The 57,671-nt window shown below is 47.5% G+C and carries 51 protein-coding genes, 1 other RNA gene and 3 pseudogenes (1 of these 55 only partly in view); 39 read left to right on the top strand and 16 right to left on the bottom strand.

The features are described from left to right. Positions 1–129: 129 nt before the first annotated feature. The 4 genes from dnaK (at position 130) to SCIP_RS06915 (ending at position 4,503) form a co-directional block, all read left to right on the top strand. Complete coding sequence (gene dnaK / locus SCIP_RS06930; protein WP_006293406.1) at positions 130–2,016, top strand: molecular chaperone DnaK; 1,887 nt, start codon at positions 130–132, stop codon at positions 2,014–2,016. Next, positions 2,016–2,726, top strand: coding sequence for a nucleotide exchange factor GrpE (grpE, locus tag SCIP_RS06925; RefSeq protein ID WP_006293407.1), 711 nt, complete (start codon positions 2,016–2,018; stop codon positions 2,724–2,726). The genes dnaK and grpE overlap by 1 nt, the downstream gene beginning before the upstream one ends. Positions 2,727–2,806: 80 nt before the next feature. Continuing rightward, entirely contained in the window at positions 2,807–3,895 is a 1,089-nt protein-coding gene (locus SCIP_RS06920) for a DnaJ C-terminal domain-containing protein (protein WP_006293408.1), read from the top strand. Beyond that, positions 3,892–4,503, top strand: a complete 612-nt coding sequence (locus SCIP_RS06915) for a heat shock protein transcriptional repressor HspR (RefSeq protein WP_006293409.1) — start codon at positions 3,892–3,894, stop codon at positions 4,501–4,503. The genes SCIP_RS06920 and SCIP_RS06915 overlap by 4 nt, the downstream gene beginning before the upstream one ends. 79 nt (positions 4,504–4,582) lie before the next feature. Here SCIP_RS06915 and SCIP_RS07590 read toward each other — a convergent pair whose 3' ends face one another. Further along, positions 4,583–5,512, bottom strand: a complete 930-nt coding sequence (locus tag SCIP_RS07590; RefSeq protein ID WP_006293410.1) for a hypothetical protein — start codon at positions 5,510–5,512, stop codon at positions 4,583–4,585. A 56-nt stretch (positions 5,513–5,568) separates the two neighbouring features. On the opposite strand from SCIP_RS07590, the pseudogene SCIP_RS06905 reads away from it, so the two are divergent. Next, positions 5,569–6,523, top strand: a pseudogene (locus tag SCIP_RS06905) (IS30 family transposase). 10 nt (positions 6,524–6,533) lie between these two features. Here the strand turns inward: SCIP_RS06905 and upp are convergent. After that, positions 6,534–6,908, bottom strand: a pseudogene (upp, locus tag SCIP_RS06900) (uracil phosphoribosyltransferase); the annotation flags it as partial. A gap of 29 nt (positions 6,909–6,937) precedes the next feature. Here upp and SCIP_RS06895 point away from each other — a divergent pair. After that, positions 6,938–7,396: a nucleoside deaminase gene (locus SCIP_RS06895; protein WP_006293416.1), complete on the top strand. Its 459-nt coding sequence runs from the start codon at positions 6,938–6,940 to the stop codon at positions 7,394–7,396. Between the two features lie 40 nt (positions 7,397–7,436). Here SCIP_RS06895 and SCIP_RS06890 read toward each other — a convergent pair whose 3' ends face one another. After that, positions 7,437–7,625, bottom strand: coding sequence for a hypothetical protein (locus tag SCIP_RS06890; RefSeq protein ID WP_040591241.1), 189 nt, complete (start codon positions 7,623–7,625; stop codon positions 7,437–7,439). Between the two features lie 152 nt (positions 7,626–7,777). On the opposite strand from SCIP_RS06890, the gene SCIP_RS06885 reads away from it, so the two are divergent. The 5 genes from SCIP_RS06885 (at position 7,778) to SCIP_RS06865 (ending at position 12,097) form a co-directional block, all read left to right on the top strand. After that, positions 7,778–8,998: a sensor histidine kinase gene (locus tag SCIP_RS06885; protein WP_040591246.1), complete on the top strand. Its 1,221-nt coding sequence runs from the start codon at positions 7,778–7,780 to the stop codon at positions 8,996–8,998. Further along, positions 8,999–9,643, top strand: coding sequence for a response regulator (locus SCIP_RS06880; protein ID WP_006293418.1), 645 nt, complete (start codon positions 8,999–9,001; stop codon positions 9,641–9,643). A gap of 147 nt (positions 9,644–9,790) precedes the next feature. Beyond that, complete coding sequence (locus SCIP_RS06875) at positions 9,791–10,444, top strand: hypothetical protein (RefSeq protein ID WP_155810238.1); 654 nt, start codon at positions 9,791–9,793, stop codon at positions 10,442–10,444. Positions 10,445–10,523: 79 nt separating this feature from the next. Next, on the top strand, positions 10,524–11,309 hold the full coding sequence (locus SCIP_RS06870; RefSeq protein WP_006293420.1) for an ABC transporter ATP-binding protein: 786 nt from the start codon (positions 10,524–10,526) through the stop codon (positions 11,307–11,309). Further along, entirely contained in the window at positions 11,306–12,097 is a 792-nt protein-coding gene (locus tag SCIP_RS06865) for an ABC-2 family transporter permease (RefSeq protein WP_006293421.1), read from the top strand. Before SCIP_RS06870 ends, SCIP_RS06865 begins: the two co-directional genes overlap by 4 nt. Positions 12,098–12,131: 34 nt before the next feature. Here SCIP_RS06865 and SCIP_RS06860 read toward each other — a convergent pair. Next, positions 12,132–13,086, bottom strand: a pseudogene (locus SCIP_RS06860) (IS30 family transposase). A gap of 233 nt (positions 13,087–13,319) precedes the next feature. Further along, the gene (locus tag SCIP_RS06855) at positions 13,320–13,997 is read right to left on the bottom strand and encodes a response regulator transcription factor (protein WP_258190540.1); all 678 of its coding nucleotides are present in this window, start codon (positions 13,995–13,997) and stop codon (positions 13,320–13,322) included. 145 nt (positions 13,998–14,142) lie between these two features. Between SCIP_RS06855 and SCIP_RS06850 the strand changes: the two genes are divergently transcribed. From SCIP_RS06850 to SCIP_RS06830, 5 genes are all read left to right on the top strand, one after another. After that, positions 14,143–15,072: an ABC transporter ATP-binding protein gene (locus SCIP_RS06850; RefSeq protein ID WP_006293424.1), complete on the top strand. Its 930-nt coding sequence runs from the start codon at positions 14,143–14,145 to the stop codon at positions 15,070–15,072. Further along, complete coding sequence (locus SCIP_RS06845; protein WP_006293425.1) at positions 15,044–16,015, top strand: ATP-binding cassette domain-containing protein; 972 nt, start codon at positions 15,044–15,046, stop codon at positions 16,013–16,015. The genes SCIP_RS06850 and SCIP_RS06845 overlap by 29 nt, the downstream gene beginning before the upstream one ends. Continuing rightward, entirely contained in the window at positions 16,012–17,913 is a 1,902-nt protein-coding gene (locus tag SCIP_RS07585) for an ABC transporter ATP-binding protein (RefSeq protein ID WP_053068000.1), read from the top strand. The genes SCIP_RS06845 and SCIP_RS07585 overlap by 4 nt, the downstream gene beginning before the upstream one ends. A gap of 168 nt (positions 17,914–18,081) precedes the next feature. Further along, positions 18,082–20,778 (top strand): magnesium-translocating P-type ATPase, encoded by a 2,697-nt coding sequence (gene mgtA, locus SCIP_RS06835; RefSeq protein WP_006293427.1) that lies wholly within the window; start codon positions 18,082–18,084, stop codon positions 20,776–20,778. A 294-nt stretch (positions 20,779–21,072) separates the two neighbouring features. Further along, positions 21,073–21,846: a (S)-acetoin forming diacetyl reductase gene (locus tag SCIP_RS06830; RefSeq protein WP_006293428.1), complete on the top strand. Its 774-nt coding sequence runs from the start codon at positions 21,073–21,075 to the stop codon at positions 21,844–21,846. 153 nt (positions 21,847–21,999) lie between these two features. On the opposite strand, the gene SCIP_RS06825 is transcribed toward SCIP_RS06830, so the two are convergent. Both SCIP_RS06825 and SCIP_RS08380 read right to left on the bottom strand, forming a co-directional pair. Next, positions 22,000–22,254, bottom strand: coding sequence for a hypothetical protein (locus SCIP_RS06825; protein ID WP_040591248.1), 255 nt, complete (start codon positions 22,252–22,254; stop codon positions 22,000–22,002). A gap of 93 nt (positions 22,255–22,347) precedes the next feature. Further along, a complete protein-coding gene (locus tag SCIP_RS08380) occupies positions 22,348–23,055 on the bottom strand; it encodes a DUF1310 family protein (protein WP_231288089.1) in 708 nt (235 codons plus the stop codon). Between the two features lie 112 nt (positions 23,056–23,167). Between SCIP_RS08380 and SCIP_RS08115 the strand changes: the two genes are divergently transcribed. Further along, positions 23,168–23,338 carry a hypothetical protein gene (locus tag SCIP_RS08115; RefSeq protein WP_006293430.1) on the top strand — a complete coding sequence of 57 codons (171 nt, stop codon included), beginning with the start codon at positions 23,168–23,170 and terminating at the stop codon, positions 23,336–23,338. 113 nt (positions 23,339–23,451) lie between these two features. Here the strand turns inward: SCIP_RS08115 and SCIP_RS06815 are convergent, their stop codons facing one another. Genes SCIP_RS06815 through SCIP_RS06805 form a run of 3 tightly spaced genes read right to left on the bottom strand, consistent with a single transcriptional unit; the run spans position 23,452 to position 27,579 of the window. Next, positions 23,452–24,171: a hypothetical protein gene (locus SCIP_RS06815; protein WP_048349285.1), complete on the bottom strand. Its 720-nt coding sequence runs from the start codon at positions 24,169–24,171 to the stop codon at positions 23,452–23,454. Then, positions 24,161–25,276 carry an NUDIX hydrolase gene (locus SCIP_RS06810; protein ID WP_040591251.1) on the bottom strand — a complete coding sequence of 372 codons (1,116 nt, stop codon included), beginning with the start codon at positions 25,274–25,276 and terminating at the stop codon, positions 24,161–24,163. Before SCIP_RS06810 ends, SCIP_RS06815 begins: the two co-directional genes overlap by 11 nt. Before the next feature lie 53 nt (positions 25,277–25,329). Continuing rightward, entirely contained in the window at positions 25,330–27,579 is a 2,250-nt protein-coding gene (locus SCIP_RS06805; RefSeq protein WP_006293433.1) for an RNA degradosome polyphosphate kinase, read from the bottom strand. A 232-nt stretch (positions 27,580–27,811) separates the two neighbouring features. Between SCIP_RS06805 and SCIP_RS06800 the strand changes: the two genes are divergently transcribed. From SCIP_RS06800 to SCIP_RS06735, 14 genes are all read left to right on the top strand, one after another. Continuing rightward, a complete protein-coding gene (locus tag SCIP_RS06800) occupies positions 27,812–29,185 on the top strand; it encodes a dipeptidase (RefSeq protein ID WP_006293434.1) in 1,374 nt (457 codons plus the stop codon). A gap of 539 nt (positions 29,186–29,724) precedes the next feature. Beyond that, the gene (locus SCIP_RS06795; protein ID WP_050752388.1) at positions 29,725–30,981 is read left to right on the top strand and encodes a hypothetical protein; all 1,257 of its coding nucleotides are present in this window, start codon (positions 29,725–29,727) and stop codon (positions 30,979–30,981) included. Continuing rightward, positions 30,981–32,081 carry a CpaF family protein gene (locus SCIP_RS06790; protein ID WP_006293440.1) on the top strand — a complete coding sequence of 367 codons (1,101 nt, stop codon included), beginning with the start codon at positions 30,981–30,983 and terminating at the stop codon, positions 32,079–32,081. The genes SCIP_RS06795 and SCIP_RS06790 overlap by 1 nt, the downstream gene beginning before the upstream one ends. Positions 32,082–32,272: 191 nt before the next feature. Beyond that, positions 32,273–32,785 (top strand): hypothetical protein, encoded by a 513-nt coding sequence (locus SCIP_RS06785; RefSeq protein WP_050752389.1) that lies wholly within the window; start codon positions 32,273–32,275, stop codon positions 32,783–32,785. 5 nt (positions 32,786–32,790) lie between these two features. Beyond that, the gene (locus SCIP_RS06780; RefSeq protein WP_006293444.1) at positions 32,791–33,363 is read left to right on the top strand and encodes a hypothetical protein; all 573 of its coding nucleotides are present in this window, start codon (positions 32,791–32,793) and stop codon (positions 33,361–33,363) included. 291 nt (positions 33,364–33,654) lie between these two features. Further along, positions 33,655–33,933, top strand: a complete 279-nt coding sequence (locus tag SCIP_RS06775; protein WP_006293445.1) for a DUF4244 domain-containing protein — start codon at positions 33,655–33,657, stop codon at positions 33,931–33,933. Beyond that, the gene (locus SCIP_RS06770; RefSeq protein ID WP_006293446.1) at positions 33,914–34,303 is read left to right on the top strand and encodes a TadE/TadG family type IV pilus assembly protein; all 390 of its coding nucleotides are present in this window, start codon (positions 33,914–33,916) and stop codon (positions 34,301–34,303) included. The genes SCIP_RS06775 and SCIP_RS06770 overlap by 20 nt, the downstream gene beginning before the upstream one ends. Further along, entirely contained in the window at positions 34,300–34,701 is a 402-nt protein-coding gene (locus SCIP_RS06765; RefSeq protein WP_006293447.1) for an Rv3654c family TadE-like protein, read from the top strand. Before SCIP_RS06770 ends, SCIP_RS06765 begins: the two co-directional genes overlap by 4 nt. Before the next feature lie 9 nt (positions 34,702–34,710). After that, on the top strand, positions 34,711–37,026 hold the full coding sequence (gene dnaX / locus SCIP_RS06760; protein WP_006293448.1) for a DNA polymerase III subunit gamma/tau: 2,316 nt from the start codon (positions 34,711–34,713) through the stop codon (positions 37,024–37,026). Continuing rightward, positions 37,019–37,669: a recombination mediator RecR gene (gene recR / locus SCIP_RS06755; RefSeq protein ID WP_006293449.1), complete on the top strand. Its 651-nt coding sequence runs from the start codon at positions 37,019–37,021 to the stop codon at positions 37,667–37,669. The genes dnaX and recR overlap by 8 nt, the downstream gene beginning before the upstream one ends. A gap of 153 nt (positions 37,670–37,822) precedes the next feature. Beyond that, positions 37,823–38,554 (top strand): aspartate kinase, encoded by a 732-nt coding sequence (locus SCIP_RS06750; protein WP_006293450.1) that lies wholly within the window; start codon positions 37,823–37,825, stop codon positions 38,552–38,554. Between the two features lie 286 nt (positions 38,555–38,840). Next, positions 38,841–39,419 carry an ACT domain-containing protein gene (locus SCIP_RS06745; RefSeq protein WP_040591367.1) on the top strand — a complete coding sequence of 193 codons (579 nt, stop codon included), beginning with the start codon at positions 38,841–38,843 and terminating at the stop codon, positions 39,417–39,419. Between the two features lie 86 nt (positions 39,420–39,505). Then, positions 39,506–40,627, top strand: a complete 1,122-nt coding sequence (locus SCIP_RS06740) for an aspartate-semialdehyde dehydrogenase (RefSeq protein ID WP_006293452.1) — start codon at positions 39,506–39,508, stop codon at positions 40,625–40,627. A 97-nt stretch (positions 40,628–40,724) separates the two neighbouring features. Continuing rightward, entirely contained in the window at positions 40,725–41,360 is a 636-nt protein-coding gene (locus tag SCIP_RS06735) for a DUF5701 family protein (protein WP_006293453.1), read from the top strand. Between the two features lie 87 nt (positions 41,361–41,447). Here SCIP_RS06735 and SCIP_RS06730 read toward each other — a convergent pair whose 3' ends face one another. Both SCIP_RS06730 and SCIP_RS06725 read right to left on the bottom strand, forming a co-directional pair. Beyond that, positions 41,448–41,975: a hypothetical protein gene (locus tag SCIP_RS06730; protein ID WP_050752390.1), complete on the bottom strand. Its 528-nt coding sequence runs from the start codon at positions 41,973–41,975 to the stop codon at positions 41,448–41,450. Next, positions 41,968–43,392, bottom strand: coding sequence for a PspC domain-containing protein (locus tag SCIP_RS06725; protein WP_006293456.1), 1,425 nt, complete (start codon positions 43,390–43,392; stop codon positions 41,968–41,970). Before SCIP_RS06725 ends, SCIP_RS06730 begins: the two co-directional genes overlap by 8 nt. 331 nt (positions 43,393–43,723) lie before the next feature. Between SCIP_RS06725 and SCIP_RS08435 the strand changes: the two genes are divergently transcribed. The 3 genes from SCIP_RS08435 (at position 43,724) to SCIP_RS06710 (ending at position 48,022) form a co-directional block, all read left to right on the top strand. Then, the gene (locus SCIP_RS08435) at positions 43,724–45,154 is read left to right on the top strand and encodes a sensor histidine kinase (RefSeq protein ID WP_006293457.1); all 1,431 of its coding nucleotides are present in this window, start codon (positions 43,724–43,726) and stop codon (positions 45,152–45,154) included. Then, positions 45,147–45,923 (top strand): LuxR C-terminal-related transcriptional regulator, encoded by a 777-nt coding sequence (locus SCIP_RS06715; RefSeq protein ID WP_006293458.1) that lies wholly within the window; start codon positions 45,147–45,149, stop codon positions 45,921–45,923. The genes SCIP_RS08435 and SCIP_RS06715 overlap by 8 nt, the downstream gene beginning before the upstream one ends. 215 nt (positions 45,924–46,138) lie before the next feature. Then, on the top strand, positions 46,139–48,022 hold the full coding sequence (locus SCIP_RS06710) for a S1C family serine protease (RefSeq protein ID WP_006293459.1): 1,884 nt from the start codon (positions 46,139–46,141) through the stop codon (positions 48,020–48,022). 119 nt (positions 48,023–48,141) lie between these two features. Here SCIP_RS06710 and SCIP_RS06705 read toward each other — a convergent pair whose 3' ends face one another. After that, a complete protein-coding gene (locus tag SCIP_RS06705; RefSeq protein WP_006293460.1) occupies positions 48,142–50,193 on the bottom strand; it encodes a transglycosylase domain-containing protein in 2,052 nt (683 codons plus the stop codon). A 163-nt stretch (positions 50,194–50,356) separates the two neighbouring features. Between SCIP_RS06705 and SCIP_RS06700 the strand changes: the two genes are divergently transcribed. The 3 genes from SCIP_RS06700 (at position 50,357) to ffs (ending at position 53,929) form a co-directional block, all read left to right on the top strand. Next, on the top strand, positions 50,357–51,499 hold the full coding sequence (locus SCIP_RS06700) for an inositol-3-phosphate synthase (protein ID WP_006293461.1): 1,143 nt from the start codon (positions 50,357–50,359) through the stop codon (positions 51,497–51,499). A gap of 169 nt (positions 51,500–51,668) precedes the next feature. Beyond that, on the top strand, positions 51,669–53,789 hold the full coding sequence (locus SCIP_RS06695) for an LTA synthase family protein (protein ID WP_081442842.1): 2,121 nt from the start codon (positions 51,669–51,671) through the stop codon (positions 53,787–53,789). Positions 53,790–53,832: 43 nt separating this feature from the next. Beyond that, an RNA gene (gene ffs / locus SCIP_RS07665) (signal recognition particle sRNA small type) lies at positions 53,833–53,929 on the top strand. 193 nt (positions 53,930–54,122) lie between these two features. On the opposite strand, the gene SCIP_RS08430 is transcribed toward ffs, so the two are convergent. From SCIP_RS08430 to SCIP_RS08235, 3 genes are all read right to left on the bottom strand, one after another. Continuing rightward, complete coding sequence (locus SCIP_RS08430; protein ID WP_258190475.1) at positions 54,123–54,254, bottom strand: hypothetical protein; 132 nt, start codon at positions 54,252–54,254, stop codon at positions 54,123–54,125. A 435-nt stretch (positions 54,255–54,689) separates the two neighbouring features. After that, a complete protein-coding gene (locus SCIP_RS08525) occupies positions 54,690–54,857 on the bottom strand; it encodes a cyclophilin-like fold protein (protein WP_196792705.1) in 168 nt (55 codons plus the stop codon). Next, positions 54,839–55,048, bottom strand: a complete 210-nt coding sequence (locus SCIP_RS08235) for a cyclophilin-like fold protein (RefSeq protein WP_197541363.1) — start codon at positions 55,046–55,048, stop codon at positions 54,839–54,841. Before SCIP_RS08235 ends, SCIP_RS08525 begins: the two co-directional genes overlap by 19 nt. A gap of 1,039 nt (positions 55,049–56,087) precedes the next feature. On the opposite strand from SCIP_RS08235, the gene SCIP_RS06685 reads away from it, so the two are divergent. Further along, the gene (locus SCIP_RS06685) at positions 56,088–56,903 is read left to right on the top strand and encodes a DNA adenine methylase (RefSeq protein ID WP_231851925.1); all 816 of its coding nucleotides are present in this window, start codon (positions 56,088–56,090) and stop codon (positions 56,901–56,903) included. Further along, positions 56,896–57,671 carry the 5' portion of a type II restriction enzyme gene (locus tag SCIP_RS06680; RefSeq protein ID WP_006293464.1) on the top strand. It continues 514 nt past the right edge of the window, so 776 of the gene's 1,290 nt are visible here — the first part of the coding sequence; its start codon is at positions 56,896–56,898; its stop codon lies off the right edge, out of view. Before SCIP_RS06685 ends, SCIP_RS06680 begins: the two co-directional genes overlap by 8 nt.

Below are 57,671 nucleotides of genomic sequence, written 5' to 3'. Positions count from 1 at the left end.
GGAGGGAATACAAGTTGACAAAGTAAAGTTGAGTTGTATAGACTCAAGTTTAAAGTTGAGGTGAAACGGCTCAGCTTTAGATGAGCATACGATATATGATATGTAACGATTACATAGGGAGGATACATTATGGGACGTGCAGTAGGTATCGATTTGGGTACTACTAACTCCTGCATCGCAACACTGGAAGGTGGACAGCCAACAGTTATTGTAAACGCTGAAGGTGTTCGGACAACTCCGTCGGTTGTGGCTTTCAGCAAATCAGGCGAGATTTTGGTTGGAGAAGTTGCCAAGCGTCAGGCTGTTACCAACGTCGACCGCACTATTTCTTCAGTCAAGCGTCATATGGGCACGGACTGGAGCGTCGATATTGATGGTAAGAAGTGGACTCCGCAGGAGGTCTCCGCCCAGATTTTGATGAAGCTCAAGAGGGATGCTGAAGCTTACCTTGGTGAGCCCGTTACCGATGCGGTGATTACCTGCCCTGCTTATTTCAACGACGCTCAGCGTCAGGCCACTAAGGATGCTGGTACCATTGCCGGTCTAAACGTTTTGCGCATTATCAATGAGCCTACTGCAGCAGCTCTTGCCTATGGTTTGGAGAAGGGCAAGGAAGATGAGCGCATTCTGGTCTTCGATTTGGGCGGCGGCACCTTCGATGTGTCCTTGCTGGAAATTGGCAAGGATGAGGATGGTTTCTCGACTATTCAGGTTCAGGCCACGAATGGAGATAATCACCTGGGCGGCGATGACTGGGATCAGGCCATTATCGACTGGCTGGTTTCTGAAGTTAAGAATAAGTATGGGGTAGACCTGTCTAAAGACAAGATTGCCCTGCAGCGCCTGAAGGAAGCGGCTGAACAGGCTAAGAAGGAGTTGAGCTCGTCTTCTTCCACCAGCATTTCCATGCAGTACTTGGCTATGACTCCTGATGGAACTCCTGTTCATTTGGATGAAACTCTCACCCGGGCTCATTTTGAGGAAATGACTGCTGACCTGTTAAACCGCTGCCGTGACCCCTTCAATGCTGTTCTGCGGGACTCTGGTATTTCCGTTTCGCAGATTGATCACATTGTCCTGGTTGGTGGCTCTACCCGTATGCCTGCCGTTCAGGATCTGGTCAAGGAATTAACCGGCGGCAAAGAGCCCAACAAGACGGTCAATCCTGATGAAGTTGTGGCTGTAGGTGCTGCTGTTCAGTCAGGTGTTATTAAGGGAGACCGCTCTGATGTCCTCCTCATTGATGTCACTCCTTTGAGTTTGGGAATTGAAACCAAGGGCGGCATTATGACCAAGCTGATTGATCGCAATACAGCTATTCCTACTAAGAGAAGCGAAGTCTTCTCTACTGCCGAAGATAATCAGCCGTCTGTGCTGATTCAGGTTTACCAGGGTGAACGCGAGTTTGCCCGCGATAACAAGCCCTTGGGCACTTTTGAGCTGACTGGTATTGCTCCGGCTCCTCAGGGTGTCCCCAAGATTGAGGTCACTTTTGACATTGATGCCAACGGCATCGTCCATGTGTCCGCTAAAGATCAGGGAACCGGCAAGGAACAGTCGATGACTATTACCGGCGGATCTGGGCTGCCTAAGGAGGAGATTGATCGTATGGTGAAGGAAGCTGAATCTCACGCTTCGGAAGACAAGAAGCGTCGTGAGGAGGCTGAGACCCGCAACCAGGCTGAATCCTTTGCCTATCAGACAGAGAAGCTGGTTAAAGACAACAAGGACAAGATCAGCGACGACCTGGCTAAGGAGGTCACCGACAAGGTCAACGCTCTGAAAGAAGCCCTGAAAGGTGAGGATATTGAAGCCGTGAAGACTGCTCAGACTGAGTTGATGAATTCTGCTCAGAAGATCGGTCAAGCTTTGTATGCTCAGCAGCAGTCAGCTGGTGCTGATGGTGCCGCTGCTGCTTCAGGTGCTGGCGCAGGTTCTTCCGCTGGTGCTTCTTCCAATGACGATGACGTGGTAGACGCCGAAGTTGTGGATGACGATGATAAGGACAAGAAGTAATGTCAGATTTCAGCAAGGAAGATTACCTCGCTGGCGCGGATGAAGCAGATGACTTGGCTGGGCAGGGAAAGGCTGGTCAGCCAAGTCCGGCTGAAGAGCCTGATCAGGAGCCTGCCGAAGGGCAGGAAAGTCAGACCGATCAGCCTGCTGATGCATCCACTGCTGATGCTTCAGCCGAATCTGAGACACCGGACTCATCCCGGGACTCATCCTCAGCACCAGCTGATGGTACAGATGATGCGTTGACTCCTCTGGGCAAGGCCAAGAAGGAAGCTGCTGACTATCTGGAAGCTCTTCAGCGGGAACGGGCTGAGTTCATCAACTATCGTAACCGGGCACAAAAAGAGCAGGAACGTTTCCGTCAGCATGGAATCATTGATGTGCTGACGGCCCTGCTGCCGGCTCTGGATGATATTGACCGGATTCAGACTCATGGCAATCCCGATGAGTCTTTCACTGCCGTAGCCGCCAAGATTGATAAAATCTTTGCCAAGTTTGGGGTGGAAAAGTATGGCCAGGTTGGGGAAGATTTCGATCCTGCCAGGTATGATGCTGTTCTTCGTAAGCCGGATTCCACTGTTGACCATGAAGTTATTGATACCCTGGTTGAAGCCGGGTACAAGATTGGCGATCGGGTGGTTCGGGCAGCCCTCGTTGTGGTCGCTGTTCCCAGTGAGGCAGAAGAGGCAAAAGATAAAACAGCAGATTAGAATAATGCCCTGTGGGCATGATGTGTCTTCGATGAGCGGGGCTGGAAGCAGCCCCGTCTCTGGGATGGAAAGGAGACAAGATGGCAGAGAATGAATGGCTGAATAAAGATTTTTATGCGACTTTAGGTGTATCCAAGAGTGCTACTCCTGAGGAAATAACGAAAGCCTATCGAAAGCTTGCCCGCAAATACCATCCCGATTTGAATAAGACTAAGGAAGCCGAGGAAAAATTCAAGGATATTTCTGAAGCTTACGATGTTCTGAATAACAAGGAACAAAGGCAGAGGTATGATGCCATCCGCCAGTTTGGTATGGGAGGGGCCCGCTTCACAGGAGGATCCGGCTCTGGAGGTGCTTACAGTTCCGCTGATTTCTCCGATCTTTTTAGTTCCATGTTTGGCCCTTCTGCCGCAGGCTCGGGTGGACAGAATATTCATTTCACTACTACCGGCTCTGGCCCTGAAGGAATGAATCTCAACGATATTCTGAATATGATGGGAGGCATGGGCGGCTCCGGCGCATCGGGCAGCACAGGCAGCTTTAACTCCTATAGTCCCCGATCCCATGGCGCAGGCAATGGTAATCCCTTTGCTCCCCAGGAGGAATCTCATGAGCCAGTCAGGGGAGGAGATAAGAATGCTTCCATTACTTTAAGCTTCCGCCAGGCTGTAAAAGGGGCAACAATCTCTTTGGGATCCCTGGGGAAGAAATTTAAAACTCATATTCCTGCTGGAGTCAAAAATGGCCAGAAGATTCGTGTCCCCGGCAAAGGGAAAGTCGGTCGTTTCGGTGGTGCCAATGGTGACCTGTACGTCCATGTGACGGTTCAGCCTGACCCTGTTTTCACTATGGATGGCAGGGATCTAAAAATGACCCTTCCCCTTACCTATGGAGAGGCTGCTCTGGGGGCGACAATAGAAGGGCAGGATCTGTTCGGAAACCCGCTTGAGGTAGAGGTTCCGGCAGGCTCCAGCTCAGGTACCGAGATTCGCCTACCTGGCAGAGGGGTGCATACTCGGAAAGGAACAGGAGACCTGATTGTTGTCACCAGTATTCGTGTTCCGCAGAAGTTGAATGCTAAACAGAAGAAAGCCGTAGAAAATCTGGAATCTCTTACGGCTGACTTTAAGGAGAGCATTGCCCAGAAGCGTACCGGGAGCAAGCGATGAGCAGACTGTCAGCACGGGATAAAGAGGCATATGCGGCCTATGCCTTTGGGCTGATTTCGGGGACCTACGACATTGTTGGGGCTGAGGATGAGGGCTTTGACATCAACAGACCAGTTTTTACCGTGGGACAGACTGCGCAGCTGGTTGGCATTCATCCCCAGACCCTGAGGCAGTACGATCGACTGGAACTGATTAGTCCTCAGCGCACGGCCGGCGGGGCCCGCAGATACAGCCTGAGGGACATCAGCAAGCTGGTCTTGACCCAACATCTAGTGGCTGAATCCATCAATCTGTCGGGGGTAGCCCGGATTTTGCGTTTGATGGAAGAGAATCGCCAGCTGAGGCGGCAGATCCGGTATATGAAGAAGGCTACAGACCTGCGTATGTTCGAGGCTGCTGTCAACGGAAATGTGACCGAAGTTTTTGAGGATGACTCATCTGCTGGCAAGCTCAGGCGTGAAATGGCCCGCCGTCGCCGGGCTATGCGGATGGCGCGCGCTCGGGGCAGGGTGCTTCCTCCTGGTTATTATGGCCGTGTCCAGCTCTACATCACAGCTGGGGAAGATTCGTCTGGGGAAGATTCGACAGGAAAAAATTTCCCCAGATAAAAATCTCATACTCTAGTAATCTAAAAACCGGTGAGGAAACAACTTGACTCTGTGGATACTTTACTCCATGGGTGCTCTTTTACTTTACAGGCACTTCAGCAAAGAGCACCCACTGTCCCTCTTCTGCTGAATAACTAATTTTCCTTCCTTCTTCTTCAACCCAAGCTGTGTGGAATTGTAGACCTTGGTGGTTGCTGGGGGTGGAAGAAGTTTTCAAACTATCATGACTATTATTTGCGCTCGTGCTATGTTCTTTTAGACGATTCGTCTGCGTAATAGTCACAGTTTTTCCTTGATATGAGATAATAATATGATATGGCTCACTAGGATCTGCATATTTAGCAATATTTGTGAAAATCTCTGTGAGCAAGTTACAGGCCTTAGTTGGTACGGAATCTGTTCGAGGTTTGTCATCTGAGATAGCCATAATCTCATTTCCATTTTTATTACTATCACTGTTTATGCAGGATGACCCAGCTGTGTTTGCTGGTGACTCTACGCTGTTTGTTGGGCATAACCGTTTGTTGTTTATGGTGACATCCCCATGAAAGCCCAGGCTAAGAAGGTGCTGTGATTCCAGAGAACTTATTTCTTTGATTTTTGCTAGAAAACTGTCAGAAGTGAATTGATGTGTCGATTCCCATTCAGCAGTCTTGCTACCTGTGTCTGCAGAATTAAGTATGTCAATAACATGATGGACATTATCAAGAGTCATGAGAGCGGTTGTATTAACTTCTTCCCAGTCATGCAGTCTGCTTTTTATATCAGTGGCTGACAATTCAGTATAATCCGAGGAAGAATCAATTTTGCTCAGATTTTGCTTGTATAGATCAATATTTTTTTGGGCAGTTAGGGTAATGTAGGTTAGTTTTCCGGTGACTGTGTCGTGTGTTTGACTGGCAAGATTCTTCTCCTTTTGCATGAGTGCAATCGTGGCATTGCTGTTATCGAGCTGCTGATTGCGAAGTTTTATAACCTGATTTGTTATTTTAGGTGAGTCAAAGACCATGTGTGTTAGGGTCGAATAAAATGCGATTTTTGATTCGAAAGGATTCCGTGACGCACATGGCGTATCATCATCTTACCTTACATGAACTCGTTATGGTAGAAACGTATTGGAGTATGCGTGTTCCCGTTAGCTGGATCGCTCAGAGAATGCGCCGGGGTAGGCAAACTATTTACCGTGTTATCCACGCTTTCGACCGTGGAATGACTGCACTCGAGTATTACCACGAGTATAAGAAACATCGATATCATTGCGGCAGGAAACGTGTACGGTTACGCGCCCAGTATGTGCACCTGATTACCTGTTTTCTTCATCAGGGATTAAGTTTCGATGTTATCAGTGGCCTGTTCCCGCGTATGTTGCCTTGCTCGTCACGTACCCTGTATCGTTTAGCCCACACAGGCGTCTTCCCCAAGCAGAGTCTGCCATGGAAAGGCAAGCGTCATAAAAACGGGGTTAAAGACAAAGAGGCGGACGCTACACATTTCGTCGTACTCTTATTGATCGAGCGCACGCGTATCCTCGATTTGATACCGAGTTTGGTCATTTTGAAGGATACACTATTGTTGGAGCAAACAATCACAGCTGTGTGCTCACTCTCGCGGAAAGACAAACGAAAGCTATCATCGCGCTCCATACTAATGGGTGTACTGCCAAAGATATCGAAGACACGCTTGACGCGTGGCTATCAAGTCTGCCAAAAAATTTCGTAAAATCTATCACGTTTGATTGTGGTAAAGAATTCGCGAACTGGAAAACCATAGCGAATACGCATGATATTGATATTTTCTTTGCTCACCCCGGGTGTGCGGGACAACGAGGCTTAAACGAGAATAGTAACGGGCTACTACGAGAGACGGACTGTCTAAAGGAATGGACTTCACCACGATAAGCCAAGAACAGTTAAACCGTGTCACACGCTTCCGTAACAATATTCCCCGCAAAAGTCTAAACTATAAAACACCCATCCAAGTCATGACCCAACACATACGAGAAATGTCTCACTTAAAATGACAAATCAGGCCTGACGGCCAGTCAAATCATCCGGAAGACGGTTTGCATACGTGACAATGTCAAGAGTATTTTCATCGCGCTTCATGCCAAGGAAGCCCACTTCAGCGGTAGGAATCAGGCGAGTCATGCCGTCGAGCATACCTAGCCCTGCGCGCAGAATTGGAACAACCATAGGGCGTGGCTTAGAAAGCTTTTTGCCGACCGTTGGAGCTACTGGAGTTTCAATAGGGGCGTCCTCAACAGTGAGATCTCGCGTAGCTTCATAGGCTTCCAGAGTTACAAGTTCATAAACGAGTTCGCGGAAAGTGTTTGATGGAGTGTTCTTATCACGCAGAACGGTGAGCTTGTGATCAACCAATGGGTGATCCAAAACAGTCAAATGCATAGTCATAGTTTCAGCATAGTCTTAAGGGTATGAATTCGCCATATTACGAAGCCATGGGCGTGGCTCTTGAAAATGCTAGGAAATCCGCGGATTTTGACGAGATTCCAGTGGGGGCTGTGGTGCTGAATTCTGAAGGAGCTGTGCTCGCTGCTGAGCGCAATCATCGCGAAGAAAAGGCAGACCCTTTTTCTCATGCTGAAATTGAAGTTATGCGTGAAGCTGCGCGAGTGAGAGAGTCATGGAATTTTGAGGACTGCACTCTCGTTGTCACCATGGAGCCGTGCCCCATGTGTGCTGGAGCAATTGTGAGCGCGCATATGGGGCGAGTGGTTTTTGGCGCGTGGGATGAGAAAATGGGGGCTCTGGGATCTGTTTGGGATATTGCTCGAGACCCACATGTGGGTTTTCGTCCTGAAGTATTTGGCGGCGTGCGTGCTGATGAGTGCGCGGAAATACTAAGAGAGTTCTTTGAGGAGAAAAGACAGTGAGGTGTGGCGGAGCTGAACTGAGAATTACTGGTCGAGGCTGTCAGTGATTTTTCTGCCACAACAATATGAAATCTGCGATTCCAAAAACGACAATATATTTCACAGCATTGAGAAGTAAAGCTTTAACAGACATCGTGCCAAGAAAGAAGTCTGAAACATCAAAAGCAAAAAGCAGAAGTCCGATAATGAGAAATTGCACAGTAGGGTGCTTCTTAAAGAAATCACGCATATTCGTTCCTCGATTGCGTTATATTGTTGTGTTTTAAGCGTTGCAGTTCATATTTTACTCAGGATTGAGGGGCTAAGGAATTTTCTTCAACTTTTGCATTGATTGAATTCGTACTTTCGCAGATACCTCCTTGTCCCAAGAAAAAGCTAGGATTGAGCCATGGTAAGGCTCCCTGCGATTTCTTTGGTTTTGCCCTCGCCGCTGCCTGCAAGAGCGCAGCCTTTGCAGCGGAAAGAAATGAGTTTCCTATGACTGCCCTCAGCAAGAATTTTTTCAAGAAAGCAACTCCATTCCTTTTCATTCTTCTTTTCTGCAGTGTGGATATCGCAGTTTTCTGGCTGACTGTTATTCCTCACTCTCCTCAGTTGAGAGTCTTGCAGATTATTCTCGCGCTCGCCTCTCTTGCCGGAAGCATGCTGAGCATAAAATATCCTAAAGGAAGCATAGTCTGTCTTAGTATTTTTGCTGCAATTGCTTGGATTGCGCAGCTTACAGCAGATCCGTTCCTTATGGTTTCTCTTGCTGTTTTCCATTGTGCTGAACGTTCGGGAAAGAAACTGATTCCGCGTGCATTCCTCATGACAATCATTCTTGTTTTTGCTGCTGCAATGGGAGTGAAAGCGTCTAATAATCTTTCTCTCGTGCGCAATACTTTGCTGAGTATTGGAGCGGTAACTCTTGCGTGGTTTTTAGGGGTGCGCACGCAGCGCATCAAGCGTGATTCGCAGAATGAAGCTCGTATGCAGGAACAGGCTCGGCTAAGCAGAGAAATTCATGATGTGCTTTCTTACTCTTTGGGGACAATAGGAGTGCAGGCAGGGGTGAGCGCGCATGTTGAAAATATTTTGCCTGAGCAATTACGCCAAACTTTGCAGGGAATTCAAGCAACTGCGAATGATGGAATTGCACAGTTAAGGCAGCTGCTCGAAAAGCAGAATCGGCAGAATCCTCAAAATCATAGTGTGACTCCTCACTTCGATCTATCCGGTAAAATTGCTGAGCTTCAGCAAACATGCGAAAAATCTGGGCTTCGCATGGATTTCCAAGTTTCTGGTAATCAGGACGTTCTTGACTCTTTAGACGTTTCAATCCAATCAACGATTTACAGCATTATTCGCGAAACAGTTACCAATACGCTCACACATGCTCAAGCACATACAATTTTTGCAGCCATAGATGTCACTGGCTCTCACGTTCGACTTCATATTGCCGATGATGGCCGAGGAAAGGCAGCACATATCCAGTTTGGCCATGGGTTAACCGGCATTCAGGAACGTGTGCGTCTGCTGGGTGGTACACTCAAAATTACGGATGCGTCACAGCATGGAGTTGCCGTTGATGTAGAAATACCTGCTCAGAGTGGAGAGAGTTAAATGCCGTCATCTTCTCAAACTCACGTGCTCATCGCTGATGATAATCCTGCAATTCGCGCATCTCTTACAGCGCTTATTTCCAGTCAAGAGGACATGGATGTGGTTGCGGAAGCCGCAGATGGCAGTGAGGCAGTTGACTTAGCGCTTTCTCACCGTCCTGAAGTAATTCTGATGGATGTGCAGATGCCCATTCTTTCCGGTCTTGATGCTGCCCGGATGCTTATGAAATCTTCTGCGCCGCCAAAAATAATCATGCTTACAGTTTTTGATTTTGACGAGTACGTGTATGACGCACTTCATGCTGGAGCAACCGGTTTTCTATTAAAAAATAGTTCGCCAGCAACTATTCTCGATGCTGTTCGGTCGTGTTCGTTTGATGCTTCGCTCCTTTCTCCGCGCATTACTCAGCGGCTTATTGAAAAACTTGCTCCACGCAAACCGGATGCGCTGGTGAATTCTTTGACGAAAAGAGAAAAAGAAACGCTTATTCTCATAGGAAAAGGCATGACTAACGCTGAGCTTGCTCAGGAACTCTTCATCACGGAAACTTCTGCCCGTACATACGTTAGCCGGATTATGGCGAAACTCAATATCAGCAGCCGTGCGCAGCTCGTTATTTTTGCGTATGAGAATGGATTAGTCTAATCGCCCGCAAATTTGTCAACATCTGCAGACTGTTTTTCTGCTTTTGCTCAGCAATACTGAGAGACACAGTAACAACAATGTTGATGAAAGCGGGTGCGCATGCGTTTTATTCGGTGCTTCTTGTCTGAGATTTCGAAGCTTCTTACTGTGCGCGGATTTTTATACGCGCTTGTGGGGCTCATCGGCATAATCATTGCAGGGGTCTATGGTTTTAGCGTTGCTGCGCGACATGGGGTTATTGATTCTTCCTCAGCTTTTACAATGCCGCTTTATTATGGGCAGGCAGCTGTTATTCTCTTGGGCTGCTGGCTTCTCATTGAGGAAACGGACGGCGGATGTTTGCGCACTACTTTCCTTGCTGTTCCTAGTCGGACAAACGTTGTTTGTGCAAAAACCGCTGTGGCTTTCCTCGTTTCGTTTGACGTCTCGACCGTGACCATAGTGCTTTCTTACTGTGCGCGAATGCTTGCATTGAATCAAGCTATTTCATTTCGTTCACTTGCTGGGCACATCCTTTACTGGACGATTCTAGGCACATTTGCTTTTTCGCTCTCTGCAGTACTGCGCAATGGAACAGTATCTTTGGGAATCATACTCGGCACTGCATTTTTACTTTCGGCTTTTCTGAGAGCGTACCTTCCTGCGGCGCGGTATCTTCCAGACCAATTAGGCACTGTGCTGTGCTCTCCATCGTCGACTCAGTCCAGTTTTATTGAGGCTCTAGGAGCGCTTGTTTTATGGGAAATCAGTGCTTTTATTGGCAGCTTGGTATCCGCACAAACATGGGAGGTGGGCAGCTAACTTCGCGTGAAAAACACTTTTACAACCATTCACACAATCACTCATACAAAACCGACAATCGCAGACGAAAGGAGAAAACATGAATTCTGCGGCTATAACCGTGCATGACCTCAGCAAAAAATATGGAGAAAAAAGAGCTGTGTCACACATCAGTTTTGAAGTTTATTCTGGGAAAGTTACCGGACTGCTCGGTCCGAACGGAGCTGGGAAGTCTACAACTATTCGCACAATTTTAGGGTTGGATAAGCCCAACGAGGGCTTTGCGCTGGTTGATGGTGTTCCCTACTCATCTTTGATACGACCACTAACCGTTGTGGGAGTGCAGTTTGACGGAGCTGGAGCTCACAAGAGCCGGACTGCGTACAACCATTTGCAGTGGCTGGCGTTATCAAACGGAATTGATTCGTCCCGTATTCGCACTGTTTTAGATTTAGTAGGACTAACAAGTGCAGCACACAAACCAGTGGGAACCTTCTCTCTCGGAATGCAGCAAAGACTGGGAATCGCAGCTGCTTTGCTGGGGAATCCGAAGATTGTCATACTTGATGAACCAATGAATGGTTTGGATGCTGAGGGAATCCGATGGATAAGAATTTTGCTGAAAAAATTAGCAGAACAGGGTAAAGCCGTGCTCGTGTCCAGTCATCTTATGGATCAGATGGAGATGGTAGCTGACGAGCTCATTGTTATCGCACAGGGGCGAGTTATTAAAACCGGCACTGTGCAGGAACTGCTTAAAGAGTATACGAATCTTGAGGAAGCGTATTTCCACTGGGTGGAGTCGAAGAACGAATATGTATCTCTTGCGTTGGAAGATCCAGAAGGTTCAGAAGAGCCGCATAGTGGTGGAAGGAGCGAGCGATGACGAAGACGCAAAATAGCAGGAACCATTTTTACTCGAGTGAATTGCTGAAATACATAACCATCCCCGCCATACGCAATACCTGCATTCTTGCGTTCTGCGCTTGTGTGGCGCTGGTCGCCGTCTCGGTTCCTCAGGTTAGAGATGCCATGCTTGTGCACAGCTCTATTCTTGCGCCGGGAGTTGAGCCAGAAACAGTCGGTTTGGAAGCTGCCGGGCTAGGGCTGATTGCGCCAGTTATTTTAGGAGTTCTCGCTGCTGGTCAGGAATACTCAAACGCTCAACTGAAGATTTCGCTGACCGCTGTGCCTAGGCGATGGAGGTTATTTACAGCCAAGTGCATAACTCTTACCATGCTGACATTTGTGCTTGCAGCGGTTACAATTCCGGCGACCAGTGTTATTGCTCAATACTTATTAGGGAGTTTAAGCGTTATCAAAACTGGGATTCCGGCATCACTGATTCTCAGGTGGGTTGGTGCTTCCTGCCTGTGGATAGCTACTGCACTTATTAGTTTTGCTCTCACGATAATGATGAAACAGACGGTTTTCCCTCTGTTCATTATGATTATTACATCGCAGCTTACTCTCGTATTGATTCATCTCATACCCATTGCAAAGTATCTTCCATTTTCGGCAGGCGTGCAGCTCTATGATCCATTGAGTATTACTGCTGAGACTCCTGGTGCTGCTCTGAGTATGCCAGTCGCAGTGATTACGCTTGCGCTGTGGGTCATTGTTTCACTGGGAATCGCCGCGTATCTTTTCCACAGGAGAGACATACAAGCCTAAATAGGCAGTTTTGTAGTGAAATTTTCCTGATTTGTCATTTTAAGTGAGACATTTCTCGTATGTGTTGGGTCATGACTTGGATGGGTGTTTTATAGTTTAGACTTTTGCGGGGAATATTGTTACGGAAGCGTGTGACACGGTTTAACTGTTCTTGGCTTATCGTGGTGAAGTCCATTCCTTTAGACAGTCCGTCTCTCGTAGTAGCCCGTTACTATTCTCGTTTAAGCCTCGTTGTCCCGCACACCCGGGGTGAGCAAAGAAAATATCAATATCATGCGTATTCGCTATGGTTTTCCAGTTCGCGAATTCTTTACCACAATCAAACGTGATAGATTTTACGAAATTTTTTGGCAGACTTGATAGCCACGCGTCAAGCGTGTCTTCGATATCTTTGGCAGTACACCCATTAGTATGGAGCGCGATGATAGCTTTCGTTTGTCTTTCCGCGAGAGTGAGCACACAGCTGTGATTGTTTGCTCCAACAATAGTGTATCCTTCAAAATGACCAAACTCGGTATCAAATCGAGGATACGCGTGCGCTCGATCAATAAGAGTACGACGAAATGTGTAGCGTCCGCCTCTTTGTCTTTAACCCCGTTTTTATGACGCTTGCCTTTCCATGGCAGACTCTGCTTGGGGAAGACGCCTGTGTGGGCTAAACGATACAGGGTACGTGACGAGCAAGGCAACATACGCGGGAACAGGCCACTGATAACATCGAAACTTAATCCCTGATGAAGAAAACAGGTAATCAGGTGCACATACTGGGCGCGTAACCGTACACGTTTCCTGCCGCAATGATATCGATGTTTCTTATACTCGTGGTAATACTCGAGTGCAGTCATTCCACGGTCGAAAGCGTGGATAACACGGTAAATAGTTTGCCTACCCCGGCGCATTCTCTGAGCGATCCAGCTAACGGGAACACGCATACTCCAATACGTTTCTACCATAACGAGTTCATGTAAGGTAAGATGATGATACGCCATGTGCGTCACGGAATCCTTTCGAATCAAAAATCGCATTTTATTCGACCCTAACACACATGGTCTTTGACTCACCTAAAATAACAAATCAGGCATATAAATAAACAAAATAATAAAAATAACCACTGAAATCCAGAGCCAGGGAAGACTCTGTGTATTTCTATAAAGCTCACCCGATACGAAAAAAGCGCAGGCTATGGGAAGGCCTTTAAGAAGAAAATTTTGTATATCTTTCATTATGTGCTCCAATAAATCGAGCTATTACTAGCTATTACCAGCCTAGATGGTTTCTTGATAGGAAGTGAGCTCAAATCACCAATTGGGTGACAAAAAGATCGATAGAAGAGAATTTTATGAAATTTATTCTTTTGTACCCAAAGAACAACAGCTTGAGCGCGGTTATGCGCGCCTAGCTTTGAAAAACTGCGCTTTGCAAGCGTCTTGACAGTATTTATGGATATAGCAAACTTATCCGCTATTTCCTGTGTGCTGAGGCCATGGCAATATGCATCCATAATTTGACTCTCACGAGCGGTCAGTGTTTCAACCTGCAATTTTGCAAAAGCCTTCTGCGGAGTGACAAAGCAGGAATTATCAACCATCGGATCGTTGTTTTCCCAAGGTTTCCCCAGACTTACAATATTTAATGCTGAAATAATTTCATGAATATTTCTTTTGGAGACTATACCCTGTGCTCCATAGGATGCAGCGGTATGCGCATATTCTTTAAGTGGAAATGAGGTCATGGCTACTATACCTACTGAAGAATTACATTGGCGAATATGATGGATAACCTCTACCCCGGTCATATCATTAAGCTGCATATCTATCAGTAATGCATCAGGAACAGTTGACGGGTCCCTCATCAATGAGATCGCTTTTCTCCCAAGAAAAGTCGTCCAGACTAGTGAAATTTGAGGTGATAATTGCTGCAGATAACTTGCCAGTTCTACTCTCTAGATGAAGGTAGAGATGAGATTTGGAGCAAAGTATATGGGTTATTGTAAAAATATTTGATGTTATACTTAATATTAAAACGGTATCAGCAAAGAAAAAATCATGAGTACTAAAAAGAATGAGTATACGTTTTTTCAAAACCTGCAGTGGGTATACCAGCAAACAAAAGATGTTAGTCCTATGCTTTGTTGGATGCCGCTCATCCAAATTCTACTTACGCTTGCTTTAACTGCAGCAACAGTTCTTTCCCCAACCTTTGTTGTATTTTTGCTGGAAAATAATCAGAGTTTTTCTCCTTCTTTGCTTTGGTTAGTAGTATTGGGCATTGCTGTAGGGACGCTTGGTCTTTCTCAATCTTTAATGCATAACTTTAGATATTGGGCGGCACTTAAGGTTCGGCTTAAGATGGATGTTCTGTCAGGACTTGCCGGTGTGCATATGCCTTATGAGCAGACTCTTTCTCACCAATGGAAATTAGAGCGGGCAAATGCAGGTTGGTATGTATATACCGATGACGGTGGTGCTATTGATTCTTTTATTCCGCAGTTAGCAGATTTCTTGGGATCAGCTGTAACAATTGCTGTTCTCACAGCTGTGTCTGTTCTAATTTCTCCCTGGTGCAGCATAACAATTGTAACGTGTTGCTTAATATCAGCGGTTTTAATAGTTGGTATGAGCCGTTGGCGAAGAACAATGCAGGATTCCCTTGAAGAAGTTTGGACACAATATTATTACTGGGAGAGTGTCTCGTTCGATACAAGATATTCTCAAGATATTCGACTCTTTGATGTGCAAAAATATACTGCAGGTAAAATTCAAGAATGTTTGCATAAAAGTGTGGAAGTCGATGAGAAAATTACTAATCGTAAAATATGTATCGATGCAATTATCAAGATCATAGACTTTATTAGGAATTTGATAATTCTTGGCTTTGCTGTATCGGCAGTATTCGACGGACGAATAGATTTGGCATATTTCATTTTCTTTTTTTTCTTCGATAACTGTGCTCAATTCTTTACTTATTTCGGCTAGTGATAGTTTCATCGCTCTTGCAAATGCGCATCATGATCTTTTAAGAGGTAGAGATTTTCTTGATTCTGCTAGAAAAGCTGCTAAAAAGCAATGTAAGGGGGAAGCAGCAATAGAGGCCCCTCCAGTTATTGAATTGAACAATGTGTCTTTTTCTTACTCTCAATCGTCGACCGCAACGCTGCATGATATTAATTTGGCGATACGACCTGGAGAACAGATTGCCTTAGTTGGAGAGAATGGAGCTGGAAAAACAACTTTAGCTTTGGTAATCCTTGGATTATTAGAGGCAAATCAGGGAGAAATTTTATATAACGGAAGCCCTAAACATTTTTTCTCGAGGGATGAAATAGCGAAATTTTTTGCTCCAATGTTTCAAGAGAATTTTGTTTTTGCTGATTCATTGCAAAGGAACATAAGTATTTCCCCTTGCACAAAACCCGAAGATAAGGAAAGATACAAGGAGGTAATCAAGCAAGTTGGTCTAGATGAGCATGTTTCTAGTCTTTCTCTGGGGGATCAGACACCGTTAACGCATTATATTAGTGATAAGGGGGTGGAACTTTCAGGAGGACAGCTCGAGAGACTGATGCTGGCTAGAGCATTGTACCGGCAAGCTCCTGTAATACTGCTGGATGAACCAACTGCTGCTCTCGATGCTATTGCAGAAGGCTCATTCTATGATTTGGTTTCGCACCGTCTTCAAGGTAAAACTGTCCTTTTTATCTCTCATCGACTTGCCTCAACTCAATTTGCTGATCGGATAGTCTTTCTTAAAAATGGGAGAATTATTGCCCTAGGTAGTCATACTGAACTTATGAATACTTGCTCGGAATATCGGGAACTATATCTTATACAGAGCAAATATTATCGGACAGGGGAGGCAGAAGCCACCGAAGAAAATTATTACAGGGAAACGGGTACAAATAGGGAGAAGCAAAAATGAAGCAAGGGCAGATGAATACAAAGCTGCGTTCTTATATGAAGACTGCTGAGCATCTAAGTCCTCATGTTATTCTGCTCCAAGCTGGGAGTGCCATCCTGACGGCAGGTAGTGAAGCTATTTCGGCAACTTTTATAGGTAAGATGGTATCCGTACTATCAGAGGCCAACCATCATCTTGTTTGGTGGACTTTAGATATTTTCCTTGGGCTTATGCTAATTCTTGGGGTGTGCTCTTCCATGGTTAGTTCGGTAGCGAAGATGCGAACTCAACAAATTAATCTCAGGGCGCAAACGGCTCTCTCAGAACGGATGGTAATGTGTGAGTATAAATATACTATTGATCCTAAAATAAGAAAGCTATATAGTTCGGCTAAAGCCGGTCTGGAGTTTACAGGCGGCTTGCAAGGGCTAATCGAACAAGTTTTCGCACATGGAGTCTCTCTTATCTCTACTCTCGTCTTTTCAGGCAGTGCAGCAGTGTTCACTCTTTCTCGGCCAAGTCAGTCACGAGGAATCGGTAGCTTAAGCTCTAGTCCTCTGTATTATTCGATAATTATAGTAATACTGATTGTTCCTCTCATATCTGCCTGGTATTTTTCGAAAAAAGGTGGTGAGATCAAAAAAGAATTTTTCTCAGCAAATATCAAATATAATCGTAAATTTGATTATTATACCTCTGTATTGTTTAGAAATGAAGCGGCTGCCCGAGTTCTGAGAACTTATGATGAAGATGACACGATGATGCTGGAAGCTCAGAAAACTCTGATAAATGGAGCGAAGCGCAACGGGAATCTTCAAATAAAAGCAAACTTTATTGTAGGACTTTCTGGAGTGATAGGCAGCGAGAGTATTGGTATTCTTTATGTTTTAGTCGCGTTGAAGACATTTACAGGTGCAATCTCTATCGGGCAAGTTGTCTCTTGTGTGGGCTATTTGGAACTTTTAATTACAGCGCTCATGGGTATGCTGAGTGCGTGGGGGAGCAGGCAGGCATCGTTAATGGCGATGGATCAGTATATAGAATTTATGAGAATGACAGCTCCAGAGACAAATCTTATGCACCAGCGTTCTCAGTCTTCGAACGATTCTAGAGAGAAAAAACTGCATGCATTTAATGTGCAGCTGTCAGCTATTCCTTCTGTAGAGTGTCGACATATAACCTATAGGTATCCTGGCGCTGCTCAGTCTTCTGTTAAGGATGTCAGTTTTACCCTTCATCCTGGAGAGCGACTTGCTATTGTAGGGGAAAATGGTAGTGGAAAGACGACTTTAGTTAAACTGTTGATAGGGCTTCTTTCGCCAAAATCAGGAGAAATACTGCTGGATAACACAAACGCTGCAACTATAGACAAAAATCAATACTTTCATTACTTTGCTCCGGTTTTCCAAAATTTTTCACTTTTTGGAACCTCTATTAAAGATAATATTATTGAGTCGCAACCTTGGAATGAGGAAAAATTCCATCATGCTCTTTCGGCTGCAGGTATCAAAGACCAGGGAGATTCTATGAAACTTGGTGCTGATACTCCAATATCTAAAGAACTTGATACGCATGGTGTCAACCTCTCCGGTGGCGAAAGACAAAAAATTGCAATCGCCCGGGCAATTTATAAAGATTCCCCCATTATGATCTTGGATGAGCCTACTGCTGCCCTTGACCCCAGGTCTGAGGCAGCTGTTTTTACTTCTTTCAATACTTTAATCAAGAATAAATCAGCTATTTATATCTCGCATAGAATGAGTTCTACCAAGTTTTGCGATAGGATTCTGGTAATGGATCACGGGTCCATTGCTGAAGTTGGGACGCATGGTGAGCTAATGAATCGGAATGGCATCTATGCTCGACTTTTTAAAGAGCAGGCTGTACTCTATGAACTGGACTCTATGAATAAAAGCTAGTGTGAGAGTTAGCGGACGGTAGGCCCGATTTATCAGAAACGAGGAACAGAAGGGCGAGAAATTCAATAGGTGCGTTTGGTAACTGATGGTTAGGCCTATCTGCTATAAGGGGTGAGGAAACGCGCAGGGTCTTTGACAGTCAGAAAAAAATGCTTAAGGTGAGAAGACATGAGGAAGAAAAATACTTCTTATTCAGGCCAGGTTGACGCCAAAACCAGGGCTAACACTCAGCTCGCTCGTCAGATAGCTCAGGAAAGCAAGGAAGCAACACTCAGCCGGCTCAAAACAAGACAACAGGGTTTGTCCAGTCAGGAAGCAGAAGATGCCCGTAAAATCTATGGGACCAATGCAATTGCTCATAATCGCAGTAATTCTCGGCTTAAGTATCTTTTCGATGCCTTTATGACTCCCTTCACTATGGTTCTTCTCTTCCTGGCAGCCCTGTCCCTGCTGACCAACTATATTTTTGTTCCTGCCGGGCAGAAAGACCTGAGTACTGTTGTCATTATGTTGGTTATGGTCCTGATTTCCGGTCTGACCAGTTTTGTCCAGAATGTGCGCACCAGCAATGCCGTCGATAAGCTCCTGGGCATGGTTTCAGTCACCACCAGCGTCACCCGCGACGGTAAAGCCCAGGAGCTGCCTACCCAGGATGTGGTGGTGGGCGATATCATCAATCTCAACGCAGGCGATATGGTTCCGGCAGATCTTAGGCTGCTCACCTCCAGGGATCTGTTCTGCTCATCCAGTTCCCTGAACGGGGAATCCAAACCGGTGGAAAAGGTTGCAGATTCTCAGCCGCAGAATCTGGGCGATTACCTGGATTATCCCAACGTCCTGTACGAAGGAACTACTATTGTCTCCGGCAGTGGAACAGGGGTGGTCTTTGCCACAGGCAACAATACTGCTTTTGGCCGTCTGGCTCAGTGTATTGCTGACACCAGCATCAAACAGACTGCCTTTGACAAGGGGATCAAAGACATATCCCGCCTGCTGATCACTATGACCCTGATTCTGGCTCCTGTCGTCTTCCTGATCAACGGATTGACCAAGGGCGACTGGCTTCAGGCCCTAATCTTCGCCATCGCTACAGCAGTCGGACTGACTCCAGAGATGCTGCCGGTAATTGTCACTTCTAACCTGGTCAAAGGATCAGTGGAAATGTCGCGGGGAGGAACCATTGTCAAGAAGATGAATTCCATCCAGAACTTTGGCAGTGCTGATATTCTCTGCACGGACAAAACTGGAACCCTGACCCAGGATAAGGTTGTTTTGGAACGGCATTATAACCTGGAGCTTCATGAAAACCCTAAAATTTTGGAACTGGCTTATCTGAACAGCTTTTATCAGACCGGGATGGAAGATTTGATGGATAAGGCCATTGTCCAGGCAGCTGGCAAGGAGCTGGACCTGGACAGCATTCAAAAGGAATACGTCAAGATTGATGAAGTTCCTTTTGATTTTGAGCGGCGGCGGATGAGCGTAGTTGTACAGAACCGCAGTGGAGAGCACATATTGGTTACCAAGGGTGCTGCCGAGGAAATGCTGGCCGCTTCCAGCCAGGAGGAAATTAATGGAAAAATTCAGGATCTAACTGACGAACGCCGTAAAAAGGTGCTGAAAGATATTGATGATATGAATGAGGATGGACTGAGAGTCCTTTTAATTGGCTATAAGAGGTATAATGAGCCTGTTGGTCAGTCGACAGCTGCCGATGAAGACGAACTGATCCTGGCTGGATATCTTGCTTTTTTGGACCCCCCAAAGGAGAGTACTCGCGAAACTTTGCAGCAGTTAGAGAAGGATGGCATCACTGTCAAAATTCTTACCGGCGATAATGCTGCTGTTACTAAGGCTGTTGGCCGCCAGGTAGGGCTGACAATGAGCACTGTTTATGAAGGTAGTGAGCTGGAGGCGGCCAGTGATGAGGATTTTGCCCGGATGGTGGAAGAGTGCGATGTTTTTGTCAAGCTCTCCCCGGAACTTAAAACCCGCATTATCAGTACTCTCAAGGCCAATGGGCACACGGTCGCTTATATGGGTGATGGGATCAACGATGCTCCAGCTATGAAAGCTGCTGACGTATCAGTTTCCGTGGATACTGCTGTTGATATTGCCAAGGAATCTGCTGATATTATCCTTCTGCACAAGGATTTGAGAATTTTGGAGAATGGAGTGAGAATAGGCCGTAAGATTTTTGGCAACACCATGAAATATATTAAGATCACCCTTAGTTCCAACTTTGGCAACATCTTGTCTATTTTGGTGGCATCCTCCTTCCTGCCCTTCCTGCCCATGCTGCCCCTACAGCTGCTGGTTCTGGACCTCCTGTATGGGACCAGCTGCCTGGCTATTCCCTTTGATTCTGTGGACAAGGATTATCTGGCCATTCCCCGCACCTGGTCCACCCGAAAGCTGCCTAAATTTATGTTCTTTTTTGGGCCGGCCTCGTCAATTTTTGACATTGCCACTTTTCTTCTCCTCTATTTTTGGGTATGCCCGGCTCTTGTGGGAGGGTCCTACCCGAGTCTTTCTGCGAGCGGACAGGCGGCCTTTATTGTTCTTTTCCACACAGGGTGGTTCATTGAATCACTCTGGACCCAGGAGATGGTCATTCAGGCTTTGCGGGACCGCCGGATCCCTTTCATTCAGCAGTACGCTACAGCTCCGGTTTTGATCTCTACCCTGGGGGCAGCTGGCCTGGGCACCCTCTTTCTCTACATTGGGTCAGTAGCCCGAGTTTTCCAATTTACCCAGATGCCTGCCTCTTATCTCCTTCTTGTCACTCTCCTTTTAATCTGTTACATAGCTCTGACCACCCTCATCAAGAGGATGTACTTGAAGCATGAGCGATTCTTAATTTAAGGTGCTTCCTGGAGCTTCCTGGAGCTTCCTGGAGGCACTTCCTGGTCTGAAGCAACCTCTGGCCCAGGTAGTTTTTGTTTCAGGTAATTCTCATGATTCCTGCAGGTCTTCAGAGGTTTATCCCTTACTATGAGAGAGTGGGATTCGCGCAGAGATGCGGGATAATCCTATAAAAATGAAAATAAAAAGATACACAAAATCTGGAATGAGTCATTCATTTCAATGAGTCACTCATTCCATGGACCTGTAAGATGCAGGCCGCGCTGCCTGCTTCTTAGTGAAAGGACATCTGATATGACTAAAAAAGTAGCCATGGTGACCGGCGGAGCTCAGGGGATTGGCGAGGCTATTGTCCGCCGTTTGTCTCAGGACGGATTCGCCGTTGCTATTGCTGATCTCAACGAGGAGGGTGCCCAGAAGCTGGCTGATGAGCTGAATGCTCAGGGCGGGCAGACCATTGCTGTCAAGCTGGATGTGTCTGATCAGGCTGCTGTTGATGCTGCTGTGGATGAAGCTGCTGCTAAATTGGGCGATTTCAATGTTATCGTCAACAATGCAGGTCTTGCGCCAACTACTCCTGTGGGCACTGTTACTCCTGAACTTTTTGATAAGGTCATGCATGTGAATGTAGCTGGAACCATGTGGGGTGTGCAGGCAGCTGTCCGCAAGTTCCGACAGCTGGGCCACGGGGGCAAGATTATTTCTGCAACGTCTCAGGCTGGCGTCGTGGGCAATCCTAACCTCATGCTTTATTGCTCCACAAAATTTGCTATCCGCGGCATCACCCAGGTAGTGGCCCGTGAGCTCGCTTCCGAAGGAATTACTGCCAACGCTTATGCTCCTGGCATTGTGAAGACTCCTATGATGATGGATATTGCTCATCAGGTTGCTGTTAATGCCGGCAAGGATGATGATTGGGGTATGGGGACCTTCTCGAAAGATATTGCCCTGGGCCGTCTGTCGGAGCCTTCCGATGTGGCCAATGCTGTTTCCTTCCTGGCTGGTCCTGATTCCGATTACATTACCGGGCACACTCTTGAAGTTGACGGAGGCATGCAGTTCCACTGATGTCAGGATTTCATGACGTCATAAACTATCCGGTTTTTGCCTGCGGATGAGTTTATACAGGTCTTGCTGATGTAGAAAAGAAAAGCATAAAGCCGCTGGAATATCCCCGGCGGCTTTATAAGTTTATCAACAAATTTTGGTGGCGGTGTTTATTCATTTGGTGGTGTCTATGTTGGCGAGATCTTTGTTCTCTTTGTGATAGTCTTCTTGAACTTTTTTACTGAAGTGTCCTTTGAGCGTGGCGTCAATACGGTTGATTGATTTGGTGATCCGCGGCGACGTGGTATTTAAGTAAATGGGCAGCATCCTTAAATTGATCAGGAATTTGAGAAGTATCCTGCGGGTCTTGCCAGTAGCCGTCCCCTGCAATGATTGCCGCCCAGCGCGAAAATCAGTTTGAGCCCCCAATCCTTCCCCTTGGCATCCCCCTGGGAGCCTTGATAAATTACTCGAATTGTTCGTGTCCTCTCATCCTTCTTTGGCATATAGTGTGATATTTATTTATTTGGGGAATTCCTCTGGGTGTGCTTTCCTGTACTTGGCAGCCCAGTCATCATCGTGGATTTGTTTGCCGTATCGGGTTTCCAATTTTTCCCATAATTCGCCTGATACTTCATCAACGGTGTCTTTCAAGGGTCCGTATTCATCGTCGTATATCCATTGGCGATCGACAAGCAAATCTATAGTCAGTGTTTTGTCGTTATTAATCATGACAATAAAATCGATTCCTCCTGAACGATTATGGGTTATGGAAGAATCCACAATCGTGTATGTTTTGATGATTCCTTTGTCGGTTAAGGCATGGGGATCTGTTTCTCGGAGATCTTCTTCAATTACTTTTTTGCATTCTTTAGAGTGGACGATTTTATGCATTTTTTTGTATATTTCTTTACCATATCGCTTTTTCTGCTGTTTTAGTATTTGTGCTTGTTGGTGGATTTCGTGTTGGGTGAGGGTGATGGTGCCAATGGTTACCAGGGTGACTGTCAGGATAAAAGCTAAAGCTAGCTGCCACCAGTGGAAGTGTATCTGCCGGTGATATTTTACTGGGGCGGCGCTTTCCTGCAGGTGAGAGTCTAAATATTCCAGATCAGTATCAGGAGAGTCGATCGTACTGCTTTCTTCCTCTGTCAAAGAAGTGCTCCCTGGTTGTAATTCTGCTTCTGCTTTATTGCCAATGTCGGCCTGATGATTCTCTGTCTGTATCACATCAACCAACCCATACTCTCCTTACACCAAAATTATCATAATTATACTAAAGCTGTTAGAACAGTGCAAACGAATAACTACGGATAGATTATTCTCAGCTGCCCTGAGGGGAGTGAAGATTCAGAAATTTACCATACTGACAGGTGATACCTTGCTAAAAGCCAGAGACCTGTGGAGAAATGTGATGGTGCTGGCTCATAAGCAAGAGTGTGTAAAAAAGACAAAAGGCCGAACTGTGAAAGCGCCTGTCGGCGCGCAGGCCGCTCGCAGCGGCAAAAAATGAAGCCCGGGGCTTAAGCACAGTTCGGCGCGCTACCCATAATACAGCATCAATGGATTATTCGTCCCAGGGATAAAGTTATATCGACTATTCTCTTACTATTGATTACTAGTAGACTAGTAAAGACTGTTTTCCCGCCACTTCTTGGCGCAGATGGCAAAGGTTCGGGCGGTTGCTGACAGGCTGCGGGCTGCAGGTGGATTGTAATCAGCGGGTGAGTACGAAGATAGTGAATTCTGCTGCGCCCGCTGGACTTTCGTCAGCCCCTGGCTGACAACTTCGCAGAAGGCTGCTGCCCGCTCCAGGGCTACAGCAAAATCGCCGGTAAAGGCTCCGGTCAGGATGGAATCCGCTGTGGAGGCAATATCGCTTGCAGTTGGGGCAGAATTAATGCCAGCAATTGCAGAAGCAGCTGTTTGCTCCGGTTCCCCTGCCCTCCACAAACGGGAGATGAGGACTTTCTCGCGCATCATCCATTGGCGCATGGTATACAAACGCCAGAGGACTCCGGGAAGAGATTCAGCATCTTCCTTGCTCCATAGTTCGGCTATCAGATTGATGCCTTCAGTTTCTACAAGATTCAAGACCCGATTGACAATTATGGGATCTTGAGTGTGCCTGACCCGGTCTAGGAGGGCTGCTGCCGTTGCTCGGCTCATCTCGCTGATTTTCTGCGGATCCAAACCGCCATCAAGCTGGTCGATCAGGGCAGGGTCAAGCTGGCGGGGGCGGGAGAAGCGGGCTGAGCCTCCCCGGTAAGCGGCAAAGCTGGAGCCTGCTGCCCGGATAGAAGAATTTCCCGGAGTAGAGGCCAATCCTGAAGAATCAATAGACACAGGGTTCCACCTTCTGAAGATCAATAATACGAACGTTTCCATTATCTCCTGGGATTAGAGTAAGCACCAGGGCGTTTCCTGTGGGCATATAAGGATTACGCTTGGGCAGGGCCCGGGCCAGGGATTTGCTGGTACAGAGCTGACGCAGATGCTCCAGCATGCCCCCAATAACCGGTCTGTGCATGCAGAGGGCAGCATTGTGGCCCTGATTATTACTGGTTATCAGCAGGTCCAGCAGATCCTGCCAGGCTTTTTGCCCATCGGCGTTGAAAGCATCTTCAGTCTGAGAATCAAGGTAGGTGACAGGCAACTGAGACGATAATGAATAGGGGACCATGGTTTGCTTACAGCGTTCCCAGGGAGAAGAGTAGAGATAATCCGGATCGAAACAAGCCAGGTCCCTCCCCAGAGCGTAGGCGGCAGCCGCTCCTGTTGGTCTCAGCGGTCTTTGAGCTTCTTCTCCCGTCCACGTTTTGCGATCTTCAGCTTTACCATGACGAATAAGGACAAAGGTTGATGCCTGATTCAGTCCAGATTCAAGAGCGGCAGAAAAAGGGCGGAGGAGGCGTCGGTCATCAGAGCGAGTAAGAAGCTTTTTGGCCTGGTCAAGACTGACCCATCGTATTTGGCTGATTTCCTTAGGATCTGCTTGATGAACCGAGCCAAAGAGGGAAGACCGATGTGCAGTCTGGCTGTGATCAAGCAGGCGGGCAGACCAGTAAAATACATGCTTGATCTGATTGGTATCTTTGCCAGTTCTGCCTTTACTTTTCTTGGTGCCTTTGCCTGCACTCTTGCCTTCATCCGGCAAAGGATAAGAGGTATGGCCCAGAAACATGCCTAAGGCAACCGGCTGTCCGATTTCTTCCTGAATTTCCCTGGCAGCGCAGTGAAAAATAGACTCATGGGCTTCGAGTTTTCCCTTAGGCCAGGACCAATCATCATACCGGGGACGATGCACCAGACAGACTTCTGGTTCGCCAGTGGCATCCAGACGCCAAACAATTCCTCCTCCGGCCAGGACCAGGGGAGCCTTTTTACCCCAGCGGGCATATTGGTCATAGCCATCGGCAAGAATCTGATGAAAATCAGAGAGCAGAACCATACAAACAAAAATCCTTGAGAAGAATTGGATAAATCAGATAGATACGGACAGTATTACCGGTTGCTGCGGGGTCTGCGGGAGTGCTGACTAATTAGCAGGCTCTGACAATCGACCAGAGGCTTGCCTTTATCGTCCACAGAATGACGAATGTAATCGCCATCCTCCTGCATATGCCAGGAACTGGTGGTGTCAGCCATCTGCAAATCAACGTAGTCAATCAATTGCTGGATTTGAGTCGGATCGGTAATGCGAATCAAGGCCTCGACACGTCGGTCCAGGTTACGGTGCATTAAATCCGCAGAGCCGATCCAGACTTCAGGGCCGTTGGAGGGCCCTTCTCCTATTTGCGGTCCCTGACTATTAGCGAAGGCAAAAATGCGGCTGTGCTCCAGAAAACGGCCTAAAATAGAGTGAACCCGAATATTCTCACTCAAACCTTTGCGTCCTGGCTTCAACGCGCAGATTCCCCGTTCTACGATATCAATCTTAACCCCTGCCTGGCTGGCCCTGTACAGGGCATCAATGCAGCGTTCATCAACCAGAGAATTTACTTTAATCTTAATCCAGGCCTCTTTCCCGTCACGGGCTGCCTGTTCTTCCCGCTGGATACGCTCAATAAGACCCGATCGAACAGTTCGTGGGGCTACCAGAAGCCGATGGAAACTAGAGTTGGGGGCGTACCCTGACAGCTGGTTAAAAAGTCTGGTCATATCTTGTCCCACAACCGGATCGCAGGTTAGCAGACCTAGATCGGTATATTGGCGGGCAGTTTTGGGGTTGTAATTGCCGGTACCAATGTGGCAGTAACGGCGAAGTCCTCCGTCTTCAGAGCGAACCACCAGAAGGAGCTTGCTGTGAGTCTTAAGCCCCACAATGCCATACACCACATGGACTCCGGCTCTTTCTAGTTTGCGGGCCCATTGGATATTGGCCTGCTCGTCGAACCGGGCTTTAATCTCTACCAGAGCCAAAACCTGTTTGCCTGCATGAGCGGCATCAATCAGGGCATCAATGATGGGAGAGTTCCCGGAGGTACGGTAGAGGGTCTGCTTGATTGCCAAAACCTTGGGATCGGCAGCAGCCTGTTCCAGGAAAGCCTGAACGGACGTGGAGAAAGAATCATAAGGATGGTGCAGAAGAATGTCATGCTCGCGGATGGCCGCAAAAATATCCTGTTCATGGCTGGACTCGACTTCCGCAATTTGCCGATTGGTTGTGGGAACAAAATTGGGGTACTTTAAATCCGGTCGGTCTACGTTATGGAGCTCAAAGAGGGCAGTCATATCCAAAGGCTCAGGCAGACGGTAGACTTCTTCCTCGGTTACCCGAAGCTGAGAAATCAGCAAGCGAGAGAGCTGCTCCGACATGGAATCGCTGATCTCCAGACGGATTGGAGGGCCAAAGCGACGGCGCAGGAGTTCGCGTTCCATAGCGTTCAGGAGATTTTCTGCATCATCCTCCTCAACATCAATATCTTCATTGCGGGTTACGCGGAAGGAATGGGCTTCCTTAATTATCATGCCCGGGAAAAGGGTGTCAATATGGGCCAGGACCAGGTTTTCCAGAGGAATAAAGCCATGGCGCTCGCTGTCTTCCTCCATGTCAAGGGAAGCCGAGTAATCGTCAACGGGGTACAAGCGAGGGAGGTTACCGGGAATCTTGACTCGGGCAAAATGAATTCGACCGGAAGCAGCATTCTCTACCAGCACTGCCAGGTTCAGGGATTTACCGGAAATATAGGGGAAGGGGTGGGCCGGATCGAAGGCTAGGGGTGTGAGAACAGGGAAAATCAATTGCCTGTATACCTTGGACAGGCGTTCCTGTTCGCCCAAAGTCAGGTCCTCCCACTTCATAATAACAATATGCTCTTTTTTCAGGGCAGGCATTAACTCATCACGGAAATAGACGGCGTGCTCTTTTTGAAGTTTGTGAGCTTGTTCGCTGATTTCATGCAGTTGCCGACGAGGGCTCATGCCGCTGGCGCTGGGGACAGCAATCCCGGAATCAATACGGCGTTTGAGTCCTGCTACCCGAACCATAAAAAACTCATCCAGGTTACTGGCAAAAATAGCCTCAAAATTGGTTCTTTCCAGCAAGGGGAGGGAAGGATCTTGAGCGAGTTCCAGAACACGCTTGTTAAACTTGAGCCAGCTAATCTCGCGGTCAAAGAAACGATCGTTGGGCAACGGCCGGTAATGAGAAGTTAAAGCCGTATTTTTTTCGGCTTTTTCTATCTCTGCAATATGCTCCGCTATCTGGCTGCGGAGGATTTCTTTATTAGGCCCTGTAAATTTCTGCGTCATATTTTTAATTGTACGGAAAAACCTGCCAAAAAAATGCGGTTTTGCCGAAAACTGCATGAAGCTTCTGCCTCTTCTTTCTTCATACAGTTTAGTATTTTCCCTGTTCTTTTTATTCTCTCCCTATCTGCCTCCATCCCAGGCATTATCTGCTGAAATTGCTAAGGTATGTGATACAAACGAGCGAGAGCGTACAGCTGCAGGTGAATTGCAGTGACAAATGCCGGGAGGACATATGACAGTAAGCAACGATGATATCCGCATGCAGGTAGAAGCAGACATGAACAATGTCATTAATTTTCTGAAAAAGAAAATAGCCAACAGGGCTGTATCTCCCGACGGCATTGACTCTCAGATAATGAAAGCGGATGCTCAATTTGTTGCTGATATGCTGAAAACTGTGGGAGTAAACGCTCGGGTTGAGCAGTCCAACCAGGAAGATGGGACTCCTGGAGCCTGGGAAGTTGTGGGATCAAAGATTGTGGATCCGTCCAAGCCAACCGTTCTCCTCTATGCTCATCACGATGTTCAACCTGCTTCGCAAGATGATGGAACGTGGCAGACCGATCCCTTTGTTGGCACGATTAAGGCGGATCGGCTCTATGGCCGCGGTGCTTCCGATGATGGGGCTGGCATTGCCATTCACCTGGGGGCTCTGAAAGCTCTGGGAGAGGACCTAGGAGTTAATATCAAGGTTTTTATTGAGGGTGAGGAAGAGATGGGGTCGGGGACTTTCATTCCTTTCGTTCAGTCTCATCAGGATGATTTTCGGGCTGATATTATGATTGTCGCGGACTCAGGAAACTGGTCCGACCAAGTTCCCAGCCTGACCACCTCGCTCAGGGGAAATACTGCTTTGGATGTGACCGTTCAGGTGCTGAAGGAACCGCGGCATTCCGGCGCATATGGCGGTCCAGTTTTGGATGCGCATACTCTGGCTGCCATGCTGATCTCTTCTCTCTATGATGACAAGGGGCAACTTGCTGTTCCCGGGGTGAAATCTCAGGAAGTTGTAGGAGGTTTGCAGCAGGATGTGGACGAAAACCAATGGCGTCAGGATGCAGGTCTTCTTCCTGACATGACCCTAGCTGGAACCGGGTCTCTGGCTTCCCGTCTGTGGGTTAAACCCAGTGTGACAGTGATTGGGATTGATGCACATCCGGTTGATGGATCCTTCAATGTGATTGCCCCCAGCTCTCGTTTTCGGTTGTCTTTGAGAACCGCTCCCAATCAGGATCCCGCAGAAGCTCAGAAGGCTTTGGGTGATTTTTTGGTTGCTCATGCGCCTTTTGGAAGCAAAGTCACCTGGGAAGGAGCAGACAGTGGCCGCGGTTGGGCCATGGATGCCGATTCTCCGGTTAGCAAGGTGGCTCAGAAGGCTTTGGCCGATGCTTTTCAAACCGAGATTGTAAATCAGGGCCAGGGCGGCTCTATTCCTTTTATTCCAGATCTGTGCAGGATTTTCCCCCAATACCAAGTTCTGGTGACTGGCCCTGAAGATCCGCAGTCCAATGCTCACAGTCCCAATGAATCGCAGTCTATTTCTCTTCTGCGCAAGTCTATTATTGCTGAAGCCTTTATGCTGAAGGGGTTTGCCCAGCTAGCTTAACCTGATGGTCTGGTACAAAAGCAAGAAGAGGGGCCAGCCCTCTTTCTGAGGACTGGCCCTACAAGCTTAACATGAGTGGAAATCTCGCACAACACCTTCGTTATGGCGGTAAGTCTCATATAATCCGCCCAACCAATAATCCTACGTGATTTTAGCTCTTGTGGGCTTCCACTGTTCTGTTTTGCTTGTACCTCTATTATGCACCTTTCTGATCAAAAAACAAAATCGAAACGCCGAATCTTCACAATTATTTTTTAAGTTTTTTTGACGCTTGATATGAGTATTTTCGGGTATTCTCCACTCCTGCTGATGCGGAATGAAGCGGGGGAGGGGGAAAAAGAAAAAAAGAACGCAAAACGCAAAAAGAGAACGCAAAAAAAGGACATAAAAAAGAACATAATTGGTAAGAATCTGCCTGATTGACTGTGGAAAAGCCCAAAAGAAGCAATATTTTGTGGAAAAGAGAAGAAAAAATCCACGTTTGACCACATTGTATTTTTCGCTTGGCATTCTTCTTTTTACTGCTGTTCAATGAAAATATGCATACTAATGATGATAGACACAAGAATGAGAAAAATTTGTCTGTAGACGAAGACGGTCAGCTGCCCGAATATTTTATGCCTGCTTCGGCTTCGGCTGGACTGAGGAAAAATGGGCTGGAACAGAACGGATTCCTCCAGAACGAGATTGGACTTGATGGGAGCGAGGCCAGGTCAGGCTGGAGCGAGGCCAGGTCAGGCTGGAGCGAGACCAGGTCAGGCTGGAGCGAGACCGAGCTCGCTGGTCCTGACAGATCTGGGGCAATCAAACCGGGGAACTCCCATTCTGAAGCAGCTCGATTCCCAGTCAACCAGCCTTACACAGGAGGGCATTTCTATCTGTTTTCTTCAGCTTGCGGAGGCTGCGGAACCAGTACCACTGCTGCCCTCTTTGCCCAGTATTTAAGCCAAATGGGACAGAGGGTCGCCTTGGTCGACCTTGACTTTTCCCGGGGAGGCTTAGATATTCTTTTAGGGCTGGAAGAAGAGGAAGGCCTGCGGTGGTCGGATGTCCATGCCCCCTTGGGGATGATCGACGGTAGATCTCTTGCCAGGGAAGCGGTGCAGTGGGAGCAGTGTGCGCTTCTAAGCGTGAAGGCAACACAACCTGCAGCCAAACAGTGGTGGGAGGTTTCTGCTGTCCTAAGATCGTTGGGGGAATGTATGGATGCAGTAGTTTGTGACTGCGGAATAAACCAGGCGATAATACGAGGATTTCAGCTTTATATTAATCAGGGAGCTTCCCTGTCATCTCAGGCGCAAGATTGGAGCAGAATTTGGAACGAAGTGGGTAATCGGAATCAGATGTCATTTGTTATCCTGACCGAGTTAACCATGATAGCTCTCGCACGAACGAAAGTTATTGTCACCAGGCTTGGCCGGAGTGCTTTCCCGCTTGATTTTCAAGTCGTCAGTTTGGAAAAGGCGGCTTCATCCGGAGGAAGATTAATCTGGCATTGTTTCCATAACTCCATCAAGCCCCCTCGGGGCACTGTTAATCTTGCAGAAGCAAGTAATTATCTGGGAATCACTATATGCGGAATTGTGCCTAAGGTGAAATGGCTGGATATCAGTTTGGGCGAAGGAAGAGGAATTGAAAAAATTCCTCGATCCTGTTACCACATTTTCTATAATCTTTCTTTGTCTGCTTCCCCGGCTTACAGGTCAGGAGGACAGCAAGAGGAAGGGATGGGCAGCCCTTCACAAGGCCAGTCTTATCGCAGGCAGGAAACAGGATTAATACAGGGGCGGGCTTGATGCAGGGGCAGAATTTTCGCTGGGGGCCGCTTCAATCTCTGGCCTGTCAGCCGCATGTGACCGATATAGTCGTAACGAGCGATGGTCGGGTGTGGGCTGACAGCGGGCAGGGTATGCAGGAAAGATATGTAGATTCAGGACTGAGCTCTCCCCAAGTTATGCGTGATTTTGCTGTGCGGCTTTGCGCTCAGCTTGGCCGCAGGCTAGATGATTCTTGCCCCATTGCTGATGCATCAACCCCTGAGGGGATTCGTATCCATGCCGTTATTGCTCCAATCGTGAAACAGGGAGCTGCCTTATCTATCAGACTTCCTGATGTTTTTCGGTCGAATTTGCCAGATCTCCGCGCAGGGAGAGCATTCCCGCCCGAATGGGAAGAACTGTTGCGGTCTTTGGTTCAGGCAAAAGCAACTTTTTTAGTGAGTGGGGGAACTGGAACAGGCAAAACAACCATGGTGAAGGCGCTCTTGATGGAATGCCCTCAGAGTGAGCGTCTGGTGACAGTGGAAGAAATCCGCGAACTAGGAAGCCTGGAAGGGCTTAATTGTGAATCGCTGGTGGTTCGAGAACCCAATATTGAAGGAGCGGGTCAGATCAATCTGACAGATTTAGTGAAAGCCACGGTTCGGATGAGGCCAGACCGTATTGTATTGGGCGAATGCAGGGGAGAAGAGATTGCTGACCTGCTGCGCGCTTTTAACTCCGGGCATAGGGGAGGCATGGTGACTATTCATGCCGACAGTGTGCAGCGGTTGCCTGCCCGTTTGTCGGCATTGGGTTTGCTGGCTGGAATCCAGCCTCAGGCTACTGCTCTCATGGCTCAAGGTGCTTTTGATTGTTTGGTGCATATGGATCGTTTGCGTGGTAGACGATATATATCGCAAATTGGGCATTTTGAGGTAGACAAAGAGGGAATTCTCCGAGGTCGTGTGATGGCTGTGTGGGACGGTTCCGGTCCAGCCCGGTATTCCCCTCAGTGGGATCAATGGATTCAACATATAGGGGTAAAGAAGGAGAAGTATTCCTCAACCCGAATTGGATTAGACAGATCCGGTGATGTTACCGCTCTGCTGCCACAGGTCAGAAAGGCGGCAGTTTGATGGGTAATTTTAAGATTATAACTTCCCTCGTAGCTTTTCCTGTGACGATGCCGATTTCATTCCTTCCTTTTCTTTGCTTTCTTCTTGTCCTCACGTATTCTTGGAATCCCTGCCCGCGTTTGCGGAGCACTGTAAAAATAAGATTACGTGGGAAGGTCCGTATTCGGGGTGCAGATCTGTTAGAGGAAAACATGTCGGATATTATTGCTGAACTAGTTTCCCTTATTCGCAACGGCAGTAGTTTGATTTCAGCCTGTGAAGAGGTTGGAGGCTGCGGCTTTGCTGTTCCTGAAATTACCGAAGCCAGGCTACGGCAGATGCTCCTTCAACGATCTTCTTCTCACCCCAAAGAAGTTAAGCGTATATCTCAGCAACTTTCGGCAGCGTGTCATTTAAGCACTGCTTTGGGCTGCGGGGCCGCCTCATGTCTGGAAGCTGTAGAGGCAGAGCATAAGAGGAATCAAGGAATCGAGGACAGACGGCGTTCTGCCCTTGCTGTTCCCCGAATGACTTTGCGCGTTTTGCTGGTCTTGCCAATCCTTATTCTTTTAGCCGGCCAGATGGCTAGTTCTCACACATTCACAGTTCTTTTTACGAAACCAGTGGGCTGGATCTGTCTGCTGATAGCTGCTCTTCTTTATGGTGCAGGACTTATGTGGATACGATCTTTAATTCACCACTTTGATGAGAACAGCCTGGGGTAACAAGCATGCATATTTTTCTTCCAGCCTTTTTCTGCGGTGTCCTGGTCTTTCTGCTCGCTGGAGAACCGCAGACGGTCGAGAAGAGGTTAAATTCATTAGATTCTCCTCGGTCTCAAAGAGATGACCAGGTTTTTCCGGTTCAGCTTATTCTTGAAATGATGACCGTGGCAATTCGCCAGGGGGCTTCTGTGCCTCGTGCCTGTGAGGCCGTGGGGATGGCCATGAAAACAGACCTGGGTTCGTGTTTGTGCCAGATTTCTCAGTCATTATATAGGGGTGCTTCCTGGGAAGATGCCTGGGGGCTGTCTCGCTCTCTGCCGTCTCAGACGGATAGACAGACCTGTGATCTTCTTGAACAGACTCTGGAGCCTTCGTGGAGGCACGGAGCATCGCCAATCATTCGGATTGAAACTGCTATTGAGGAAGAGAATCGACTGCGCAGCAGGGCAATGGATGATGCTGCAAGCAAGTTGTCTGTTAAAGTTCTTCTTCCCCTGGGCCTCTGTTTCTTGCCAGCTTTTGTAATTTTGACCGTTATCCCCTCTTTGGCGGGATGGATAGAGACTATGTGGCTTTAGGCTTTAACTTAAGTTTCGGCGCATTGTGGTGTTCTTCTGCCCTTTTCGCTTATTTTCTCTTGCCGGTACTTCAGATATTTCAGCTGGCGTTGTGGAAAAGTATAGCCATATTTTTCCACATTCGACCACATCGGTAAAAAACCGTAGGGCAATTGGAGAAAATCGGTCATACTAGTCTCTACCGCTTCGGTTGCAAGATGCCTTTTCGATAGGTGATGAACAGGTACTTGTCGGCCGAAGTCATCCAAACAAAGAAGAAATAAACATAAACCCTTAAGACTAAGGAGAATCATGAAAAATAATACAATAAGCGGATCTTTACACGCTGGGGCAGCTATTCCTGACCATATAAGCAAATGGGCTGAAAAAATTCGTCAGACGGCCTGCCTGATGGATGCCCGCTCTCGCTGTGTTCTTCAAGAACCTGAAGCAGGAATGGCTACAGCTGAATATGCTATTGTGCTGGTGGCGGCCACTGGATTTGCCGGATTGCTGGTAGCAATTCTGAAATCTGATGCTGTCCGGGAACTCCTGACGAACCTGGTGAAAAGTGCGCTCTCTATTCGATAAGCAGGAGGATAGAGGAACAGTGACCGCAGAATTCGCCATAGTGATTCCTGCGGTCATTGTGGTCGCTATGCTCATTCTGTCATTGACGAGTTTGGTTGTTTCCCGGGTTCAGTGTCAGGATGCTGCCCGTGAGGGAGCCAGAACTGCGCAAACGCTGCAGTCCTCCGGTACTTTAAGTACTCAAGGCCGTCAATCTATTACAGCTGCTGCCAAACGGCATTCTGGGCCTTATGGAGAAGTGTCAATCAGTGAGAGCGCCCAGACAGTCCGTGTGGAGGTAGCCTGTCCTATTGGGCAAGGTCCTCTTCATGTTTTTCCGGCAAAAGTTCATGCCAATGCGTATGCAGTTAAAATTCAGGAGGAACAATGAGAGGTCGTCACAGGTTTGGCAGATGGCTGGTTCGCTGTGACAGGGGTAGTGGAAGTGTAGCTGGAATTGGTCTGGTTTTTTTGGTTGCTCTTGGTCTCTTTGTAGCCGCTGCTGCGGGAGCGTGTCTGCTCGCCAGAGCCAGTGCTCAGACTGCGGCAGATCAGGCAGCCTTGGTAGGGGCATCAGTTATTTATGCTTCAGGATCGGGAACTCAGGGTAACGCTTGCGAACAGGCCCGTTTCGCTGCTGAGAAAAATCATAGTACCCTGATTTCCTGCACAGTTCTTGAAGAAGATGTGCTTGTTCAAACAGGCGTGTCTTCCTCCTTTGCTTTTCTGCCACTTATGAAGGCGGCTGCCAAGGCTGGGCCTATCGACTGTGTCTCAAGAAATGGATAGCCTAGAACCATGGCACTCGCATTGTACAGACGTTACCGGCCGGATACTTTCGACGGCGTAGTAGGGCAGGATCAGGTAACTGTTCCTCTTCAACGAGCTCTGGATGAGGGCAAGTTGACTCATGCCTATCTATTCTCCGGCCCCCGTGGCTGTGGGAAAACGAGTTCTGCCAGGATCTTGGCCCGCTGCGTGAATTGTGCTCAAGGGCCCACCAGCCACCCCTGCGGCGTTTGCGAAAGCTGCAAAGATTTAGCGACGAATGGCCCGGGTTCCATTGACGTGGTGGAGATTGACGCTGCCAGCCATAACGGAGTAGATGATGCACGTGAACTCAGGGAAAGGGCAGGTTTTGCTCCAGCTCGGGATCGTTATAAAATTTTCATTCTTGATGAAGCTCATATGGTAACTCAGCAGGGATTTAATGCCCTGCTCAAGATTGTTGAAGAACCGCCTGATCATGTTATGTTCATTTTTGCAACGACCGAACCGGAAAAAGTGATTGGTACTATCAGATCCCGCACTCATCATTATCCTTTTCGTCTGGTTCCGCCGGAAATTATGGGTCCCTATCTGGAAGATATTTGTCAAAAAGAAGGAATAAAGGCAGACCCTGGAGTATTGAAACTGACTATGCGTTCCGGGGATGGTTCGGTCAGGGATACCCTGTCCGTGCTTGATCAGTTGATGGCTGGTTCAGTTGATAACAGAATTGATTATCAGTCTGCTGTAGCTTTACTGGGCTACACGCCGGATGCACTCATATCGGACGCTATTGATGCCGTCATTGACAGGGATGGAGCCAAACTCTATGCCGATATTGAAAAAGTGATTATTGGTGGTTTCGATCCCCGAAAATTTGTCGAAGATCTCCTGTCTAGGGTCAGAGATCTTTTGGTACTTACCTTAGCGGGTCCCAGTGCACAGGAAGTTTTAAAGGATGAGGCAGCAGCCGGTCAGGAAGAGGAGCTTCGCCGCCAGTCGCAAGCTTTGGGCCTACAGCGTCTAACTCATATTGCTCAGATTGTTAATGAGGCCTTGACCAGTATGGTGGGAACTACTTCTCCCAGAACCCGGCTGGAGTTATTGGCGGCCCAACTGTTGGTTCCCGAGGAAGTTTTATCTTCTCAAGAACCACTAAAAAAGCAGACTGCCGGAAAGACCGATCAAGACAGTGCCCAGCCCATGGGTGGGTACCATCGGCCTCAGAAGTATTCGAACCGGGTAAAACAAGCTCATACACATCAGCAGACAGCCAATGAGCCAGACCACGATAATACTTCAGAGATTAATGCTTCGGGTATTTTGGATCAACCTGAGGAAGTTCAGGCTCGGTGGAAAACACTAGTGTCAAGCTTGCCTGAAGACGTTCAGCAGTACATTAATACGAAGCGCATCCCCCAGGTAAGTGCTGCCCAAAAGGCTGGGCACTATAGAATTATTCTTACTTTTGCCAATCCCCTCAGCCAACATGCTTTTGCTCTGGGAACGGCAAAACAGGAGGTACATGGCAAGGCCAAAATATCTGAAATTATTCAGGACAAATGTCAGGAGACTTTTGGAAGCGGAGTGAAAGCTTACCCAGGAAGTACCACCGCATCCGGAGAAAAGGTAACTCCCATCAGTCGGCTGACCGAAGGCGAAAGACAGAAGGTTAAGGCGCAAATCGCTGCCATGGCTTTGGCGCAATCTGTGGAAGCTGCCCAGACTATAGATAGGGCAGGCACTCGAACTGTGCCACAATCTCAGTCATCTCAGTCTGCAGCAGAGGTCAGATCCTCTGCAGGGTCTACTTCTGCAGTCAGGGCGGGAAATCCTACTTTAGCTTCAGCTGTTTCTGCATCTGGGACACAGGTTAAAACACGGTCTGACGCACAGACCGCAGAGCAGGAAGGTTCCGGATCTGATAATGAAGATAATGAAAGAGAATCAGCCGCTCCTGCCTCGGAGTCTGCCCCTGACTCCGATCCTGCTCCTGACTCGACGCATTCTTTGGCGGATTTCACTGAATCCGCAGAAGCCGATCCCTGGGATAAACCATTGGCTTCCGCTCCTTCTGTACAGTCGGTACAGTCTAAACAGGCAGCCTCTGGGAGGGTACCTCCTCGTGTGCATCCCGGTGTGGCACCTCACAGCCCACATACTCATCGTCAAACGGTATCTGCTGATAATGACGGCGAAGAATTCTCTCCTTCAGCTGATTCCCTCCCCGCGGCAGAGGATAGCCAGATAGACTCGCAGGGTCCCTTAAGTATTGAAGAGGTTGCCCGCATGTTTGATGCAAAGAGTGTGGAAACGAAGCAAGAAGATGGAGCTGACAGTGAGTAATGCATATAGCTCGTTTAATTCATCCCTTGGCTCAGGTTCTTCCTACGAAGCGGCAATACAGAATCTTATTGACAGATTTGCCAGCCTTCCAGGAATTGGTCCTAAAGGTGCTCAACGTATTGCTTTTCATCTCCTATCTATCAGCCAGGATGATGCTCAAGCTTTGGCAGACTCAATCGTAGAAATGAAACAGAAAGTTCGATTCTGCGAGATCTGCGGTAATGTATGCGAAAGTAGTCCTTGCCTTATCTGCGCTGATCCCCGCCGGGATCATACAACAATCTGCCTGGTGCAGGAGCCGAAAGATATTATGAGCATTGAGAGAACCCATGAATACCGGGGTCTTTACCATGTTTTGGGGGGAGCTATCGATCCCATGTCCAATATCGGACCTCAGGATCTAAAAATTGCTGACCTGCTTAATCGATTGAAAACGCCAGAAGGTAAGAATGTTAAGGAAATTATCTTTGCTCTCAATCCCGATATTGAAGGTGAGGCTACCACCACATATCTCAGCCGCCTTCTGGGACCTTTGGGCATTACTCTGACCAGACTGGCCAGTGGGCTTCCTATGGGGTCTGATCTGGAGTATGCAGATGAAATTACCCTGGGAAGGGCAATAACCGGGCGAAGAGAGGTGTAAACAAGCGGTAGATAAATCAGGCTATCCCTTAATTCTGGTTGCAAGCTTATTATAGAAACCAATTAGTTATAAATTACTTACCAATGATTGTCTGCTCGGAGGTGACATTTTGTATCGTGCCTCACTGTGGCAGGCCAATGAGATGAGCGAAACATGGCACTTATTGTACAAAAATATGGGGGATCGTCCGTAGCGGATGCCGACTCAATTAAAAGGGTGGCACGGCGCGTAGTGGAAACAGTGCGAGCTGGAAATCATGTTGCTGTTGTAGTTTCCGCTATGGGAGACACCACCGATGAGCTCATTGATCAAGCAGTAAGCATTGATTCCAATCCGCCTGCTCGTGAGTTAGATATGCTTATGACAGCAGGTGAGCGGATTTCCATGAGTTTGCTTGCCATGGCCATTCACGCTTTAGGAGAGCGTGCTCATTCTTTCACTGGTCAGCAGGCAGGATTTTATACTGATGCTCGGTACGGGGCAGCTCATATTCGAGCAGTCAGACCAGAGCGGGTTTCTCAGGCTCTTCTTGATGATCAGGTTGCCATTGTGGCTGGTTTTCAGGGGATCAATTCTCTGGGAGATGCTACGACTCTAGGCAGGGGAGGCTCTGATACTTCGGCTGTTGCTCTGGCAGTGGCCTTAGGCGCTGATTTATGCGAGATATATACTGATGTTGATGGTGTTTTTACAGCAGATCCCAGAATCGTGCCAACTGCCAGGAAGATTCCCAGACTCTCGTATGAAGAGATGCTCGAGATGGCTGCTTCTGGTGCCAAGGTTTTAGCGCTACGGTGTGTGGAATATGCTCAGCGTTTTGGAATGCCTCTACATGTGCGCAGCTCCTTCTCCCATAATCCGGGGACTATGGTTGTGGGGAACTAGAAAAAATACAGAAATATGGTGTGATACGAATAGTCGAGAAATAGTTAATACGAATAAGTATTCGTTTTACAAACCACTTGTATAGACCAAGGTTAGGAAGGATATATCGGTCATGACGGAGACAACTAATTCTCGGGAAGACCCATTGACCGCAGTAAGACCGGCTGATTTCGCGCCAGGGGCAGGTAGCACCCGGGTCGGAGCAGAAGGAAGAGCATCAGGGAGAATTCCACAGGCTGGGACCGAAGGCTCACAAGTCAGGTCCGGAGCTTCTCCTGGAGCTCCTCTGGGTACCTCTGCTGCTTCCCTAGGAGATTTGTTTCCTGATCTACGAGGTCCAGAGGCACCCGTTATCTCGGGGATAGCCAGCGATAGCTCTGAGGCTATGGTCACTTTGCGAGGTATTCTGGATCAGCCTGGTTTGGCTGCCAGAGTTTTTTCACAATTCGCAGAGGCGGGAATCAACATAGACATGGTGGTGCAGGCTCAGGGACGCAGCGAGAGCGATTCTCAGACGGCTGATATTTCTATCACCTTTCCCGAAGTACAGACCCGCCAGGTCAGGCAGTTGCTAGACGCCCGCAAGGAAAAGCTCGGTTATACACATGCTGATATTAATCCATCAATAGGCAAGGTATCACTCATCGGTGTGGGAATGAAGACTCATACAGGAGTTATGGCCCGCTGCTTTGAGGCTTTGAGCCATCAGAATATCAATGTGCTCATGATCTCTACCTCAGATATCCGCATTTCAGCCATAATTCCCCTGGATGCATTGGACTCTGCGGTAAGGGCTATTCACACCGCCTTTAATCTTGACTCTCTTACCCCTGAAGCTGTTGTTTATGCTGGAAGCGGTCGGTAAGGTTCTACTGCAATACATTAAATCTGCTGAATACATTAAATCTGCTGCAATACACAAAAAGAACTATGAATACTGAGGAGGCAGTCATGATCACGACAGTACAAGGAGCTGGAACAGACGAGACTTCTGCAAATTCTGCAAATTCTGCAGACAGGGAAAGCAGGGCCGAAGGCATTAATTTGGCGCTTCTTGGGGCCACTGGTCAGGTAGGTATGGTCATGAGATCAATCCTGGCTGAGCGTCGGTTCCCCTTGAAATCTTTGCGTTTCCTGGCTTCCTCTCGTTCGGCAGGGACGGTTCTGCCTTACCAAGGGCGGAATATTGTGGTTGAAGATGTAGCCTCAGCCGATCTGACCGGTATAGATATTGCTATTTTTTCTGCCGGTAGCGGCACCTCCCACGTGTGGGCTCCGCGTTTTGCCGCGGCTGGTGCTTATGTTGTGGACAATTCATCTCAATGGCGGATGCAGGATGATGTCCCCCTGGTTGTATCGGAAGTTAACCCAGAAGACCTCAACGACATTCCCCGGCGAATTGTAGCTAATCCTAATTGCACGACTATGGCATGTATGCCTGCCTTATCGGCGCTGGACAAGGCTTTTGGCCTGCGACGCCTGATTGTGTCGTCGTATCAGGCAGTGTCAGGAGCTGGTCGGGCCGGGGTTCTTCAGCTGAAGAAGGAGGCTGAAGCGGCAGTCAAGCAGGGAGCCGACAAACTTGTTTTTGATGGCAGCGCTATTGATTTTCCCGCTCCATCCAAGGTGGCTAAGACAATTGCTTTTAATGCTGTTCCTTTTATCGGCGACCTTGCTCCTGACGGTAGTCTGGAAACAGATGAGGAGCAGAAGCTGCGCAACGAAAGCCGAAAAATTCTGCATCTTCCTAACCTTTTGGCCTCCTGCACCTGTGTGAGAGTAGGAGTGTTTACTGCTCATGGCATGAGCGTAAATGCTGAATTTGATAAGGACGTGACCCCTCACGAAGCTCAGGAAGTTCTGCAGGCTGCACCGGGGGTCGCTCTCATGGATATTCCGACTCCCCTGGATGCAGCAGGAAAAGATCCTAGCTATGTGGGGAGAATTCGGCAAGATCAGGCTGTCCCCGGCAGGAAGGGCCTGTCGTTTTTCCTGGCGAATGATAATCTCCGCAAGGGAGCTGCCTTGAATGCCATAGAAATTGCTGAGATCCTTAAACAGAAATATTTCTAAGTCATCATCTGCTTGGCAAAGTTCCCCTTCCTGTCAAAATCCGAATCGCCGGGCAAACCCTAAGCTCTCTTTATGGCCCCTGTGAGATACTAAAAATATGACACAGTCTTCGCATGAAATCCTCAGACAACTTGATCGCATTGTAGCTCTGGGCTATCCAGATATTGCCGATATGACATCTGAAGAATTCCGTGCTTTAGCTGACCCCCTGGTTCGTGCTCTGGAAAAAATGGAGTTGGGATCAGATATTCTTCTGGTTCCCACCCGCGAACTGGTATCTCCAGAAGCTTTGATTGCCAGGACCAGTATTCAGCGTCGAGCAGGTTTTACTACTATGCCTCCCCGTGATGTACTGGGTTTCTTGCCTCAGGAAGGTTTTGAACCTCCTGAAGGACCTTTCTACCTTGTGGTGGATCCGCATACAGGAACTGCTTATACAAACCGCGAGCCCGATGTTGCCCGTCGTCTGATTGATTCTGATGACCGGCTTCCTCTGACTTTGGAGGAGGGCCTGGCTATTGCCACACAGCATCCTGATTGGCTGCACGACAAGAATGGTTTTAATCTTCTAGGGTCCCGCAGTGCCGATGGCCGGTATCCCAGTATCTGGATGAGCCAGAGCGCTCCTCGGCTGGGTGCAGTCTGGCCTAACAGTCGTCACTCTTGGCTGGGCAATGCCTACTGTCGCGGCCGCCGCGGAGTTTCGCTCTTCACCAATCCAGCAACTTTGTGAGCAACTTTGTAAAGGCTGATTTTGTAAAAGTACCTCTGCAGGATTATCTCTGCAGAGGTACATCTTCTCAAGGTATTTCTAGGTAAATCAGACTGGCTGCTCGCCGCTGGTGTTTTTCCCCTGGTCTTGTGCTTTTTTATTTTTGCTCTGTCGAACAGCGAAAGTGATTCCCAGGGCAATAATGATGATTCCAAAGAAGATGCAGCAGGCAGTGATGGCTAGAACCACATCGTCAGCGGTTATCAAATTGCCCATAGCTACAGCAGTTAGTACCCCGCCAAAAGCCAAGATGAGAAGAACGACTCCCCAAATAATGGTTGCTGGAGAAGGATCTGTTTTGTATTCAATATGGGGGCGGTTGCCATAGCCAGAATACTGGTTCCACCCTGGATATTGAGGGCCGGTTTGGCTTCCCTCCCGGGGAGGGACGGTTCCCGACCCAGGGTAATGATTGCGGGCGGCTTCATCTGTGTAAGCTTGAGATGCGTTTTGTTGGTCTGCCCAGGCTTTTTGTTTTTTGCTTGTGTCTGCTGCAGGGTGATCCGTATTTTCTGCGGGGCTCGTATTTTCTGCGTGGCCGGTATTCTTGCCTGCCTGCTGCCAATTATTAGTCATTGTCTTCTTCTTTCGTACTGTCTTCATCTGGGATGCTGCTGGTTCCATTGCTGGTCTTGTATGCGGGAGTGGGGCTAATGGTCATGGTGCTGAAGAATATGGCTGCATTGATAGTCAGCAGCTGTGATTTCTTGAGTTTATTTTTGGTAGAGTACAGTGTTCCCATATGTTCATTGGCCGTCCCTACAAAGAGACTTTTCCCATACTGTGCCCGGCAGGAGGAAGGAACAGTCACAGTGACACGTGAAAAACTTGCATGGATAGTTAGGGATCCAGTGGGGCAGGGGGTGGAATGATATTTCTTCCAATCCTTCAGATCAATCTTGATATTAGAATTATAAATTTCCAACCCTTTCTTAGCATAGTCGGAGAAGTTGTCGGAAGTGAGAGTGGAATCAGAATTGCTGAAAACGATGGGGTCATTCAGTGCCTGTACATCGGTGAAATCACTGGCTGTGACTGCTCCCAGAGCGCAGGAGACAATAAGACTGAGGGATACTAGAATCCCCAGGGGGATTAACCCCCCCGATTTGCGCCCCCGGATACCAGTAATCACAGTTGCAAGAGCGACCAAGGCTGTAGCAGCAGACAAGAACAGAACAGCTGCCTGGGTGCAACCGAAAAAGTCCACCCGTTTAATAAAAAGGGTGTAGCAGGTAATCCCTGCCCCAATCAGGATAAGGCCCAGAACAATGGAAACCGTTACTGGACCAGCTGGTCTGCGTCTGTAAACCGTTGCCGGTCCCCAGACAGATGTTCCCGCGGGAGGCCGCAGCGGTGTGGCGGAAGGAGGAGTTTGTGGAATAGGTGGAATAGGTTGTGTAGGGTTCATAGGAATTGGTCCATTCTGTACATAATGGTAATCCCGGTAAACATGCGGTTGCTGCGCGTATGCCTGGGGGCCTGTTCCGGGATTACCTGCAGGGAAAGGGCCCTGAGGTCCTGGTCTTCCCGGCCTGGGGCCTGGCTGTTTAGGTGTCTTGCTTCTTGTGGATGCAATAATTGCACACACAATACACACGAGGATGATCGTCCCAATCCAGGAATGAGGAAGAATGAAATTGAAGCCTCCGCTGATAATTACCAGAACCAGGGCCCACCAAAAACTTGTTTCCATGTTTCCATGGAAAAGTGCTTCTTCCGCAAGAATACGATTGTCTCTGGCGTCAGGCAGGAAGAGCCACAGGAGTCCATAGAGCAGGACTCCGCCTCCCCCGGTGATGCAGAAAGCCAGGAGCAAAACTCTTACAACAATAGGATCCCAGCCTAATTTGTTGGCTAGTGCTGAACAGACGCCTGCTATCCAGCGGTCAGTGGGGCGGTATATATTCAGCCCGCGAATCCATTCAAAAAACTTACTCCCTGCCGGATGATTCCTATCCGGTTCCTGAAAGGGATAAGAATTATAACCAGTCATTGCCCTCCAATATGTATCACTAAGTATAGTTGATAAAACGCTTTATAAATTTTTGTATATTTTTGTGTTTCTATTTTCTTCTGCTACTTTTAACATTTTTATACCGCACATGCGGCAGCCTCAGCTGCCGCTCATGCACTTCTTTTCTCTATCTTGCTCAACCTTAATGAGATTTTTGAGAACCTCATGAGTTGCACATCTTTATTACAGCTCAGAAAAAGAAAGAAATCTATGGGGGTTCTCCCTGATTTTCCCCTGATATGACCCTTACCCTACCCTGATTCTTGCCCCTTACCGCCACAGGCAGGGATTATACCATTACAATAAAAGTATGAATCCAGCAGATCAAGACCAGAGTCAGGAATATCCGCAGCAGTATCAGCCATATCAGCAGTATGCACAGTATTCGCCTCATCCTCCCTACTCTCCCTACCTGCCCTTTACTCCCTACCCTCAAGTTCAGCCTTTGGGGCAGACCCCTTTAGGATATATGGTTGATAAGGCTACAGCTAGTCAGTTTGCCCCTAAAAAACGACGCCGGATATCGTTTTGGGGAATGTTTCTTTTGGTCGCCTTTCTTTGTCTGATGATTGAAATTATTGGTGATCTTAACGGGTTTCCCAGCAGGGTGACAGCCGGATTTAGTCTTCTATTCATTGGGGTTTCCATTAGCTGGATGCAGACCTCGGCCCTGACTGAAGGATCTTCTCCAAATTTGTGGCAGAACCTCAAACATCATCGTATTACAGTTTCTGTCGGTGTGCGCTATATTATGACTTTGGTTGGTATAGTTTTAGCTTTTATAGGAGTTTTTACCGCTTTCAGCGCTTTCCTGAGGATGCAAAACCTCCTGGTCGGGATGGGAGCTGCCTTGGTTCTCATGGCGGTTCTGGGAATTATTATTGCACCCTGGTGGATCAGTCTCTTGTCTGATCTTGGCAAAGAGAAGGCTAAAGCTGCTCAGGAAGAGCTGAGAGCGGACATCACTGCCCGCCTGCATGATTCTGTTCTGCAGACTCTTGCCCTGATTCATCTGCACGCTGATGACCCTCAGGAGGTGTCTGCCCTGGCCCGGTCTCAGGAAAGGGAACTAAGACAGTGGCTGTATGGGGATGGTATGACGGCAGGCTTTGCCCCCAACCCATCAGCAGGTTCTACCCCTGGGCCTAACTTTGGGTCTGGCTCAGGGCCTGTTACACCTGGTGCACCTGGTGTACCTGTTGCTCCGGCTCAGGGTTTTGGGCCAAATTCAGGATCAGGGGCAAATCCTGCTTATCCTTACCCCTATCCTGCTTCGGCGCATGCGGCAACGATAGCCGAAGAACTGAAGCGAGGAATGGCCCAGGTGGAGGATTCTTCCCGCGTTCCTATCGATCTGGTTGTCGTAGGAGATACCAGATTCCATCCTTCGTTCAAACCCCTGCTGGCAGCTGCTCATGAAGCAGCAGTGAATGCGGTTCGTCATGGAAAACCGCCAGTATCGGTTTATTGCGAAGTGGATCCGGTAAGGACTCATACAATTCAGATTTTTGTGCGTGACCATGGGGATGGATTCGACGTGTCAGCTGAACACCCCGGACATTTGGGGGTGAGTGAGTCGATAATTAACCGTATGCAGCGAGCACATGGCCAGGCGGTCATCAATTCACGCCCGGGCTGGGGAACTGAGGTCAAGTTGACTCTTCCTTACAGCCAGGAGAATAACCTGGAGAACGGTCCGGTGAACAGTAATATGCAGGCAGGAGGCTATGGACGTGTCTGATCTAGAAAACACTAGAACCAGGGTCGTAGTTATAGATGATCATGAGATGTTTCGCAGGGGGGTAATTGATACCATTTCCAGCGCCTATGAAGTGGTCGGCCAGGCTGGAGATGTGAGTGGAGCCGTAGCCGTTATTGCTCAGACCCAGCCTGATGTGGTTCTTTTGGATGTGCATGTTCCTGGCGGGGAAGGGGGAGGAGGCTCGGAAATTATCCTCAAAAGCGTTCCCCTGGCCCCCCATACCCTCTATCTGGCTTTGTCTGTGTCGGATTCGCCGGTTGATGTTGGTGCGGTGATTCGAGCCGGCGCTCGCGGTTACGTTACGAAAACCATTACAGGAGAAGATCTGGTTGCTTCTATTGAGCAGGTGGCACAAGGGTATGCCGTTTTCAGCCCCCGCCTGGCTGGATTTGTGCTGACTGCTTTTCAGGATTCAGCTTTCAGCCAGAGATCTGACCATGACCAGACCGGTGGGAAAGAATATCCGGGAGCAGATTCTTCGCTCAGAACTGATTCCATGACTTTCGCTGAGGGCGAGAATGAATCTGATGTAGATGATGACTTCGACATCAGCATTGATGTTCTAACCAGTCGGGAGAGGGAAGTGATGCAGCTGATTGCCCGCGGCTATACCTATAAGGAAGTTGCTTCTGAACTTTTTATATCGGTTAAAACCGTGGAAACGCACGTTTCCCGAGTCTTGCGCAAATTACAGCTGTCCAACAGGGGAGAGCTGGCTTTGTGGGCAGCTCACCAAAGAATTGTATAAAAGGAATTGTGTAAAAGAAGAGGACGTCAGACTTCTCTCATTTTTTTGGGGACGAATTCTTATAGAATAAGTAGTTAAAGATTAAGAGTGTTCTCAGAGAAGGTTCAGATTTGTAGTGTTATTTATTGTGTAAAGCAAAGATTACATAGAAAAACCTTCTGTACCAGAAAAATATAAGGGATATACAAAATATATACAAAAGGAAAGGGAGCTTTATGACTGACAGCAATAATTTTTCCTCCTACCCCAACAAGGCGGATCAGGCTGACGGATATGATCCGAATGCCCAACAAGCTGGAAAGGCTACCAATCAAGGCCCTGATTCCCAGGCAAACCAGGGCACTGCTGGTAGTGCTCCCACTCAGAGGATTACGCCTAACCAGTACGGGCAATATGCAGGCGGTTACAATCCCGGACAGGGATATGGACAGACGGCTCCAGCTCAGTCCGGCCAGACCCGGCAGTTTGGACAGATTCAGCCATCAGGTCAGGCTCAACCGAATCCGACTCAACCTATTCAGCAAACTCAGCGCATGTCATATGCACAGCCTTCCCCTATTTCTTCCCCTATCCCTTCTCCTGTTTATGGTCAGACTAGTCAGGGGCAGCAGCAGAGCCAATACAGGCAGAATCTCTCTAGCCAGCAGTCTCCTCAGTATGGTCAATATAGTCAGTACGGGCCAGGTCAGTATTCCAGCAGCCAGTATCCAGGAACTTCATATTCAGCAGGCAGTCAGTATGGCCAACAGCCTCAATATGGCCAGCCTGCAGCAAATGGATATGCAGCCCAGGCTGGGACGGGTAATTCTACCGCTCAGAATCCTTTTGTAAATCCCGCATCCGGAACATCGACCACGGTTTTAGCTGGAAAATCAGCTGGCAGGTCGAAGGAGCACGGCGTTCGTAATGCCTTGATTTCCGGCCTGGTTGCCCTTCTTGTTTCCCTTCTGGTCCTAGGCATAGGCTGGGCTGGAATCCGAAACACGATCAGTAATACGACAACGAGTACTGTCGCACCTAATTCTTCCACTGGCGGTTCCGGCAGCACTGACACCATCATCTCAGGGAGCACAAATTGGAAGACCGTAGCTAAAAAGGTTGCAGCTTCCGTGGTTTCCATTACTATTACCTCGTCAGGCAGAGAGATTATGGGATCTGGTGTCATTATTGATAAAAAGGGCGATATTATTACCAATAATCACGTGGCCAGCAATTCCGGTGATATGACGGTAACTCTGTCTAACGGAGACATGTACAAAGCGTCCATTGTGGGAAGCGACTCCACAACAGATATTGCTGTAGTCAGGATCAAGAATCCTCCCAAGAATTTAACTTATGCCACTTTTGCCAACTCAGATAACCTGGCCGTGGGCGAAAGCGTCATGGCAATCGGCAACCCGCTGGGTTATGAGAATACAGCTACTACTGGTGTGGTCTCAGCTTTGAACCGGCCTGTTACCTTGAGCGAAAATTCCACCAATTCTTATTCCTCCGGTTCCGATGACAATACGGTATACACCAACACTGTTCAGATTGATGCTGCCATTAATTCCGGTAATTCCGGCGGCCCCTCCTTTAATGCTTCAGGGAAGATTATTGGTATCAATACAGCCATAGCTTCCACTGCTTCCTCAAGTTCATCAGGCAATGCAGGCAGCATTGGCATCGGATTTGCCATCCCTGCAAATACAGTGAAATGGGTAGCTGATGAAATTATTAAGAGCGGTAAGGTTGAGCATGTAACTCTGGGAGTTACCGTTCAGACCGGCACCGCTACCGTGGGCAGCGCCACCAGAGCCGGCGCAACTGTTAAGAGCGTGTCGGATGATAGCTCTGCCTCTGCTGCTGGACTTCAGACCGGGGATACCATTGTGGCTTACAATGGCAACACTGTGGGCAGTGTAGAAAGCCTGCTGGGTTACGTTCGGTCAACTCAGAAAAACAGTTCGGTTACGGTTACTGTTATTCGTGATGGCAAGTATGTGACAGTAAAAGCACAGATGACCCATGCAGAAAGTAAGTCCAGCTCATCCAACTCTGGCTCTGATGATAATAACAACAATAACAATGATGATAATAACAATGATGATGGTGAGTGATGGGCATGAGCTCTTGGGCATGAGCTGTCCAGCGTGAGCCAGCAGGTTCAGTGAATTTAGTGAATACAAGCTGTCCCAGCGCACCAGGCTGTCCCTGTGCACGCTAAGACACCAAGAGCTCAATCTTCTTTCTTCCCCCAGGTTCCATAGGGGCCGCCTGTTCGGCCGGTATCCGTGGCCTGGGGGAAACTCTCATGAGGGCTACCGGCCAGGGCAGTCCTCATATAAGATGCAAAAAGGTGAGTAGGGTATCCGTGGCCGTTCTGGTATTGGGAAAAAGTAGGAAGCTGGGCAGCCGAGCCATGTGCTGAGCTGTTCCAGATAGCATAGGCAGTGACTATGGAGGGCGTGTATCCCACAAAAACTGCGGCAGTATTGTCATTGGCTGTGCCAGATTTTCCTGCTAAACTTCTCCCCGCAATTGTGGCTTCAGACCCGGTTCCGTTGAAAATGACTTTGGTCAAAGCCTTGTTGAGCAGGGCAATGTGAGAAGAATTAAAGATTCGGCTTCCCTGGGGTTCAGTCTGGTAGATAGTTTTTCCCTGGGAAGAGGTCACCGTGGAGACCAGATGGAGGGGAATCCTGACCCCACCGGTGGAAAAAGTGGCATACGCCTGAGCTAGTTCTTTCAGAGTGATTCCGTCGATTCCCAAGGTGTTATAGAGAGAGTGCGTTTGCAGGGGTGAGGAAATTCCAGCTTGGGCAGCCAGGTTTGCAGTTTTTTCTGGGGTAACCCTAGCATTCAGATCAACAAAGACGGTGTTGACCGACTGGGCTATGGCCTGGTAGAGAGAAATCCTCCCATAACTAACATTTTTATAATTTTTCACTGGAGTAGTCAGCCCAGGAAAACTGCGGGGAGAGTCTCCATTAAAAGTCGTATTCAGACTGCATCCTTGCTGAATAGCGGCAAGGAGGGTGAAGGCTTTCATGGTTGATCCTGGTTCAAAACGTGCCTGAGTCAGATTGTTCAGCTGATGACTTGCATAATTTTTCCCCGCATAAAGAGAAATAATTCCCCCTGTGTGTGAATTGACTGAAATTCCGCCAGTTTCCACCGATTGGGGGAGGCCAGCCCTGCTGTTGTTCTCCTGAACTGTTTTCTCCATCAGTTTCTGCTTATGGGTATCCAGGCTGGTGACGATGGAATAGCCTCCTGTTGCCAGAGAATCTGGGCTAAATTTTTTGGTCGCCAGCAGCTCGGATCGAACCATGGTAAGGATATAGCCCTTGGATCCCTGGTATTCGTTGGTTGGCTGGGGAGCGGCTGTCGCCGGCAAGGAAGCTGATTGGGCCTGACGGCTCGATAAGGTTCCATCTTCCTTCATAATAGCAATAACTCGCTGGAAACGCCTGGCAGCTATGGTGGGTGAGACTGCTGGGTCCCAGGCAGAAGGGGCAGGAATAATACCAGCTAGAAGAGCTGCCTGACTGACGGTAAGATTTGCAGCATCTTTATGAAAGTATGCTTGGGCTGCAGCCTGAATTCCGTAAGCTCCCCGTCCAAAATAGATGGTATTGAGATAGTTGCACAGTACCTGGCCCTTTTCCTGGGTTTGGGAGATTTTTAAGGCCAGAAGTGCCTCTTTAAGTTTTCCCCAATAGGTGGTGGTTTCCCCCAGGTAATACCGTTCAGCATATTGTTGGGTAATAGTCGAACCGCCCTGACGGCTGCCAGTGGTTACATTGTTGATCAGTGCCCGGGCTATGCCTTTAAAATCGATGCCGGAATCAGTCCAAAATGTCCTGTTCTCTGAGGCGACAACTGCATTGCCCACATAATCGGGCAGGGCAGAACAGGAAATAATCTGTCTGTTCTGATCGAAATAACTGCCTATAAGGGTTTTGCCATCGCTGTAGTATACCCGCGTTTTTTGAGCCAGGGCAACGGATTCTGGGCTGGGGATGGTTGTTCGTGCATAGGCAATAGTCAGGGTTCCTGCCAGGACGGCAAGGCAGAGTGCGAAAAAGATGAGCAGGCTTTTAAGGAAACTTTTCCAGGGACTTTTCCTGACTGTTCTTGCAGGATTATGATTTTTCGAGCCTGTACGGGACGTTGTCTTTTTCTCTGCTGTTGATATGGGTTGACTGCGTTTGCTGCTTCTGGTCTTTCCAGCTGTTTTCTTTTTACTGTCTGTGCCGTAAGACCGTCTGTCCTTTCCTGATGCCATGCCTTCTAATCTAGCCTGGAAGTGATGAAGAAAGGAGAAAAGTATGGAAATCTTTGGAAATCATGCGCATATCTGCCGTCTACTGTTGATTTTGGTTTAGAGTTCAGAGTATCGTGACAAGTGCATGTCATTAAAAAATATGGCAGAGACTTAAGGAGTATTAATGAGTATTCGCGTTGCTATTGCTGGCGTAGGCAACTGCGCTTCATCCCTGGTTCAAGGTGTGGAGTATTACAAGGGTGCCAAGGATGAGGATAAAATTCCCGGAATTATGCACCCGAACTTCGGCGGTTATCGTATTCGCGATGTGGAATTCGTTGCTGCTTTTGATGTTGATGCTGCCAAAGTTGGAACTGATCTGAGTCAGGCAATTTTTGCCTCTCAGAACAACACATACAAGTTCTGCGATGTTCCAGCTTCTGGCGTCACCGTTCAGCGCGGTCCAACCATGGATGGTCTGGGCGAGTACTACCGCCAGATGATCACAGAGTCTTCTGAAGAGGCTGTTGACGTGGCTCAGGTGTTGAAAGACAAGAAGGTTGACATTCTGGTCTCTTATCTGCCTGTTGGTTCTGAACAGGCAGATAAGTATTACGCTCAGGCTGCCATGGATGCTGGTTGCGGTTTTGTTAACTGCCTGCCCGTTTTCATCGCTTCCGATCCACAGTGGGCCCAAAAGTTCCGCGACGCCGGTCTTCCGATTGTGGGAGATGATATTAAGAGCCAGGTCGGTGCTACTATTACCCACCGGGTAATGGCCCGACTTTTTGAAGATCGTGGTGTTCGCCTGGATCGTACCTATCAGCTGAATGTGGGCGGCGACATGGATTTCATGAATATGCTGGAACGCAGCCGTCTGGAGTCCAAGAAGATTTCCAAGACCCGTGCTGTAACTTCCATCGTTCCTCATGATATGGATCCCCGCAACGTTCACATTGGTCCTTCTGACTATGTGGCATGGCTGGACGACCGCAAGTTTGCTTTTGTCCGTCTGGAAGGGACCACCTTTGGCGATGTCCCTCTGAATCTCGAGTACAAGCTGGAAGTGTGGGATTCTCCTAACTCTGCCGGCGTGGTTATTGATGCCATTCGTTCCTGCAAGTTGGCCATGGATCGTGGCTTGGCTGGCCCGATTTTGGCTCCCAGCTCTTACTTTATGAAGTCTCCTGCTGTTCAGCATGAAGATAATGAAGCCCGCGAACTTGTTGAGGCCTTCATTGCAGGAGATACTGAAGCTACTCCTGAGCAGCTGGCTGATGATCTTGCTGCCGCTAACAAGAACGGCAAGGATGTATGGCACGCTTAGTGTAGGCAAGGCGTAGAGCATGAGAGTCGCCCTACCGTTATCAAAGTTTGGTTTGGTGTGGTAGAGTGGCTCTCTGTATATCGTTGGAAAATCGATAGCCAGGGCCAGACGGATGGGCAGAAGGCCTGACCTGGCAGCAGCAGAATAAGTCAATAAGATAGGTAGGGTTATGGACTCTTCTGAAACCAATGAGATCACTGAGACACAGGAACAAGAAGGCAGCCAGACAGGGGTGGATGAGACTGTCGAGAATACAGACTCTGAGCCGCAGACTGCGGACCAAAAACCTGCAATCGTAAAAGCTGCGCGCTGGATTTTTAAGCGTCACAAATTTAACTGGATTTTCTACATTGTTACCTTTATTCTTGCGAATATTTATGCAGTATTAGAGATGCAGACTGTGGTAGATACTGACCACGAGCTTATCTGGAATTTCTTCTCTCAGATGTGGGAATTCAATAAATTTCAATTCTTGAATAATTTCCTGATTCTGAGTTTGCTCAGTTTTATTTTCTGCTTTATTATCAATAGATTTTGGATTGCAATCAGTGTTTATGTATCATTAATCATTGTGATTGCTGTTGCGGATCGCTTTAAGGTGGTCGTCCGCAATGAGACCATCACGGCTGCTGATCTTAATTTCCTGTCAGGCGGCAATGCAGGGAATATCATGTCTTTCATTCCCGATGGGTCTACAGGAATAATAGTGAGGGCTCTGCTGACTGTTGCCCTGCTTGTAGTTTTCGGCATTGTCATGACTATTTGGGACTCCCGCTCTCTGCTTGCTCCCAAGAACAAGGCTATTGGTTTGGCTGCCCGTATTATTATCATTGCTATTCCTCTCACCTTTGAGGTGGCTTTTGTATCTGCCATGTCGACCACTGATTCCTGGGCTAATAAGATTCTCCTGTCTCAGTCAGATAATCCCTCTATGTGGGATAACGTGGTCGATTCCAGAAAAAATGGAACCGTGGTTGCTTTTGCCCGTAACCTCAATCCCAAGATCATGGATGAGCCGGCTAACTACTCAGAAGCGACTATGAAAAAAATCCTGACCAGGTATAAGAAAACTGCTCAGACTATCAATGCCAAGCGAACTACAAATTTGAACGATTCCACTGTGATAGCCGTTCTGTCTGAATCTTTCTCCGATCCTACCCGGGTGCCCGGCGTCAAGCTCAATAAAGATCCCATGCCCAAGATTCGTGCCATTAAGTCAGGAACAACATCGGGCTACATGCTCTCCTCTGGTTATGGTGGGGGCACGGCCAACATTGAGTACATGGTGCTGTCTGGCTTATCTATGGCCAACTTCAGCTCTTCGCTGACATCGCCTTATCAGCAGCTGGTTCCTACCGCTGCCTGGTCGCCTACCTTCAATACAGACTGGGCTTCCTCTCAGTCCCTGGCTATTCATCCTTATGACTCGTCCATATATTCCCGCCGGTCCAATTACAAGAAGTTCGGCTTCTCCAAATTCTATACCCTCAATGGTCCCCAGTATGTGAAACATACTAAGACTATTGACAGATCCGGCTATGTCAGTGATTCGGAAACATATGCGGAGACTTTATCTAGAATCAATGCCAAGAAGGGATCTAAGTCTCAGTTCTTGCAGGTGGTGACCATGCAGAACCACATGCCGTACAGCAATTGGTATGACAATAACGATTACACTGTTACCTCCACCACCGGGCAGACCTTCGGTGAGAATGAAAAAACCAGAATCCAAACCTATGCCAAGGGAATGGAATACACTGACACTGCTACTGCTGATTTCCTGAACAAACTGGATGCGATAGACAAGCCCATTACTGTGATCTTCTACGGTGATCATCTGCCCGGGGCTTATACCACAGCAGCAGCTGATGAAGAAAATTCCGTGGACCTGCATGAGACTGACTACTTCATTTGGTCTAACAAGGCTTCCGGATCTTCCGGCAATAAGTTGAGTGCTGCTGAGTCCACCTACACATCCCCCAACTTCCTCATGGAGGAAGCTGCGGCACATATGAATGCCAAAGTGACCCCTTACCTGGCTTTCCTGACCACACTGCACACCAAGGTTGCAGCGCTGGAGCCGCCAGTAGTTAATGTTATCCAGAGATGGAAGCGGATTCCTTCCGGTCAGGCCCTTTACCTGGATTCCCAGGGCAATCTGATTGATCTGAAGAAGGCGGACAAGGAAACCAAGCAGCTGCTAGCCGATTACAAGTTGATTCAGTATGACATCACCGCTGGCAAGCAGTATTTGAGGAATACGGATTTCATGACCTATCCTAAAAAGTAGGCACGAGGACGATTGCCGGTCTTCCGACCTTCGTGTATAATAAACTAAGCTCCTACGCGGCGTTATGTCGCCGAATCCCCCCAGGGCAGGAATGCAGCAAGGGTAAGTGGCCTCTGACGGGTGCGTAGGAGTTTTTATTTCCTGATTGCCAGCTTAATCGTTACATTCACATGTAAGAAGGTGAGTTATTGATATCCTGGGAAACTACATCCCAAACAGAAGAAGATAATGACCCATACACAATTTTGAGCATTAATCCCAAAAATACATAGGGCAGTAGTCTCCACAAAATAATCGTGGGAACTACTACTTCAAATTTACTATGCCGTGGGTTCAGACATCCACTTCACAATGGCTGGATCGTGATGATCGAAGAACTGAACTTGTTGCAAGATCGAGACCCTTGATATCAACCATATCGGTTGAGTCAAGCTCGAAATCATAAATATCAAGATTCTCAATCATACGCTCTTTGGGATGATGATAGTGCCAAGTTGCTGCAAATACTTGAGAGCCACTTGACCTACAGACTTGTCATGCTTTTCACCAATGCGGGCGAGTTCGGGATTGCTAAGGAAGTTGCTACGTCCTTCAACAAATAGCCCCAGGACTTGTGCTTAATGCCATACTGCCTCATGATTGGACGCAAATCTTGCCAGCTTTATAAGCTTTCTCTAGTGCTCGCCATGTTATATGAAGCGTGCGATAAATGGGCTCCAGAACTCTACGAGCGAGTATTTATATAACCCCTAGAAACTTGCTAAGAAACAAAACCATAAGCCAGACTAGCTCTTAACACGCCCAAAAATTACACACAATCTGTCCGATAACCTCAGCCTAATGTGGATAGCTTGTTCTATCGCATTAATACACAATAGATACTCTACAGTTCTGCAAGCTTTAATCTATTAAAAAAGGTGCTGATACATTTCCATCTCCAACAAGTTTGCGAAGCTCGGAATCAGAAATATTGTTAATATGCCCAGTCTTGGTGAAATTCCAAGAATTTGTATTATAATAGATGGTGAGCTGATTGCCAAGATAGAGAATTAAATCTCCTGGCTGCACTGTGATCTACTTATCGTTACGTGGAAGCGAAAAATCTGAATCAGCAACTTTTCCATGTTTTCATAATCATGCATATTCAACGTAAGATCGCCATCAGAAAGTTTTTCAAGTAACGCTCGTGCAGACGAGTTATTTTCCAACGGCGCAGTAAGCTCTGTCTTGTTGATAGTGATGTGTATTTTGTTAGTCATTACATCCTCATTACTTGCAGATTGAACTGATTGACCAGATTTCGGTGATGGGGCTGTTGATGCACTACTGATCGAAGAATTTTCAGAAGCCGAACTACTTGACGCCGAACTACTTGACGCCGAACTACCGCAAGCACTCAAAGTCAGCGCAGCAGTAAGAAGAAAAACTACAGAGGCATATACAGATCTTTTTATGTATTCTTTCATGCTTTCAAATATTCGTTAAAGAAACTTACAATTTTTTTCAGAGAATCAGATCGCGATTAGTTCTTCCACGTTATAAAAATCAGTGTGGACAGTGGATAGTGGACAGCGCCAGGAACAACAAATAATTTTTTGTTCTCTGTGTATTAAGCATTATCGGTCCTGGGTTCTGGTTTGAAGTGCGATTCTTTTTGTAGTGTTGGTTGTGGTATATGAATGACCAGTTATTATTACAGGGAAGGGTTTGCGTTCCATAATGTCAGTGTATACACATTTATGTCGTGATGAGCGGTGTCTTATTCAATATTTATGAGATAAGCAATACTCTATAACTTTTATCGCGCATGAGTTAGAGTGTTCTCAATCAATCACTAGCAGAGAACTCAAGCGTGGATTATGGTTCGCGTCGAACGAGAATAATTCGTATTGTCCTTATCGTCCTGCTGGTTTGAAAACTGGTATATGGACGCATTTTCCCGTGTATGTTGCTGATACTGCGCAGCGTAAAGCAGCCCAGCGGGCTAAGAAAAGTTGGAAATAACCACGGTTAAATTCGCATGATAGACTGCGTCAGTTTGTGATAGATTCTCTTCGCCAAGGGCATAGCCCTCAAGCTATCAGTAGACGGTTGAGAGTGCTTTACCCGGATGATATGACTATGCGGGTGAGTATGGAAAGTATTTATCAGTGGGTATACGCGACAGGTAAGGCGAGTCTTCACTTGTGGCAGTACTCATATAAATCTCACCATCATCGTGTGAAGAAACATTCCTGCCTATAAGCCTAAAATACTGTCTTAATACTTCAGTACATTGGAACCATGAGAATAAATCCGATGCTTCGTCCTATCTTGAAGTGGGTTGGTGGTAAACGCCAGTTATTGGATGTTATTCTTCCTAAGATTCCTTCTCATATTTCGACCTATGTGGAACCATTTGTGGGTGGAGGGGCAGTTCTTCTAGAACTGCAGCCGAAAAAAGCAGTAATAAATGATTCTAATAGTGAACTCATTAATGTTTATAGATGTGTGAAAGAACATCCGGTTGAACTAATCGAGCGGTTGAAAGAACATCAAAAGAAGAATTCCGCTGATTATTTTTATGAGATCAGAGGATTAGATCGCGATCCGGATTTTCAGAAGCATTCTAGTATTGAAAGAGCTGCTAGAATACTTTATCTAAACAAAACTTGTTATAATGGTCTGTATCGAGTTAATGCTGCTGGTCAATTCAATTCGCCCTATGGGAAATATAAAAATCCTAATATCGTGAATGAGGCTGGAATTAATGCTTTGAGTAAATATCTCAATGGAGAAATCACCATCCTGAATGGTGATTATTCCGATGCATTGAAAGGTTTGCGTCGTGGTGCTTTTGTCTACCTAGATCCTCCATACATGCCGGTTTCTTCTTCATCGTCTTTTACCGGATATACCGAGAATGGCTTTGGGTATCAGGAGCAAGAGCGTCTTAGAAATGTTTGTATGGGTTTAGCGAATAAGAATATACATTTTCTTCAGTCTAACAGTGACACGCCAGAAATTCGGGAATTATATAAAGATTTTGATATTGAAACAGTACAAGCTATTCGATCGGTGAATTCACGAGCAGATAGGCGTGGAGCAATTAATGAGGTGTTAGTTTATGCCTGACAAGACTGAAGTTGCTTGGAATGTCATACTAGATAAGTATGAGATTTTAGCGCACATTAAGAAAAACGGTTTTTATACAATTAAGGCTTCTGAAATTAAAAAATTTCGAGAGCCGAGGCTAATGGCAAAGTGGGATTCTTCAGATTATTTAACGAGGCCGCTTAAAAATAATAAACTAAATATTCTTCCTATCTCTAGGACAGAATATATTATTAGTGATTTCAAACTATATGAAACATTGCCAGAGCCGGATTCATCAGTTAGTGCGACTCGTATTAGTCTACCAAATTATGAGTCATTATCTGTTGAAGATATTTCTTCAGAATCTAATGCGATTAATGCACTTTTGCTCAGCGGGGCACTTGATGATTTTCTTGGAAGAGAAAACACTGCCGAAACTTTTAATGGTAGACAGGGGAGTGGTAATTTCTCTTTTCTTATTGATTCATTTTCTGGATTCAAAAGAGGAATAAAGGTAAATGGTGCCCAGCTAGAAATAGATGGTGGTTTCGAGAATAATTCCGAAATAGTGATTATGGAAGCAAAGAATGTCATTCATCCAGATTTTCTCATTCGACAATTATATTACCCTTATCGTTGTTGGAGGGAGAGAGTAAATAAGCCGATTCGTCTTGTATTTTCCCAATATGCCAATCAGATTTACCGATTATTTGAGTACTCATTCAATAAGCCGAACGATTATTCATCTATTGAACTAATAAATACAAAAAATTATACTTTTGAAGATCTTTCTATTTCAAACTATGA

The organism is Scardovia inopinata JCM 12537, from assembly GCF_001042695.1.
Taxonomy (GTDB): Bacteria; Actinomycetota; Actinomycetes; order Actinomycetales; family Bifidobacteriaceae; genus Scardovia; species Scardovia inopinata.
This window is presented reverse-complemented; position numbering and strand designations above follow the sequence as displayed.

Excerpts from the sequence above, each read along its gene's own strand:
- dnaK (WP_006293406.1), top strand. The coding sequence starts at position 130 with ATGGGACGTGCAGTAGGTATCGATTTGGGTACTACTAACTCCTGCATC.
- grpE (WP_006293407.1), top strand. The coding sequence starts at position 2,016 with ATGTCAGATTTCAGCAAGGAAGATTACCTCGCTGGCGCGGATGAAGCA.
- SCIP_RS06920 (WP_006293408.1), top strand. The coding sequence starts at position 2,807 with ATGGCAGAGAATGAATGGCTGAATAAAGATTTTTATGCGACTTTAGGT.
- SCIP_RS06915 (WP_006293409.1), top strand. The coding sequence starts at position 3,892 with ATGAGCAGACTGTCAGCACGGGATAAAGAGGCATATGCGGCCTATGCC.
- SCIP_RS07590 (WP_006293410.1), bottom strand. The coding sequence starts at position 5,512 with ATGGTCTTTGACTCACCTAAAATAACAAATCAGGTTATAAAACTTCGC.
- SCIP_RS06895 (WP_006293416.1), top strand. The coding sequence starts at position 6,938 with ATGAATTCGCCATATTACGAAGCCATGGGCGTGGCTCTTGAAAATGCT.
- SCIP_RS06890 (WP_040591241.1), bottom strand. The coding sequence starts at position 7,625 with ATGCGTGATTTCTTTAAGAAGCACCCTACTGTGCAATTTCTCATTATC.
- SCIP_RS06880 (WP_006293418.1), top strand. The coding sequence starts at position 8,999 with ATGCCGTCATCTTCTCAAACTCACGTGCTCATCGCTGATGATAATCCT.
- SCIP_RS06870 (WP_006293420.1), top strand. The coding sequence starts at position 10,524 with ATGAATTCTGCGGCTATAACCGTGCATGACCTCAGCAAAAAATATGGA.
- SCIP_RS06865 (WP_006293421.1), top strand. The coding sequence starts at position 11,306 with ATGACGAAGACGCAAAATAGCAGGAACCATTTTTACTCGAGTGAATTG.
- SCIP_RS06850 (WP_006293424.1), top strand. The coding sequence starts at position 14,143 with ATGAGTACTAAAAAGAATGAGTATACGTTTTTTCAAAACCTGCAGTGG.
- SCIP_RS07585 (WP_053068000.1), top strand. The coding sequence starts at position 16,012 with ATGAAGCAAGGGCAGATGAATACAAAGCTGCGTTCTTATATGAAGACT.
- mgtA (WP_006293427.1), top strand. The coding sequence starts at position 18,082 with ATGAGGAAGAAAAATACTTCTTATTCAGGCCAGGTTGACGCCAAAACC.
- SCIP_RS06830 (WP_006293428.1), top strand. The coding sequence starts at position 21,073 with ATGACTAAAAAAGTAGCCATGGTGACCGGCGGAGCTCAGGGGATTGGC.
- SCIP_RS06810 (WP_040591251.1), bottom strand. The coding sequence starts at position 25,276 with ATGGTTCTGCTCTCTGATTTTCATCAGATTCTTGCCGATGGCTATGAC.
- SCIP_RS06805 (WP_006293433.1), bottom strand. The coding sequence starts at position 27,579 with ATGACGCAGAAATTTACAGGGCCTAATAAAGAAATCCTCCGCAGCCAG.
- SCIP_RS06800 (WP_006293434.1), top strand. The coding sequence starts at position 27,812 with ATGACAGTAAGCAACGATGATATCCGCATGCAGGTAGAAGCAGACATG.
- SCIP_RS06795 (WP_050752388.1), top strand. The coding sequence starts at position 29,725 with ATGCATACTAATGATGATAGACACAAGAATGAGAAAAATTTGTCTGTA.
- SCIP_RS06790 (WP_006293440.1), top strand. The coding sequence starts at position 30,981 with ATGCAGGGGCAGAATTTTCGCTGGGGGCCGCTTCAATCTCTGGCCTGT.
- SCIP_RS06785 (WP_050752389.1), top strand. The coding sequence starts at position 32,273 with ATGTCGGATATTATTGCTGAACTAGTTTCCCTTATTCGCAACGGCAGT.
- SCIP_RS06780 (WP_006293444.1), top strand. The coding sequence starts at position 32,791 with ATGCATATTTTTCTTCCAGCCTTTTTCTGCGGTGTCCTGGTCTTTCTG.
- SCIP_RS06775 (WP_006293445.1), top strand. The coding sequence starts at position 33,655 with ATGAAAAATAATACAATAAGCGGATCTTTACACGCTGGGGCAGCTATT.
- SCIP_RS06765 (WP_006293447.1), top strand. The coding sequence starts at position 34,300 with ATGAGAGGTCGTCACAGGTTTGGCAGATGGCTGGTTCGCTGTGACAGG.
- dnaX (WP_006293448.1), top strand. The coding sequence starts at position 34,711 with ATGGCACTCGCATTGTACAGACGTTACCGGCCGGATACTTTCGACGGC.
- SCIP_RS06750 (WP_006293450.1), top strand. The coding sequence starts at position 37,823 with ATGGCACTTATTGTACAAAAATATGGGGGATCGTCCGTAGCGGATGCC.
- SCIP_RS06740 (WP_006293452.1), top strand. The coding sequence starts at position 39,506 with ATGATCACGACAGTACAAGGAGCTGGAACAGACGAGACTTCTGCAAAT.
- SCIP_RS06735 (WP_006293453.1), top strand. The coding sequence starts at position 40,725 with ATGACACAGTCTTCGCATGAAATCCTCAGACAACTTGATCGCATTGTA.
- SCIP_RS06730 (WP_050752390.1), bottom strand. The coding sequence starts at position 41,975 with ATGACTAATAATTGGCAGCAGGCAGGCAAGAATACCGGCCACGCAGAA.
- SCIP_RS06725 (WP_006293456.1), bottom strand. The coding sequence starts at position 43,392 with ATGACTGGTTATAATTCTTATCCCTTTCAGGAACCGGATAGGAATCAT.
- SCIP_RS08435 (WP_006293457.1), top strand. The coding sequence starts at position 43,724 with ATGAATCCAGCAGATCAAGACCAGAGTCAGGAATATCCGCAGCAGTAT.
- SCIP_RS06710 (WP_006293459.1), top strand. The coding sequence starts at position 46,139 with ATGACTGACAGCAATAATTTTTCCTCCTACCCCAACAAGGCGGATCAG.
- SCIP_RS06705 (WP_006293460.1), bottom strand. The coding sequence starts at position 50,193 with ATGGCATCAGGAAAGGACAGACGGTCTTACGGCACAGACAGTAAAAAG.
- SCIP_RS06700 (WP_006293461.1), top strand. The coding sequence starts at position 50,357 with ATGAGTATTCGCGTTGCTATTGCTGGCGTAGGCAACTGCGCTTCATCC.
- SCIP_RS06695 (WP_081442842.1), top strand. The coding sequence starts at position 51,669 with ATGGACTCTTCTGAAACCAATGAGATCACTGAGACACAGGAACAAGAA.
- SCIP_RS08430 (WP_258190475.1), bottom strand. The coding sequence starts at position 54,254 with ATGATTGAGAATCTTGATATTTATGATTTCGAGCTTGACTCAACCGAT.
- SCIP_RS08235 (WP_197541363.1), bottom strand. The coding sequence starts at position 55,048 with ATGACTAACAAAATACACATCACTATCAACAAGACAGAGCTTACTGCG.
- SCIP_RS06685 (WP_231851925.1), top strand. The coding sequence starts at position 56,088 with ATGCTTCGTCCTATCTTGAAGTGGGTTGGTGGTAAACGCCAGTTATTG.